General features: G+C 37.8%; 57 protein-coding genes and 2 pseudogenes (1 of these 59 only partly in view). 43 read left to right on the forward strand and 16 right to left on the reverse strand.

Annotation, left to right across the window (positions count from 1 at the left end):
* Positions 1–337 precede the first annotated feature (337 nt).
* A complete protein-coding gene (locus JOC86_RS20550; RefSeq protein WP_205174982.1) occupies positions 338–694 on the reverse strand; it encodes a transcriptional activator HxlR in 357 nt (118 codons plus the stop codon).
* Between the two features lie 127 nt (positions 695–821).
* On the opposite strand from JOC86_RS20550, the gene JOC86_RS20555 reads away from it, so the two are divergent.
* Positions 822–1,988, forward strand: coding sequence for an iron-containing alcohol dehydrogenase (locus JOC86_RS20555; RefSeq protein ID WP_205174983.1), 1,167 nt, complete (start codon positions 822–824; stop codon positions 1,986–1,988).
* A gap of 330 nt (positions 1,989–2,318) precedes the next feature.
* Here JOC86_RS20555 and JOC86_RS20560 read toward each other — a convergent pair whose 3' ends face one another.
* A complete protein-coding gene (locus tag JOC86_RS20560) occupies positions 2,319–3,089 on the reverse strand; it encodes a TSUP family transporter (protein ID WP_205174827.1) in 771 nt (256 codons plus the stop codon).
* A gap of 206 nt (positions 3,090–3,295) precedes the next feature.
* Here JOC86_RS20560 and JOC86_RS20565 point away from each other — a divergent pair, with 206 nt between their 5' ends.
* Together JOC86_RS20565 and menC are read left to right on the forward strand one after the other, a co-directional pair.
* Positions 3,296–4,075: a TrmB family transcriptional regulator gene (locus JOC86_RS20565; protein ID WP_205174828.1), complete on the forward strand. Its 780-nt coding sequence runs from the start codon at positions 3,296–3,298 to the stop codon at positions 4,073–4,075.
* Between the two features lie 40 nt (positions 4,076–4,115).
* Positions 4,116–5,240 carry an o-succinylbenzoate synthase gene (gene menC, locus JOC86_RS20570; RefSeq protein WP_239587748.1) on the forward strand — a complete coding sequence of 375 codons (1,125 nt, stop codon included), beginning with the start codon at positions 4,116–4,118 and terminating at the stop codon, positions 5,238–5,240.
* A 108-nt stretch (positions 5,241–5,348) separates the two neighbouring features.
* Here the strand turns inward: menC and tatC are convergent, their stop codons facing one another.
* The 4 genes from tatC to JOC86_RS20590 all read right to left on the reverse strand — a co-directional run bounded on the left by tatC (position 5,349) and on the right by JOC86_RS20590 (position 8,214).
* Positions 5,349–6,077 (reverse strand): twin-arginine translocase subunit TatC, encoded by a 729-nt coding sequence (tatC, locus tag JOC86_RS20575; RefSeq protein WP_205174829.1) that lies wholly within the window; start codon positions 6,075–6,077, stop codon positions 5,349–5,351.
* Positions 6,078–6,148: 71 nt separating this feature from the next.
* Positions 6,149–6,358, reverse strand: a complete 210-nt coding sequence (locus JOC86_RS20580) for a twin-arginine translocase TatA/TatE family subunit (protein WP_205174830.1) — start codon at positions 6,356–6,358, stop codon at positions 6,149–6,151.
* Positions 6,359–6,374: 16 nt separating this feature from the next.
* Positions 6,375–6,563 carry a hypothetical protein gene (locus tag JOC86_RS20585; RefSeq protein ID WP_205174831.1) on the reverse strand — a complete coding sequence of 63 codons (189 nt, stop codon included), beginning with the start codon at positions 6,561–6,563 and terminating at the stop codon, positions 6,375–6,377.
* A 28-nt stretch (positions 6,564–6,591) separates the two neighbouring features.
* A complete protein-coding gene (locus JOC86_RS20590) occupies positions 6,592–8,214 on the reverse strand; it encodes a PhoX family protein (RefSeq protein ID WP_205174832.1) in 1,623 nt (540 codons plus the stop codon).
* A gap of 505 nt (positions 8,215–8,719) precedes the next feature.
* Between JOC86_RS20590 and JOC86_RS20595 the strand changes: the two genes are divergently transcribed.
* The 3 genes from JOC86_RS20595 to JOC86_RS20605 all read left to right on the forward strand — a co-directional run bounded on the left by JOC86_RS20595 (position 8,720) and on the right by JOC86_RS20605 (position 12,621).
* Complete coding sequence (locus JOC86_RS20595) at positions 8,720–9,694, forward strand: nuclease-related domain-containing protein (RefSeq protein WP_205174833.1); 975 nt, start codon at positions 8,720–8,722, stop codon at positions 9,692–9,694.
* 705 nt (positions 9,695–10,399) lie between these two features.
* A complete protein-coding gene (hflX, locus tag JOC86_RS20600; protein ID WP_205174834.1) occupies positions 10,400–11,686 on the forward strand; it encodes a GTPase HflX in 1,287 nt (428 codons plus the stop codon).
* 35 nt (positions 11,687–11,721) lie between these two features.
* Positions 11,722–12,621, forward strand: coding sequence for a macrolide 2'-phosphotransferase (locus JOC86_RS20605; RefSeq protein WP_205174835.1), 900 nt, complete (start codon positions 11,722–11,724; stop codon positions 12,619–12,621).
* Between the two features lie 58 nt (positions 12,622–12,679).
* On the opposite strand, the gene JOC86_RS20610 is transcribed toward JOC86_RS20605, so the two are convergent.
* Complete coding sequence (locus JOC86_RS20610) at positions 12,680–14,281, reverse strand: ABC1 kinase family protein (RefSeq protein WP_205174836.1); 1,602 nt, start codon at positions 14,279–14,281, stop codon at positions 12,680–12,682.
* 244 nt (positions 14,282–14,525) lie between these two features.
* Between JOC86_RS20610 and JOC86_RS20615 the strand changes: the two genes are divergently transcribed.
* Together JOC86_RS20615 and JOC86_RS20620 are read left to right on the forward strand one after the other, a co-directional pair.
* Positions 14,526–14,705 carry a DUF6933 domain-containing protein gene (locus JOC86_RS20615; RefSeq protein WP_205174837.1) on the forward strand — a complete coding sequence of 60 codons (180 nt, stop codon included), beginning with the start codon at positions 14,526–14,528 and terminating at the stop codon, positions 14,703–14,705.
* Positions 14,706–14,728: 23 nt separating this feature from the next.
* A complete protein-coding gene (locus tag JOC86_RS20620) occupies positions 14,729–14,941 on the forward strand; it encodes a hypothetical protein (RefSeq protein ID WP_205174838.1) in 213 nt (70 codons plus the stop codon).
* Positions 14,942–14,995: 54 nt separating this feature from the next.
* Here JOC86_RS20620 and JOC86_RS20625 read toward each other — a convergent pair whose 3' ends face one another.
* Positions 14,996–15,403, reverse strand: a complete 408-nt coding sequence (locus JOC86_RS20625; RefSeq protein ID WP_205174839.1) for a hypothetical protein — start codon at positions 15,401–15,403, stop codon at positions 14,996–14,998.
* 261 nt (positions 15,404–15,664) lie between these two features.
* Between JOC86_RS20625 and JOC86_RS20630 the strand changes: the two genes are divergently transcribed.
* From JOC86_RS20630 to JOC86_RS20650, 5 genes are all read left to right on the forward strand, one after another.
* Complete coding sequence (locus JOC86_RS20630; protein ID WP_205174840.1) at positions 15,665–15,859, forward strand: YwbE family protein; 195 nt, start codon at positions 15,665–15,667, stop codon at positions 15,857–15,859.
* Between the two features lie 19 nt (positions 15,860–15,878).
* Positions 15,879–16,109, forward strand: coding sequence for an excisionase family DNA-binding protein (locus JOC86_RS20635; RefSeq protein ID WP_205174841.1), 231 nt, complete (start codon positions 15,879–15,881; stop codon positions 16,107–16,109).
* A gap of 23 nt (positions 16,110–16,132) precedes the next feature.
* Entirely contained in the window at positions 16,133–16,573 is a 441-nt protein-coding gene (locus tag JOC86_RS20640) for a UPF0158 family protein (RefSeq protein WP_205174842.1), read from the forward strand.
* 397 nt (positions 16,574–16,970) lie between these two features.
* Entirely contained in the window at positions 16,971–17,729 is a 759-nt protein-coding gene (locus tag JOC86_RS20645; protein WP_205174843.1) for a metal-binding protein ZinT, read from the forward strand.
* A 14-nt stretch (positions 17,730–17,743) separates the two neighbouring features.
* Positions 17,744–17,938: a hypothetical protein gene (locus JOC86_RS20650; RefSeq protein ID WP_205174844.1), complete on the forward strand. Its 195-nt coding sequence runs from the start codon at positions 17,744–17,746 to the stop codon at positions 17,936–17,938.
* Positions 17,939–18,131: 193 nt separating this feature from the next.
* Here the strand turns inward: JOC86_RS20650 and abc-f are convergent, their stop codons facing one another.
* Complete coding sequence (gene abc-f / locus JOC86_RS20655; protein WP_205174845.1) at positions 18,132–19,763, reverse strand: ribosomal protection-like ABC-F family protein; 1,632 nt, start codon at positions 19,761–19,763, stop codon at positions 18,132–18,134.
* 746 nt (positions 19,764–20,509) lie between these two features.
* Here abc-f and JOC86_RS20660 point away from each other — a divergent pair.
* The 3 genes from JOC86_RS20660 to JOC86_RS20670 all read left to right on the forward strand — a co-directional run bounded on the left by JOC86_RS20660 (position 20,510) and on the right by JOC86_RS20670 (position 26,044).
* A complete protein-coding gene (locus JOC86_RS20660) occupies positions 20,510–22,453 on the forward strand; it encodes a BglG family transcription antiterminator (RefSeq protein WP_205174846.1) in 1,944 nt (647 codons plus the stop codon).
* 180 nt (positions 22,454–22,633) lie between these two features.
* A complete protein-coding gene (locus JOC86_RS20665; protein ID WP_205174847.1) occupies positions 22,634–24,553 on the forward strand; it encodes a PTS fructose transporter subunit IIABC in 1,920 nt (639 codons plus the stop codon).
* Positions 24,554–24,841: 288 nt separating this feature from the next.
* Positions 24,842–26,044, forward strand: coding sequence for a M14 family zinc carboxypeptidase (locus JOC86_RS20670; protein WP_239587749.1), 1,203 nt, complete (start codon positions 24,842–24,844; stop codon positions 26,042–26,044).
* 501 nt (positions 26,045–26,545) lie between these two features.
* On the opposite strand, the gene JOC86_RS20675 is transcribed toward JOC86_RS20670, so the two are convergent.
* Together JOC86_RS20675 and JOC86_RS20680 are read right to left on the reverse strand one after the other, a co-directional pair.
* A complete protein-coding gene (locus JOC86_RS20675) occupies positions 26,546–26,938 on the reverse strand; it encodes a hypothetical protein (protein ID WP_205174848.1) in 393 nt (130 codons plus the stop codon).
* A gap of 154 nt (positions 26,939–27,092) precedes the next feature.
* Complete coding sequence (locus JOC86_RS20680; RefSeq protein WP_205174998.1) at positions 27,093–27,386, reverse strand: hypothetical protein; 294 nt, start codon at positions 27,384–27,386, stop codon at positions 27,093–27,095.
* Between the two features lie 477 nt (positions 27,387–27,863).
* Between JOC86_RS20680 and JOC86_RS20685 the strand changes: the two genes are divergently transcribed.
* From JOC86_RS20685 to JOC86_RS20760, 16 genes are all read left to right on the forward strand, one after another.
* Positions 27,864–28,688 (forward strand): M55 family metallopeptidase, encoded by an 825-nt coding sequence (locus JOC86_RS20685; RefSeq protein WP_205174849.1) that lies wholly within the window; start codon positions 27,864–27,866, stop codon positions 28,686–28,688.
* Between the two features lie 13 nt (positions 28,689–28,701).
* Positions 28,702–29,634, forward strand: coding sequence for an ABC transporter permease (locus tag JOC86_RS20690; RefSeq protein WP_205174850.1), 933 nt, complete (start codon positions 28,702–28,704; stop codon positions 29,632–29,634).
* Between the two features lie 72 nt (positions 29,635–29,706).
* Positions 29,707–30,588: an ABC transporter permease gene (locus JOC86_RS20695; RefSeq protein WP_205174986.1), complete on the forward strand. Its 882-nt coding sequence runs from the start codon at positions 29,707–29,709 to the stop codon at positions 30,586–30,588.
* 5 nt (positions 30,589–30,593) lie between these two features.
* Positions 30,594–31,607: an ABC transporter ATP-binding protein gene (locus JOC86_RS20700; protein ID WP_205174851.1), complete on the forward strand. Its 1,014-nt coding sequence runs from the start codon at positions 30,594–30,596 to the stop codon at positions 31,605–31,607.
* Positions 31,608–31,857: 250 nt separating this feature from the next.
* Entirely contained in the window at positions 31,858–33,489 is a 1,632-nt protein-coding gene (locus tag JOC86_RS20705) for a peptide ABC transporter substrate-binding protein (RefSeq protein WP_205174852.1), read from the forward strand.
* Positions 33,490–33,660: 171 nt separating this feature from the next.
* Positions 33,661–34,581, forward strand: a complete 921-nt coding sequence (locus tag JOC86_RS20710) for a S66 peptidase family protein (RefSeq protein ID WP_205174853.1) — start codon at positions 33,661–33,663, stop codon at positions 34,579–34,581.
* A 54-nt stretch (positions 34,582–34,635) separates the two neighbouring features.
* A complete protein-coding gene (locus tag JOC86_RS20715; protein ID WP_205174854.1) occupies positions 34,636–35,565 on the forward strand; it encodes an NlpC/P60 family protein in 930 nt (309 codons plus the stop codon).
* 2 nt (positions 35,566–35,567) lie between these two features.
* Positions 35,568–36,578 carry an ABC transporter ATP-binding protein gene (locus tag JOC86_RS20720; RefSeq protein ID WP_275583421.1) on the forward strand — a complete coding sequence of 337 codons (1,011 nt, stop codon included), beginning with the start codon at positions 35,568–35,570 and terminating at the stop codon, positions 36,576–36,578.
* A 17-nt stretch (positions 36,579–36,595) separates the two neighbouring features.
* Entirely contained in the window at positions 36,596–37,381 is a 786-nt protein-coding gene (locus tag JOC86_RS20725; protein WP_205174856.1) for a serine hydrolase, read from the forward strand.
* A gap of 36 nt (positions 37,382–37,417) precedes the next feature.
* On the forward strand, positions 37,418–38,197 hold the full coding sequence (locus JOC86_RS20730) for an aminoglycoside 6-adenylyltransferase (protein WP_205174857.1): 780 nt from the start codon (positions 37,418–37,420) through the stop codon (positions 38,195–38,197).
* Between the two features lie 151 nt (positions 38,198–38,348).
* Positions 38,349–39,062, forward strand: a complete 714-nt coding sequence (locus JOC86_RS20735; RefSeq protein ID WP_205174858.1) for a class I SAM-dependent methyltransferase — start codon at positions 38,349–38,351, stop codon at positions 39,060–39,062.
* 3 nt (positions 39,063–39,065) lie between these two features.
* Complete coding sequence (locus tag JOC86_RS20740) at positions 39,066–39,929, forward strand: phosphotransferase family protein (protein ID WP_205174859.1); 864 nt, start codon at positions 39,066–39,068, stop codon at positions 39,927–39,929.
* A gap of 164 nt (positions 39,930–40,093) precedes the next feature.
* Positions 40,094–40,348 carry a hypothetical protein gene (locus tag JOC86_RS20745; protein WP_205174860.1) on the forward strand — a complete coding sequence of 85 codons (255 nt, stop codon included), beginning with the start codon at positions 40,094–40,096 and terminating at the stop codon, positions 40,346–40,348.
* A 96-nt stretch (positions 40,349–40,444) separates the two neighbouring features.
* Positions 40,445–40,723, forward strand: coding sequence for a hypothetical protein (locus JOC86_RS20750; RefSeq protein WP_205174861.1), 279 nt, complete (start codon positions 40,445–40,447; stop codon positions 40,721–40,723).
* 174 nt (positions 40,724–40,897) lie between these two features.
* Positions 40,898–43,078 carry an FUSC family protein gene (locus JOC86_RS20755; RefSeq protein WP_239587750.1) on the forward strand — a complete coding sequence of 727 codons (2,181 nt, stop codon included), beginning with the start codon at positions 40,898–40,900 and terminating at the stop codon, positions 43,076–43,078.
* A 424-nt stretch (positions 43,079–43,502) separates the two neighbouring features.
* A complete protein-coding gene (locus tag JOC86_RS20760; protein WP_205174862.1) occupies positions 43,503–43,997 on the forward strand; it encodes a DUF2798 domain-containing protein in 495 nt (164 codons plus the stop codon).
* A 314-nt stretch (positions 43,998–44,311) separates the two neighbouring features.
* Here JOC86_RS20760 and JOC86_RS20765 read toward each other — a convergent pair whose 3' ends face one another.
* The 4 genes from JOC86_RS20765 to JOC86_RS20780 form a co-directional block, all read right to left on the reverse strand.
* Positions 44,312–44,797: a thioredoxin family protein gene (locus tag JOC86_RS20765; RefSeq protein WP_205174863.1), complete on the reverse strand. Its 486-nt coding sequence runs from the start codon at positions 44,795–44,797 to the stop codon at positions 44,312–44,314.
* Positions 44,794–45,225 (reverse strand): disulfide oxidoreductase, encoded by a 432-nt coding sequence (locus JOC86_RS20770; protein WP_205174864.1) that lies wholly within the window; start codon positions 45,223–45,225, stop codon positions 44,794–44,796. Before JOC86_RS20770 ends, JOC86_RS20765 begins: the two co-directional genes overlap by 4 nt.
* Before the next feature lie 143 nt (positions 45,226–45,368).
* Positions 45,369–45,704, reverse strand: coding sequence for a hypothetical protein (locus JOC86_RS20775; protein ID WP_205174865.1), 336 nt, complete (start codon positions 45,702–45,704; stop codon positions 45,369–45,371).
* A 208-nt stretch (positions 45,705–45,912) separates the two neighbouring features.
* A complete protein-coding gene (locus JOC86_RS20780; RefSeq protein WP_205174866.1) occupies positions 45,913–46,236 on the reverse strand; it encodes a hypothetical protein in 324 nt (107 codons plus the stop codon).
* A gap of 333 nt (positions 46,237–46,569) precedes the next feature.
* On the opposite strand from JOC86_RS20780, the gene JOC86_RS20785 reads away from it, so the two are divergent.
* The 9 genes and pseudogenes from JOC86_RS20785 (at position 46,570) to JOC86_RS20825 (ending at position 55,597) form a co-directional block, all read left to right on the forward strand.
* On the forward strand, positions 46,570–46,962 hold the full coding sequence (locus tag JOC86_RS20785; RefSeq protein ID WP_205174867.1) for a GntR family transcriptional regulator: 393 nt from the start codon (positions 46,570–46,572) through the stop codon (positions 46,960–46,962).
* Entirely contained in the window at positions 46,959–47,807 is an 849-nt protein-coding gene (locus JOC86_RS20790) for an ABC transporter ATP-binding protein (RefSeq protein ID WP_205174868.1), read from the forward strand. The genes JOC86_RS20785 and JOC86_RS20790 overlap by 4 nt, the downstream gene beginning before the upstream one ends.
* 1 nt (position 47,808) lies before the next feature.
* A complete protein-coding gene (locus tag JOC86_RS20795) occupies positions 47,809–48,432 on the forward strand; it encodes an ABC-2 transporter permease (protein WP_205174869.1) in 624 nt (207 codons plus the stop codon).
* Between the two features lie 942 nt (positions 48,433–49,374).
* Positions 49,375–50,877 carry a malate:quinone oxidoreductase gene (locus tag JOC86_RS20800; RefSeq protein WP_205174870.1) on the forward strand — a complete coding sequence of 501 codons (1,503 nt, stop codon included), beginning with the start codon at positions 49,375–49,377 and terminating at the stop codon, positions 50,875–50,877.
* A gap of 294 nt (positions 50,878–51,171) precedes the next feature.
* A pseudogene (locus JOC86_RS20805) lies at positions 51,172–51,498 on the forward strand (DUF5412 domain-containing protein); the annotation flags it as partial.
* Positions 51,499–51,803: 305 nt separating this feature from the next.
* Positions 51,804–52,727 carry an AAA family ATPase gene (locus JOC86_RS20810; protein WP_205174871.1) on the forward strand — a complete coding sequence of 308 codons (924 nt, stop codon included), beginning with the start codon at positions 51,804–51,806 and terminating at the stop codon, positions 52,725–52,727.
* A 29-nt stretch (positions 52,728–52,756) separates the two neighbouring features.
* Positions 52,757–53,827, forward strand: a complete 1,071-nt coding sequence (locus tag JOC86_RS25225) for a DUF58 domain-containing protein (protein ID WP_205174872.1) — start codon at positions 52,757–52,759, stop codon at positions 53,825–53,827.
* A 15-nt stretch (positions 53,828–53,842) separates the two neighbouring features.
* Positions 53,843–54,523 (forward strand): hypothetical protein, encoded by a 681-nt coding sequence (locus JOC86_RS20820; protein ID WP_205174873.1) that lies wholly within the window; start codon positions 53,843–53,845, stop codon positions 54,521–54,523.
* 249 nt (positions 54,524–54,772) lie between these two features.
* Positions 54,773–55,597, forward strand: a complete 825-nt coding sequence (locus JOC86_RS20825; protein ID WP_205174989.1) for an MBL fold metallo-hydrolase — start codon at positions 54,773–54,775, stop codon at positions 55,595–55,597.
* A 132-nt stretch (positions 55,598–55,729) separates the two neighbouring features.
* Here JOC86_RS20825 and gsiB read toward each other — a convergent pair.
* Positions 55,730–56,002, reverse strand: a pseudogene (gene gsiB / locus JOC86_RS20830) (glucose starvation-inducible protein GsiB); the annotation flags it as partial.
* 573 nt (positions 56,003–56,575) lie between these two features.
* Here gsiB and JOC86_RS20835 point away from each other — a divergent pair.
* Together JOC86_RS20835 and JOC86_RS20840 are read left to right on the forward strand one after the other, a co-directional pair.
* Complete coding sequence (locus tag JOC86_RS20835) at positions 56,576–57,043, forward strand: hypothetical protein (RefSeq protein ID WP_205174875.1); 468 nt, start codon at positions 56,576–56,578, stop codon at positions 57,041–57,043.
* Between the two features lie 485 nt (positions 57,044–57,528).
* Positions 57,529–57,671, forward strand: the 5' portion of a protein-coding gene (locus tag JOC86_RS20840; RefSeq protein WP_205174876.1) for a Na+/H+ antiporter family protein. The gene runs 1,174 nt beyond the window's last position; the window shows 143 of its 1,317 coding nt (coding positions 1–143); it begins with the start codon at positions 57,529–57,531; its stop codon lies off the right edge, out of view.

Below are 57,671 nucleotides of genomic sequence, written 5' to 3' on the forward strand. Positions count from 1 at the left end.
CCACTAACAGTTCTCATATAACTTTCTAATATTTTATGGTTTTAATGTTTACTTTTCCTCTTAGCTCGAATCTTATCAGAAAATCCACTAAATTAAACTAAGGGCACAGCCAACATTTTTTTGTAAAGCCCGTGTTCATTACAATGAATAGAAGATAAAGGTGGGTTTCTCAAACGCTAAGAAGATTCAAGTGGTTCAACCGACACAATTTGGATACTATACTTTTCGTTCCATATTCTAATTTATATATTAAAACGGCTTTCGGTATCTTAAAACCTATGTCTTCTCGATTTAGTAGACGTGATTTCTAAAGATCTAAGTTCGTCCAATACAACTTTTATTTTTCGACAGAAGCTTTTTCATGAGCGACAGTATTTATATAGTTCTTTCCCCATTCGTACATCGATTCAAGAATAGGTATCAAGGTTTCCCCATGTTCTGTAAGCGAATATTCTACTTTCGGAGGGACGATTGGATACACTTCGCGATGAATAATTTGATCGGCTTCTAATTCCCTTAACTGATTTGTTAGCATTTTTTGTGTAATATTTGGTAAAAGTGCTTTCAATTCGCTAAATCTTTTTGTGCCTTCTTTGCCTAAATACCACAAAATAATCATTTTCCACTTACCACCAATGACAGAAAGCGTTAGCTCTTTTTCACAATTAAACGTCTGGTTAAAGTCACGTACGATTGGTATCACTCCATCCTTTAGTTACTTTTTTGATACTATCCCACTTATAAGTAAGTTCTTCCCAATATAAACTATACTAATTTATACTTCTTATTGTAAATCAATTAATACTGGAGGGGACAAAATGATGAATCGTTTTACTATTCCACGCGACATTTATTTTGGGGAAAATTCACTTGATAAGTTAAAAGAATTAGAGGGTAAGAAAGCAGCGTTAGTCATTGGAGGAGGCTCGATAAAGAAAACGGGTAATCTAGAACGTATTCAAGGCTTGCTTTTAGAAGGTGGAATTGAAAACCGTGTCATCGAAGGAATCAATACAGAGCCAACCGTTCAAATGGTAAAAGAAGGTGTAGACATATTAAATAATTTTGAGCCTGACTGGGTAATCGGAATCGGTGGAGGTTCTGTAATGGATGCTGCAAAAGCGATGTGGTTATTCTATGAACATCCTGCTCTAACTTTTGAAGAAGCAGCAAAACCTTTTACATTACCAAAACTTCGTACAAAAGCAAAATATGCTGGGATTCCAACAACAAGTGGAAGTGCAGCTGAAATTTCCAATTTGTCCGTTATTACAGATGAGAGAACGAATATTAAATATCCATTAGCCGATTTTGAATTAACTCCAGACATTGCAATTATTGATCCTGTGATGGTAGAGTCGATGCCAAAGCATATTACAGCATATACTGGTATGGATGCTTTTACACATTGTGTTGAAGCATATGTTGCAAAGTCGCGTACAGTATTTACGGATGCACTAGCAATTGAAGGGGCGGCAATTATTAAAAATAATCTTGAAGATTCGTATAATGGTGACCAAGAAGCTCGAAATGAAATCCATAATGCTCAAGCGATGGCTGGTATGGCGTTTGCTAATGCAGTACTTGGTAACGTACATAGCTTAGCACATAAAAGCGGTCCAACATTCGATATCCCACATGGTTGTGCAAATGCTATTTATTTACCGTATGTCATTCAATTTAATCGAACAGTCGTAGCGGATCGTTTTGCAACAATTGCAAAACGATTAGGACTTGCAGGGAATACAAATGATGAATTAGTCGATGCGTTGGTTTCATATATTCGCAATCTAAATACAGAAATGAATGTGCCAAATAGCCTTCAAGAGTTCGGTGTAACAGAAGAAATCTTTAATAAGCATGTCGATGATATGGCGAAAAACGCCGTAACAGATCCATGTACAGGAACAAACCCTCGTGAAACTTCGGTTGAAGAAATGAAACAGTTATATGTTTCAGCATTTTACGGGAAAGATGTGAATTTTTAATTTAAATATTCTATCTTTATTGATTTTAACGACAGATAGTATGGAATTTTAAAAAACTTTATCATGATATTAAATAAATGAAGACTAATATTATAATATTGTGTAGTAAAAAATACTGATATATTGAACTTTGGTCATTATATTGTTCAAGTCCCATAAACGCCTTTATAAAGAAAACGATCAGAAGTTTAATCCTCTGATCGTTTTTCGTCTATTCAGTATTAATTGTTATGGTATTAAACAGTATAATTGCTAAATTGGATTTTGTACTTCAAAACAGAACCCGTTCTCCCATTCTAAATGGTGTGACGTAAGGTCTTTTTTACGCCATTATATATTTCTAACATAATCCCACATATTCTTCCCGATCAAAAAAACCGTAACCAAAATGAATAACACTCGTACATACGCTGCTCCCTTTTTAATAGCAAAATGAGAACCCACTAAGGCTCCTGCTATCATAGAAATCCCCATCGGTATACCATATGCAAAATGAACCAGATCAAGAAAAATGAAGAGGATCAGGGCTGCAATGTTGCTCCCAAAGTTTAGAAATTTGGCATTTCCCGCTGATTGTAAAAAATCGAAGCCGATCATTAAAAAGGCAAACAAAATAAATGAACCTGTTCCCGCGCCTAAAAACCCATCATAAAAACCAATTCCAAATATGACAAGGGCAAAGAGCAAGGCTTTTTGCCAGGTGAGCTTTCGATACGTTGATTCACTTCCCCAGTTTTTCTTTAGAATCGTATAGATAGCGACAACGATTAAGAGAACCAATACCAATGGTTTTAATAGGTCGGGAGAGAGAAAATTAACCAGTAAAGCCCCTAATAAGGACCCTATAAAGACTAGGGGAAACAGTTTCGATACTAGACGGAAATCAACTTTTCCCGATCTGATAAAGGCAATCGTACTTGTCAACGACCCCATTGAACTGGCCAACTTATTGGTAGCAATCGCTACAGAAGGAGGAAGTCCAGAAAATAATAAAGCGGGTATCGAGATTAATCCTCCTCCCCCAACAACCGAATCAATAAAAGCAGCTAGAAATCCGAAACCTATCAATAACAGAAGTGTATAAGCATGAATATCTTCCATCCGAGTAACCTCCTTATTGTAGAAGAACGAGTCTACAAATTCGTTGTAAAGGATTAATATTTAATTAGTCACTATTAAGATAGTAACTAAATTATTTTCCCCTGTAAATAGGAAATTCGTTGTTCCAACATTTCTAACAGAATCGATTTCACAAAGAGATTTGTTATGATAGGGTTATAAACTTACTATTTGTGCTGGAGGGTACTATGCAAGATCTCATTCAAAAAATTCAATCGCTAGGTTTTAGTCAGTATGAAGCAAAGGCTTATGTTTCTTTAGTCCGCCAAGGAACAACGAGTGCGTACCAAGTAAGTAAAGAATCGGGAATTCCAAGGGCACGTATATACGAAATATTGAATGGGCTTGAGGAAGAGGGGATTGTGATCAAAGAGGCAATTAATGATTCGGTTCAATACTCTCCGCTGCCTGTCGATGTATTTTTAGAATCCGTCCAATCGAAATGGGACCAAACCTATCAATCCATAAGCCATACATTAAAAGACATAGAACAAACAGACCCTATACCTGACAACCGTGTTATGACCCTTAAAGGGGAAAGGCATATCCTATCCTTTTGTCGGACCCTATTGAAAAAGGCTGAAAAAAGAATTGTCGTTTCTTTGTGGGACAAGATGTATGAGAGACTGGAACAAGACCTAGAAGTTAAAACAATGAATTGCAGTCTAAAAGGTATTGTCTTTCAGGTGGAAAATCCATTATCGGGTCTAGATCTCCATCGTAAGACAAGCTATGTTGATACTATCGGAGAAAATAAATGGTTTATCCTGTCCATTGATGGTCGGGAAATGATCTATGGTCCATCTATTGAAGAAAGAGAAACAGCCTTTTACACAGACGATCCTGTTCATATTTATCTTCTGGAGAATTATATTTGGCATGATATCCTTGTGAATCGCCTAGTGAAAAGGGGTCAAGAGGATACGGAAAAATGGATTTCAAAGGAAAGAAATCAATTTTTCCAGTAGCCAAAGGTAGCCTATTAAATCTAGTTAAGGGGGAATCTAGATGAGTCATCTTCAACCAATTCAACTAAAGGAAGTTACTCTACATAAATTAATGATGCGTTTAAAATCGCCTTTTTCAACAAGCTTTGGAACCTTTCAGGATAAAGAGTTTTTTGTGATTGAGGCAGTAGGGGAGAGTGGATTGATTGGCTGGGGGGAGAGTGTCGCTTTTTCAAGTCCGTGGTATACGGAAGAAACGTTCAAAACGAACGAGCATATGCTGGAGGATTTTTTAATTCCGCTTTTATTGGAAAACCCAGTGAATCATCCGGATGAAGTATCAGAGCGTTTTCTGCCAATTCGCCGCAACAATATGGCGAAAGCAGCACTCGAAGGAGCCGTTTGGGATCTTTATTCGAAGCAACTGGGAATTCCGTTGGCGAAAGCATTAGGTGGAACGAAAAAAGAAATCGACGTCGGGATTAGCATTGGTGTCCAAGATACAATGAACGATTTGATTCAATTGATAGAAGGGTATCTAGAGGAAGGCTATAAACGGATAAAGGTGAAGATTAAGCCTGGCTGGGATGTTGAGGTTATCAAAGAACTACGCAGAAATTTTCCAAGTCTTCCATTTATGGCCGATGCCAATTCGGCGTATACGTTAAAAGACATTGAACTGCTAAAACAATTAGATGAGTACAATTTATTGATGATTGAACAGCCGCTTGCCTATGACGATATTGTTGATCATGCGATACTCCAGAAAGAACTGAAGACACCCATCTGCCTTGATGAAAGCATCCTTTCATTTGAAGATGCCAGAAAAGCCATCGAACTGGGAAGCTGCCAAATCATTAATATTAAAATTGGCCGGGTCGGTGGATTATCCGAGGCGAAAAAAATCCATGACTACTGCAAACAAAAAGGGATTGCTGTTTGGTGTGGGGGCATGCTTGAAGCGGGAATAGGGCGAGCCCATAATATTGCTCTCACAACGCTGGATCAATTCATCCTCCCTGGCGATACCGCGGGGTCCTCCCGATACTGGGAGAGAGACATCATTGATCCAGAGGTCACCGTTCATAATGGACAAATCGTCGTTCCGGACACTTCTGGAATAGGTTATGAAGTAAATCGGGAGGTACTTAGAAGCTATACCATCGAAACTAAGACGTTTTCGTAATGAAAGTTGGTTTTTAAAGGGCCTTTTGTATAACGAATTTGGTCAATCATCTTCATCTCCCTTTTGTTTTAAAAACAGGTTGCCAGCAACGGCAACCTGTTAAAAAGCTTATTCAAAAGATAATTCGTTTCTTTTCAGCTTTCTTCGGAAAACAACTTTTGATAATAGCACACTACATTCATATAAAAACAACAGTGGGATGATGACTAGAATATCTGACAGAATATCTGGCGGCGTGATGAGAACAGCCGTTACGATTAAAATGAAATAAGCATACTTTCTAATTTTTTGTAAACGGTAAGGGTTTAAGACTCCTAGACTTGTTAGGAACATAATAATGACTGGAAGTTCAAATAAAAACCCGAATGGTAGAGTCATATGGATCAAAAAGCGAAAATATTTTTCGGTCGTGAAGAAGGTCATCACCATATCTTCCGTTAAGGACAGAAGGAAGTTTAAGACAATTGGGAAGATAATGAAGTACCCAAAGCCGATTCCTAAAATAAAGAGAATAAATAGAGCTGGAATATAAGCTAATGTCACCTTCTGCTCTTTTTCGTTCAATGCCGGCCGAACAAAAAGCCATACCTGGTGGGCAGCAACAGGAATCGAACCGGCAATCGCGATGACACCTGCAAGTATGAAATAGACCCAGATGATATCACTTGGACCAAGAACAGCGAGCTTGATCGATAAATCTTGTACTAACCAATTGTAGATATTTTCAACATAGATAAAGGCGATGATAAATAATAGGATAAAAAATCCTAATGTAATGATAAGGCGTTTACGTAATTCTTCTAAGTGACCGACTAGATTCATATTCTGGGTATCCATTGATTAACACTCCCTCTTACAAAAAAGAGATGCAAGCGTTAAACATGACTTACATCTCCCCGTTCTTTTTACTAAACTGCTTTCTTATCTTTATTCTTGAATTTATCTTTCTCTTCGTTGCTGCTATCGTCATCTGAAACGAGGTCACGTGTAGATTTTTTGAATTCTTTCAGCGTTGAACCGAATGCACGTCCAATTTCCGGCAATTTGGAAGGACCGAAAACAATCAAAGCGATCACAAGTACAAGGATTAATCCTGGAATTCCAATATTTTGTAACATCATAATACCCTCCTATTCAAATTACAGTTTCTAATGGTATTTTTTTCTGAGGAAAAAAGTTAAACAATTTGTAATCCGCTTTTTCACTGCAAATATGGCATCTGTAACTTCCGAAATCCTTATCTTCTTCTGAAATTAAGTGAATATGTGGAAGGTGAATGATCTCTAAACCTTCCTTTACATGTTTAGAACAAACGATGATCATCCAAAAACTCCTTCCATGCTCATGCCTTTTATTTAAAACGGCCACCTTGAATCGCTACTAAGCAAGAGCGACCGAACTTTTGTCCAGGGTAAGGATTCCATGTAGACGGATGTTGAACGTCTAGGAATAACGTTTTTTCATCCGGTGTCAGCCATGGACCTGTCACTTCAGAGCCTTGTGGGCCTGAGGCAAATTGGTGCGGGATTCCATATTCCTTCCCATCGGTTGGAATCATGAACACACCGCAGTTTTTGTAAGCTGCATACATATTATCTTCTGTAGCAGCAAAGTCTTCTACGACCCAAAGGTTTCCTTTGCTATCAAAGTGAAGATTATCGGGACATGTGATCCCGCTTTGCTGTCCACCCGCCACAAATACTTCGAAAGTAAATGAATCGCTGCCATGATCGTCATTTTCAGGAACAAATCGGATAATTTGTCCATGGAAATTTCCGTGGTCTGAATTATTCGTTAAGGATAAGAAAACACTTCCGTCTTCTGGGTGAATTTCAACATCTTCTGGGCGATCTAAACGGGTACCCCCGACAATTTTTGCTGCTTTACGTGCATTTGTTAATACATCTGCTTGGTCATCAAATTCTTTTTGAAGTGCTGGATTTGCAGCATAATCCAGGGCAATCCATTCTTGCTTTCCAAGGTTGGCTACATATAACGTTCCTTTTTCTAAAAGATCAAAGTTCGCATTGCGGTTCTTTTTATTGAATTTTTTTTCACTGACGAATTTGTAGAAGCACTCATCACGGCTATCGTCACCCATATAAACGACTACTTTACCATCTTTTGTTAGGCCCATTGCTGCGTTCTCATGTGCGAAACGACCTAACGCTGTATGCTTGCGAACTGGTTTGGAAGCATCGAACGGATCAACTTCAACCACCCAACCGTAGTGCTCATCAGTGAAATTAGGCCAACCATAATCGTCACCGTATTCTGTGTTCTCCTCACAGGATAAGGCGGTATCCCATAAAGTACGACCGCCACTACAGTTTCCAAGAGAACCTTCAACAGTAGTCGCTCCTTTAACAGACTTACTTCCACGGGCAGGACCTGTTAATTGGATCGGAGTTTTCCCATCAACACGACGGTTATAGGTATCATCTTGAACCATTTTCCACTCGCCGTTTTCTTTTTTTACACGAATAACGGAACCACCCACGGCTACCTTTTCCATCTCTAGCAACTCAGGGTATTTTGACTGGGAAAGCTTTTCTTTAACAGTGTCATAAGATTCATTGATTCCTAGAATCTCCATGTAGTTACCAGGCTCAGGGAATTCGTGGTTCACCCAGATTAACCCTTCTTCTGAATCGGTGCCTCCCTCTAAACTATCGATAGGGAAGTAAACAGTAAGGTCAGCAGCATCCCCGAAGATTTCCCCTTTAGAGTTGATTTGATCTCCATAAGAAGCAACGATGTTGTATCTATAGCCCTTTGACAAAACTAAGTCATTTTCCCATGTGCGATCAATTGGTTTGAATGGCGTCGTAAGTGGTTTCCCGCCACCTTTCCCATGACCTTTGCCATGCTTTTTAGCATCTGCTGTATCGGATAAAACACCAAGTCCAGTCGAAGCAGCAACTAGGGCAGCAGTACCGCTTCCAACGTATGTTAAAAATAATCGGCGATCCATTTCTAAGCACTCCTCTGCAAAATATGTAGAATCTCTTAACACCTCCTATTGTAGTGATATTGGAGGCAAATTTTAATGAATTAGATGTAAACTATTGTTAAAAAACGATAAAGATTGTTAACTTTTTTGATTATTTTATTATTGGGAGAAAGGTCTCTTGAAATGATGGGGTGAGAAGTGGTTTTAGTGAGCGGAGGCTTTTAAAGATAGTTCAGGTAGTTAGATGTAGTTCTATTACATTATTTTGAATGTGAAGAATCAATTTTGTAAAAGGGTGTTTACATAAATCGCGAATTTGCAGTCGAAATTTGTCGAACGGTCAATATATTAGTGGTTTTGGACAAATAAAGTGGAGCGACGGACAAATTATCTAAGCCGACGGACAAATTAACGCCAAAAATGGACAAATTATTGCCCTCCGAATATATTATCATGGCAAAAAGAAGGAATCAGTTAAGCTAATATAGAATAAAACTATGATTCTTACATAATAAGGAGTGATCTATTGATTATTAAGGCAAGAAAACCCTCTATATTCCTCATGCAGCTAGAAACTTTACTCAAAAGAATAAAGCCCCAGCATCCAAGGCGGGCTTTAGTAGAAAAAGACTATCAAAAATTTAGAGCGGGTTATAATGGAGAAAAGTCTATTGACTACTACCTCTCTGATCAAATCGAAAGTAAAAAAACCTTCCTATTTCATGATCTCCGTTTACCCCAAAAGGATAAATATTTCCAACTTGATACGCTAATTTTGACCCCCGCTGTTCATATTTTCTTAGAAATAAAGAATATTTCCGGGACGATCTTTTTTGAAAGGAAGTTTAAGCAAATTATTCGAAAAACAAAAGAAGGCTTAGAGGAAGGGTTTCCAGATCCATTATTCCAAATTGAACGACAAACTGCCTTATTAAAAAAATTCCTCTTGAAATTAAATACTCTTCCTACTCCACTGATCCCACTAGTCGTCATTAGCAACCCCAACACCGTTATTAAATCAAATGACAGCAGCCTATCCGATACGATTTTACATGCCGCCAGACTCCCTTTTCGAATAAACGAAATTTTAGGTAGCTTTCCTAATGAAATCCTGCACTCAAAGGACATGAATAGAATTAAAAGAGCTTTATTAAAGCAAAACGCTCCCCAAACGATCAATGTTTTTGATCGATATTCCCTAAAATCGAATGATATTATAAAAGGTGTTGAATGCGGGCAATGTGGAACATTTAAGATGAAAAAGAAAAACAGAAGATGGAGATGTGATCACTGCTTGTGCGTCGATTCCTTAGCCTATATCGAAGCTTTAAAGGACTTTGCACGTCTATATGGGCCATCCATCACCAATCGTCAACTAAGGGAGTTTTGTTTGATTTCTTCTACATCGGTTGCCAATAAGATCTTATCATCCCTAAACTGTCCTTTTACAGGGGGAACGAAAGGGAGAATTTACGATCTTTCCGGATTGCTTGATAGGTAGCGTGAACTGTGAAATGAGTCGAAATTTATCGAACGGTCAATATATTAGTGGTTTTGGACAAATAAAGTGGAGCGACGGACAAATTATCTAAGCTCACGGACAAATAAACACACAAAATGGACAAATGAATCGCTAAGTTATATTGAGGCTAACTTTGGCTATTCTGATATTTTCAAAAAAATAACACTAGTCAAATAAAAGATAATATGTTATAATATTCCTAACTTTTAATGAACGGAGGGTTTCCAAAAATGGCAACAATTAGACTACGATTCCGCGCTTTGAACCACTAATTGAATAGTGTTCGAAGACTCTGCCTGTGTGCAGGGTTAACGGGATTGGTCTGCCTATTTTTAAGGAAACTCAAATTACGATACGTAAAAAGAGGGCGAGACGACTCAGCCCTCTTTTTGTCGTCTTTAAAAATAGTAACTAAATATCTAATGGTGAGGTTTATACTGATGCATATGTGTCAGGATTAACGACTAACGACCGACCATTTGGAGGACCGATAAATTCAGGGAAGGTGTAGCTTGTTCATTCAAGCTGGGCTTCTTAGTTTACATGTTTTCTTCCGTTACTCAAAACACAGGCAATGGGTCTGTGTTTTTTATTATTAGATAAGAATGTATAAAAATTTGGAGTGCTTATGGATTCAAGGAGCTTCAGCTTTTCTTATGAAAATTGAATGGAGGAAACAAACATATGATGGAACAAAAAGAGCGTGCCCTGTTGGTTGGAGTAAATTTAAAAAATCAGCATGAGATTGATTTTAACTATTCGATGGAGGAGCTTAAAGAGTTAGCGATTGCTTGTGAGATGGAAGTTGTTGGGATGGTTTCGCAAAAATTAAACCGTGTAAATACTTCTCATTATATTGGGAAAGGCAAAATCGAGGAGGTTATCCAATGCATCGAGCATCAAGAGGCTAATGTGGTCGTTTTTGATGATGAATTATCACCTTCACAAATCAAAAATCTCGAATCCGATCTGGATTGCAAGGTTATTGATCGAACGATGCTCATCCTTGATATTTTCGGAGAGCGGGCTAAAACAAAAGAGGCAAAGCTTCAAGTCGAGGTGGCACAATTAGAATATATGCTCCCTAGATTAATCGGACTTCGTGAATCGCTGGGCCGTCAAGGCGGCGGTTCTGGTTTGAAAAACAGAGGAGCAGGTGAAACGAAGCTCGAATTAGATCGGAGGAAAATTGAAGAAAGGATCACTTCTCTAAATAAAGAGCTTGAGATCCTCGTCTCACAACGAGAAATGCAGCGTAAACAACGTCGGAAAAATGAAATCCCCATCGTTTCCTTAGTAGGGTATACGAATGCCGGGAAGTCAACGATTATGAATGCTATGGTTGAAAGGTTCAATAAGTCGACGAATAAACAGGTGTTCGAAAAAGATATGCTATTTGCTACTCTCGATACTTCTGTTAGAAGCATCAAGCTGCCAGATAACAAATCATTTTTATTAACCGATACGGTGGGATTTGTAGCCAAATTGCCCCACCATCTTGTTAAAGCATTTCGATCTACACTAGAAGAGGTAGCAGAGGCGGATCTTCTAATCCATGTGGTTGATTATTCAAATCCACATTACCAAAAGATGATCGACACGACTCTTGAAACACTGAAGAAATTAGAAATCCAGGATATCCCAATGATCTATGCCTTTAATAAGGCAGACCTTGTGCAATTAGAGATTCCAAAAGTTACTGACCATAATGTGTATCTTTCAGCTAAACAAAAAATCGGGATTGACCAGATGAATGAGCTTATTAAACGAGAGATTTTCAAAGACTATATCCTCTGTGAAATGCTGATTCCTTATGAAAAGGGAGAAATTATTTCCTATTTAAATGAATATGCAAATGTTTTGGAAACCAGCTATGAACCAGATGGAACAAAGGTGAAGCTAGATTGTAAAAATAATGATTATGAAAAATATCAGCAATATGTTGTCACGGAAGAGCAAGCAAATATTTAATGGGAGTTATTTTAACTAACAAAGGAGGAGTAAAAATGACCAAGATAAGTGAAAAAGAAAGAATCATGAAATTAGCAAGTGAGCATGGACTAACTCTAGATGTTCATTCGATTGAATTCGATGAATCGGGAGCGGACTTTCAAGTAGCATTTGGGAATGATCTAAAAGGAGGCCCGTGGGTGCTTCGAATTCCACGAAGGGAAAACGTCGTTGAAGTAGCCTTATATGAAAAGAAAATAGTAAACTTTTTAAATCAGAAAGTACGTTTTCAAGTACCATGCTGGGAGATATGTACTCCAACACTGATTGCGTATCCAATGCTTGAAGGAAAGCCTGCCGCTACCATTGATCCTAATGAAAAGGCATATGTTTGGTATATTGATGAAAACGATCCTCCTAGCTGCTTTTTTGATTCCCTTGCAGAGGTAATGGTAGAGCTTCATGGAATTGACCATCAACAAGCTCATGAAGAGGGGATCAAAGTATCTGCTCCAAGGGAAATCAGGGAATCATTAGCCAAGCAAATGAATGAAGTAAAGAAGGACTTTGCTATAAATGAAAAGCTCTGGGAAAGATGGCAAAATTGGCTTTCGGACGATTCCTTTTGGCCGCAGCATTCTGCATTTGTTCATGGGGATTTACATCCTGGGCATATATTGGTCAATGAAGATCATGTAGTTACAGGATTGTTAGATTGGACGGAGGCTAAAGTATCCGATCCAGCGACTGACTTTGTTCTTTTCTGTGCAGTGTTTGGAAAAGAGAGATTAGAGAGTTTTGTGAAAAAATATGAAGCAGCAGGTGGGAAAACTTGGCCGCGGATGGTTGAACACATTGAAGAACGCCATGCGGCATACCCGCTTCTAATTGCACAATTCGCACTCATAACAGGTGAAAAAGAGTATATTGAGATGGCGAAACAAGCGTTGGCTTAAAAGTGGTCCATAACAAAAAGAAAGGGAACGTCTCCCTTTCTTTTTTTATAGGCGTTGTTTAACGCCCTATCCGTTTCCGCTGCTTCCAACTAGATACTAAATATCCAATTAGCGAAAAAGCTGCTAAGCCTAGCCCGCCTTGCCATAAAAGGTCTTTTTCTACATACATGCCGGCAAAGGCTCCTGCAACTCCCGCGAGTCCCAAATAAAACAGTTGCCTTTTTTGGTTCTCATAAAGGGTAAAATAAAAACTATTTTGCTGATGGCGTTCTTTTTGCTCTAACAGTCGTTGTGGGGACTGGACGAAATCCTTTAGTGTATGGACGGCTTGAAAAATAGGCTGAGAATTGAGCCAGTTTAGCAGTAACCTCCATTTATTTGTATTGCTGGTACTTAACCAATCCATGAATGCGGGTTTCACAATTTCCAACATATCTTTATCAGGACTGATTGTCATGATTAATCCTTCAATCGTTGCAAACGAGCGTCCAAGAAAAATGAATCGAGTCGGGACTTGAATCGGTAATGATTTAACAAGATCATTCATCTGTTTTTTGGCGGCAAGTAGATCCAGCTCTTTGAGTTTCTCGAAATCAAATGACATCGCTTCTTTTAATAAATCTTCTATTATTTTGTGGTCTGCAGCCGGAAGTAAGAATCCTAAAGATGCCAAAGCCTCTACCGCGTTAGTATAGTTTTTCAGCAGGATGGCCTCTAATAAGGATTGAAAATGGGCGGCATCTTTTTTCGAGATTTCTCCAACCATCCCAAAGTCAAGTAAGATGATTGTACCATCGGGCTTCACGAGTACATTCCCTGAATGGGGGTCAGCATGGAAAATTCCAGCTTCGAGCCATTGGGGAAGAAAGATTCGCACTAAACGTTCAGAAATTTCATTTCGGTCAATCTGTAACTGATTTATTTTTTCAACATCATTTATCCTGATTCCATCAATCCACTCCATGACTAAAACCTTATCGGTACAAAGTGTGGTGAACATTTCTGGAACCTTTACCTGATCGATGGAACTAAATCGTTCTTTAAAAGTAATGGCGGTCTGCATTTCTTTTTTAAAATCAAGTTCGCGCTCAATGACTTGCCTTAATTCTTGATAGAGCTTTTTGAAATCAATAAACCCCTTCGGTACTGGTGCAAAGTGACGAGCGAACCATATGATGATGGCTAGGGTTTTGAAGTCGGTTTTTACGAGTGTTTGAATGATGGAGCGTTGCACCTTTATCGCTACGAGTGTGCCATCTTTTAATTGTCCTTTGTAGACTTCTCCAATGGAAGCAGAAGCTACTGCTTTAGGGTCAATGGAATAAAGCTTTTCTTCAATAGGACTCTCCCACTCATTCTCGAGGGTTCTTTTCGTTTCTTCCCATGAGGAAGCAGGGACCTGATCGACTAGATCCTGTATTTGTGAAATAAACCCTTTTGGAAGGAGGTCTGCACGAATACTTAATAGCTGACCTATTTTTATTAAGACACCTTCAAGCTCAAATAGGGTTTCTCGAAATTCTCGTCCAATTCGTTCCCATAATAATTCTTTTTCCGATTCCGATTTGCGGAGAATTCGGTACCAATAAACACGCACCACAACCGAAAGAGCAAACGATAAAACCTTCCACATCCTCCAAAGCTTTCGTTCCTTCTTCATATGTATTCCCCCAGCAACTTATTTCCCTCTAGTGTACCAAGTAATACGTACAATGGAATAAAAAGGTTTCAACTATTAAACTTTAACACATTAAAGCGCTGCGGGACGGTTCTCGATTGCGGTAATGTGTTAAAGTTTCATGCTAATAGATAAAACATGTTTACTCAATTATTTAATGTGGCAAAATAGGTATTAATAGGATTCATGGAAGAAGGATACCTGATCATGGAGAGAAGAAAGTAGTATGTTCTATATTGGACCCACACAGAAGCTTAAAAAAGAAATGGGTATAGAGTTAGAAGAGGCCCCAAAAGAACTAGAGAAAAGTTTGAATACTTGGCATATGAATATGTTTAAAGTAGGCCGTTACAAGTGTGTTGTCGTGATGAATGATTTAACTCTCTATAATTTAGAATCCTCATGATTCGAAAGGGCCGTCTAATAAACATGAAAAATACCATTCTTCAAAAACTTCTTGGACAAGGTGAAGAAATGACTTTCATAAAAACTCATAATCGAAGAGTTGTTGGTCACATGGTTGACCTAATTAAGGCAATAAATAACCGCTTTAAAAACGAGTCAGAGCTAAAAGAAGCTAATGAGTTTAGATGGGTATTTTCTGTGGATAATATGCGAAAAGAGCTTGGTAGATTAGAATAAATGCGAATCTTAGAATAGTCATTACAACCTATATAGGGGAGTTAATGGCTCCCCCTAATAAACCACAAAATATTCCTTTGAGGCACAACCATGACAGGTCTTGCTGTCAAAGCGGTGTTCAGGAGGAAACTTCTTATGGCAAAATTGACAAAATCGATACTGCCGTTTTCGGCTATTGATTGTTTTTATCATGTAATCAAGAAGCATTTCACTTCTATCGATCGCCAATTCTAGTTCCTGCCGATCTAATGAGTATTTATCAATTTTAGTTGGAACAGGACTATGTGGGCCGTCCCATTGAATGGCGCCATAACCGAAAGTAACTCTTTCTTTAGTAATCCGAATATAGATTTCTAGCTGATCATGTGTCCATTCTACAATCAGATTATAAACCCTGTCTCCATCTTGGGGATGAAAACTTTCTAATAAATCCTTTATCCATTCCCGTACCTGTCGCCGCATAGAATCGCCTCCCGTTCAAGTAGAATATAGTAATAGCTTATTATAAAAGCAGAGTGATTTTTTGAAGGGGTTCTCGTTGAAAGAGCGTAATACTTTAATGCTTTACCTCACTCGGGGACGGTTCTCGATTGCGTTAAAGCAATCGAGAACCGTCCCCGAGTGCTTTAACGTGCTAAAACCCCCTCATGACTAGCTTCCAATTCGGGGTATCCTTTATAATGGTAACAAATATAGAACATGCCAAATAGATAGGAGTATTGTATGAACGGACAACAGAGAGCGAGTATTCGAGCAGGTCTTGAAGTGGAGATTGTTCTGAAGCAGGATCAGCGTTCAGGGAAGCTGACACGTGGAGTTGTGAAAGATATTTTGACGAATTCCGCTAATCATCCACATGGGATCAAGGTAAGATTAGAGGATGGCCAAGTTGGCAGAGTGAAGAATATTATTGGTTAGACGAAAGGGAGGAGAGATTATGTATATTACGATAAAAGAAGCAGCCGAGTATTTAACCCTTCCCGAGGCCTACATTCAAGAATTGATTCAAGAAAAGAAAATTCGCGCAATCTTTGACGGTGACCAATATTTAGTCAACAAAGATCATTTTAAGAACTATCAAGACGAACTAGAGAAATATAAAATTCAATTAGAAGAATGGAGAAACGAACCACTGCCGGAAGATCCGGATGTAAAGGATGAAGATTAATCAATAACTAGGGGCGACTCTCATTGGAATTAATAGATGAATTAGCGGACGCATATTTACAAAGATCCTATGAATTACAAAATGTACTGAATATCAATACAGGAGAAATTTTTCTGGATGGTGATGAAGGGATAACAGGTGAACCAGGCCTCAATTGGGATGACGAAGAGGCAGATGATTTATACATCATTCCGCAAATCTCTTCAAGCGAAGGCTTCGATGTTATGCATCAATTCACATTAGAACAGGACAGGGATGTATCAAACAAATTACTAAATGTTCTTAATCAAAATAAGTCTTTTCGAAGGTTCAAAGATAAGGTTATTCAATTAAACCTTGAGGAACAGTGGTATAAATACGAAAAGAAAGCCGCTGAAAAAGCCGTTTTGGGATGGTTAGGAGAGATTGGTCAATCTTATCAAGACCTTAATAAAAAATACTTGAGTCATAATGACCCTTTTTAGAAGACAGGGCTGTCCCATAAGGTGTCCGGAATGTAGCTTAAAATAAATGTTCGTTGAAATGGCATTTTTGAGGAAAAAAGAATCCATTTTGATCGATTTCGATCAAAATGGATTCTTCTCTATTTAGATAAAAGTCAGTTTTGATAAAAAGTTCGATCATTTATAAATAAAGTTTGATTAAAAAATCCTGTATGAGATGCAGGATTTTTCTGTTCCGCTTGTGCAATTTTTGATCATTCACGATAAATAAACACTATACTCTTTGCACGTTTTTCTATGTGTCTCGTGATCACAAAAAATAGCCGCAACACTTTATTCAACGTTTCCTTTGACGAACACACAATGTAAATGTATAATTAAATCGTAATCATTACTATTTAAAAAGGAGTGTTTATTAATGAAGATTTCATTTGCAAAAGGGTTAAGCATATTAGTTTTCAGTTCACTACTAGTAGCGTGTCAGACTTCAGATTCATCCGAAAGCGAGTCTGCTGATGAAACAACACCATCCTCATCCGTTGTAGAAGACTCTTCTGGAACCCCAGAGCAAACATCTGAAAGTCACACACATGAAGGTGAACACGATCACGACCATAGTCATGCACATGATGAAGAAACAGAGCAAATTTATAACGGATATTTTAAAGACAGCCAAGTGAAGGATCGTTCACTTTCCGATTGGGAAGGAGACTGGCAATCTGTATATCCATATCTACAAGATGGTACGCTTGACGAGGTATTTGCTGATAAAGCAGAACATGAAGGTGACATGACAGCTAAAGAATATAAGGAGTACTATAATAAAGGGTATCAAACAGATGTTGAGCGTATCGTGATTCAAGGGGATACTGTAACGATGTATAAAAATGGTGAAGAATCTTCTGGTGAGTATATCTACGATGGGTACGAAATTCTAACATATGATGCGGGAAATAGAGGAGTAAGATACATATTTAAACTAGAAGAAGAAGCTGAAGGGCTTCCTCAATATATTCAATTTAGTGACCATAGTATCTATCCAAATGAAGCTGGTCACTATCATCTGTATTGGGGTGACGACCGCGAAGCTTTGTTGGAGGAAGTCCTCAACTGGCCTACCTACTACCCTACAAAAATGGATGGACACGATATTGCCCATGAGATGATGGCGCATTAAATTAGGAGTAGCGATTGACAAGTATGTATGATTCAAAGGTTACCATTCCAGAAGAATTTAAAATTAGTAGTTTTGTTATACCAGCTAATTTATGTTTGACTTCCTACCAACTTAAGTTAGGCAAAGAGAATCGCCATTTTTCAGGCCATCTTGATTTACAGTCTTCTGGAATAGGACGGGAATTACCCAGCAAGACAGGCAGAAAATGATCAAACTTTTGTATAAAACCGAAACTTAAAACTGTTAAATAAGAATCCATTTTGATTAAACTTTTTCAAAATGGATTCTCTTATTTACCGTAAAATACGGGTTTGCGAGGTGTTTTTGATTAAACTTTGATTCAAAGCAACATCTGATTTAACGGAATTAAGATTTTAGTATGTTTTTGCAAGATTCCATCCATCACTTAAGCTTATTTATTTGTTTCGTAAGTTCTTTAAATCTCAAATCGAGTTCTGAGTACGCTTCATCATTTGGTGTGATAAAGCTAAGCTTTCCTAAAACTTCTTGTCTTTCTGTTTCAAGCTTTAAACGTAATTCATCCTGATTATCTCTTTTTCGAGGTGCTTCTTGCAATTGCTTTTGGATGCGATTGTTCGAAAATACCAGTTTAGTATTCGTCGTTTTTTCAAGAAAGTATCGATCATGAGAAACGACAAGTAATGTACCATTGTACTTGGCTAATGTATTTTCTAATTGCTCACGTGAAGGTAGATCAAGATGATTGGTCGGTTCGTCTAAAATGAGCACATCTTTTTCTTCTAGAATATATGCCATCAATTTACACTTCACACGCTCTCCCATACTCATGTTTCGAATGGGTTCTGTCCACCCCGATGCCGTAAATCCTAAATGCTTCATTAAATTTTGAACTTTTCCTCTCGCTTCGAATGTTTCTTTATAGAATAGCTGCTCAGGAGTTTGTTCCAATGGTAAATCAAACACTTCTTGTGTTAAGTAGCCGATTTGGGCAGATGGTGAAATCCATACTTCTCCATCAGCCGTTTCCTGTCCGACGATCACTTTCAATAAAGTTGTTTTTCCACTGCCATTCGGCCCTATTAATGAAACCTTCTCACCGTGCTGAATCGTAAAGTTGGCGTTTTTAAATAAAATAGATCCATTAAACGCCTTTGATAGATTCTTAACTTCTAGAAACCGTTTTCCTACCTTATTTTTTGCTTTCATCGAAAAGTGAACTTCATACTCTGACTCAACAGGCTCCACTTTTGCCTTTTCGAGCTCTTTTTCAAGACGCTTTTGTTTTGATTTTACTTGAGCATCCATACGCTTAGCTTTTACACGATAGTGCTCTTTGAAGCCTTCCTTTTTCGTCGATTGTGCATGCGCTTTTTTCGACCAAGAAGTGAGCTCATTCATTTGCGCTTCAATGCGTTCCGTCATTTTTCGCTGTTTTTCATATTCACGTTGCTGAGTAAGCCTTTTCTGTTTGCGAAACTCCATATAACTGGAATAATTCCCTTTGTGTTCAATAAGTTGTTTCCCTTCAATCGACCAAATTTTTGTGGCAACAGCATCTAAAAAATACCGATCATGGGAAACCAGAATAATGGTGCCTTTATATTTCTCGATTTGTTCTTTAAGGAACTCCGTACTTTGTTCATCGAGATGGTTGGTCGGTTCGTCTAATAATAAAAGATGGGCATCTATTGAAAGACCCTTTGCAAGTCGTGCTTTCAACTTCTCCCCTCCGCTTAATTGTGAAAAATTTCGGATTGGTACATTCCATTTTTTTAGTAAAGCTTCTTCTGAAGGTGTCACTTCTTCGAAAGAATACATTTCCGCTTCTTGTTCAATAAAAGCCATGTTCAAGTTTGGTTGCAGCCATTCAATTCGTCCTTTAGTCGGCACTAAGTCATTATGGATCAATTGCAGTAAGGTAGATTTACCAGCACCATTTTTGCCAATAATTCCGATCATATCTCCTTGCTGTACGCTGGCATTTACATCTTTAAAAATCGTAAGATCCATTATTTCGAAGCTGATATTTCGTAATTTAAGCAGCTCTTTCATACAATCTTCCCCTTTCTTAAAAGGGAGAATAAAAAAATCCTCCCAATTCATTTGGAAGGATTAGTCGCATTTTTATATTGCTCAAAATAAGCTATTTCATTAAATAGCTCTACAGTTTATAGAAAATGGGCAGACTAATCCTATTTCGTATGATTTGAAATATGCGATTTCAAATTTTAAAAATAAGATTATTTGTCCATCGTCCACCCATCATCCTTTCCGTCGTTTAATAAAAACATTGTAGCATAACTCATCTGGAAAAGAAAAGGAAGGATTTCTTCCTAAATCAATCCATTCAGGTGTACCTTACTTCAAATCGGTAAAGGTCATTTATGTCAGACATTATTAAATAGAATCAATCTTTATTTTAGGCAATTATTAGGAACCGCAACTTCCAGATATAGAAGATACCCTCTATATGGATGTTGTGTTCCGTATGGATTTAAAATAAGACTGTTTTCCAAACGAGTGTTATTTTTTAGGAACATCGAAAAGGTTGATCTTCTCTGCAGGTCCGAGACTCCTGCGGGAGTAGCGGGACAGGTGAGACCTAAGCAAGGCGACGGGGAGGCTCACCGCCCGCCCCGCGGAAAGAGAGCAACCTTTCGCTGCACCAACCAACCCCTTTTCAAATAACAATAACTTTTACGAAATAACTTGGTTTTAACATCCCCCGATTTTTTGTTTTCTCCAACTTTTCTAGTAAAATAAGACCAACAAAGTGAACGTTTAAAGCAGGTGCAGGGATGAACAACCGACAAAAAGAAATCTTAAGAATTTTATTAACAGAAACAGAAGAGCCATTGTTAGTACAGGACATTGCTAACAAACTAGATTGCTCGGAGAAAACGATTCGCAATGATTTAAAAATCATTGAACAATACATTGGTTCTCATACAACAGGTTCTCTCATTCGGAAGCCGGGTCTGGGAGTTTATTTAGAAATCAATCAAAATGAAAAAACGACTTTATTTCATGAGCTTCATCTCTCTCAGGGTCATGATCCTAATACTTCTGATGAAAAAAGGATTTTAGAGATTGCTTATGAACTATTGATGAACCCACAGCCACTTTCTTCCCAGAAGCTGGCGGAGGTGCATTATGTAACGAAAACGGTGATAAGAAAGGATCTGGATCGAATTGAAAGCTGGCTTAGTGAGGTCGGACTTGAGCTTGTCTCAAAGCAAAAGGTAGGTCTCCATATTGAAGGCTCCGAACATCTTCGTCGAAAAGCGTTAAGTCGGTTATCCCTTCTTGTTCATAATTCGAGTTTCAGCCATCAGTTTATAAGTGAAAAATTCTCTTCCTATGAAGTCGAGATTGTAAAAAGTGAACTAAAATCACTACAGAAAAAGCATTCTCTTTATTTTACAGATGAAACGATGGAGAGCTTACTCATTCATACTCTATTCACGATTAGAAGGACGAAGCTGAAACGGCCCATCACGATTTCCTCACAGGAAAAAGAAGAAATCATCAACCGGCCGGAATTTCGATGGGCAGAGGAGCTCCTAAAGAAACTAGGGGTTATTTTCGTTGTCCATTTTTCTGAGGAAGAAGTCGTTTACTTGGCTCTTCACTTGCTTGGAGGGAAACTGCGTTTACAACAAGGATTCCATGACCCCGGGGATGGTCCTGTTCTGACAGATATCATTCACAAATTAACCAACCGAATGTCGAGCTTGATGAACATTGATTTTAAAAAGGATCGTACATTAATTGAGGGGTTACATGTTCATTTGTATTCAGCATTGAACAGATTAAAATTCAACCTAAACGTTTCAAATCCAATGCTCCATGATATTAAAAGAATGTATCCGTATATGTTCAATATGGTCATTGAGAGTATAAATGAAATCAACGATTCCTTTTCACTTTCCATTCCGGAAGAAGAAGCAGCCTATCTCACCTTGCATTTTCAGGCTTCTCTTGAAAGACTCACCGAAATGCGAAACAAAGTGAGAAATGTCATTATCGTTTGCCATATGGGAGTAGGAATGTCGCAGTTGCTTCGAACAAAACTAGAGAAAAAATACGATTCCCTTCATATTCTCGGTTGTATTTCAAAGTCAGATTTGGAAGACTACCTTTCCCAGCATAGTGTCGATCTCGTCATTTCGACTATTGAGCTCAGACCATTGAAAGTACCGACTATCGTTATTTCGCCATTACTAGATCGAGGAGAAGAGCAAAAACTAGAGAAATTCCTAAGCGAAATCGATGGTTCCAATCAAAGGAATGGTTTTTCTACATTAATGAAATATATGGATGCTTCGCTTATCTTTATCCATCAAAAAAGTGATCATCGTTACAAACTAATTGAAGAAATGGCTTTTGCCCTATATAAAAAAGGGTATGTGGAAAAGAACTATGTCTTTAGTGCTGTTCAGCGTGAAAGAATGTCCTCAACTAGTATCGGCTCAGGAATCTCTATTCCACATGGTAGCCCAAATTTCATCAAAAAATCTGTAGTGGCTGTTTCTACTTTAAAAGAAGCAGTAGAGTGGGGAAACGAGAAGGTGAACTTAATCTTTATGATTGCCGTGAAAAATGAAGGACAAGAATCTAAGATGCTTTTCCAGGAGCTATCAAAGATCAGTGAATCCCCTGCTTTTATTCGAGAGCTAATGGAAGCTGTCGATAAGGAAAGCTTCCTTTTACATCTGCAAAAGGGGAATCGGAATAGTTAGTGAAATGAAGTTAAAACTAAACAGACCAATACCGAGGTGTCCTAAACATAAACTTCCGCTTTAACAGCGCAGCACCTCTAATTTTTCCCTAACTTCCGGAACCTCCGGTAAAAAACCAAACTTTTTCCCATTTGAAAAAGCGTTATGATAGCGTTAACAACAAACGCAGGAGGTTTGAAGATGAAACTGTTAGCGATTACATCATGTCCTAATGGAATTGCCCATACCTATATGGCTGCAGAAAATTTACAGAAAGCAGCTGAAAATTTAGGAGTTAATCTTAAGGTAGAGACACAGGGCTCTATCGGGGTAGAAAATGAATTCTCGGAAAAAGATATACAAGAAGCAGACGGTATCATTATTGCTGCAGACAAGGCAGTTGAAAAAGAGCGCTTTATTGGAAAGAAAGTTCTTATAGTAGGTGTTCAGGATGGAATCCGAAAGCCTAAAGAGCTGATTAAAAAAGTGATGAGTGGGGATGTACCTGTATACCAGTCTCAAAAATCAGTCGAAGATCACAAAAAAGAGAAGAAGGATAAGCAAAATCCCATCTATCGTCACTTAATGAATGGTGTCTCCTATATGATTCCGTTCATTGTTGTGGGGGGACTTTTAATTGCCATTGCGTTAACAATTGGTGGAGAAAAAACTCCGGGTGGCATTAAAATTCCAGACGATTCTTTCTGGAAAACGATTGAGATGCTTGGTGGAGCGTCGTTTACATTTATGGTTCCGATATTATCTGGATTCATTGCCTATAGTATCGCAGATCGACCAGGTTTAGCCCCTGGGATGATTGGCGGTTATATTGCAGCGGATGGTAGTTTTTATGGAAGTGAAGCGGGAGCAGGATTTCTAGGTGGAATCATCGCAGGTTTCTTAGCGGGTTATGTTGCGTTAGCCATTAAAAAGGTAAAAGTACCAAAAGTCGTTCAACCGATTATGCCAATCATAATTATACCAGTCATTTCTTCCCTCATTGTTGGCCTAGCATTTGTTCTGATTATTGGCGCACCTGTCGCTCAAGTTTTTGAAAGTTTAACGGGTTGGTTAGCTGGTATGCAAGGCTCTAGCTCTATTTTATTAGCCGTAATCTTAGGTGCGATGATTTCCTTCGATATGGGTGGACCAGTCAATAAAGTGGCATTCCTATTTGGTTCTGCCATGATCGGTGAAGGAAATTACGAGATTATGGGTCCAATTGCAGCCGCAATTTGTATCCCTCCAATTGGAATGGGACTGGCAACATTCCTGAATAAACGTAAATATCAACCAGCTGAAAAAGAAACAGGAAAAGCGTCCTTTACGATGGGGCTATTCGGGATCACGGAAGGAGCCATCCCGTTCGCAGCACAGGATCCACTGCGTGTAATCCCGAGTATCATGGCCGGTTCGATTACAGGGTCTGTCATTGCCATGATCGGAAATGTTGGAGACCGAGTAGCACATGGAGGGCCGATTGTTGCAGCATTAGGTGCCGTGGATAATGTATTGATGTTCTTTGTCGCCATTATTGCCGGGTCAATTGTAACCGCCTTACTTGTAAACCTTTTGAAAAAAGACGTTGAGAACTTAGAAGTAACGGAAGAACCAGAAGAAACGAAAGAAGTTGTCGAAGAAGAACCAAATGAAAATCTAGCTATTAACAAACTAACGGACATCACAAGCTTAGAATTAATCGAAACAGATTTACAGGGCTCTACAAGAGATGATGTTATTGATGAAATGATCGGTATGCTCGACCATGAAGGAGCTTTGAATTCAAAAGCTGAATTTAAACAAGCGATCATTCATAGAGAAAACGAAAGCTCAACGGGAATCGGAATGAATATTGCCATTCCACATGGGAAATCAGATGCCGTGAAGAAGCCGAGAGTGGTCTTTGGAATCAAAAAGGATGGAGTGGATTGGAAGAGCCTTGATGGTACAGATGCCAAGCTGATCTTCATGATTGCTGTTCCGAAAGAAAGCGTCGGTGATGCACACTTGAAAATCCTTCAAATGCTTTCACGTAAACTAATGGATGATGATTTCAGAGAGAAGCTCTTAGCTGTGAACACGAAGGAAGAAGCGTATTCATTGTTAGAAACCATTGAATAAGTGTGATTAGATGCCAGTCCCGATCTCACCTGAGAGAGGGATTGGTGTTTTTTAATGGAAATACATTTGAGGAGGAAGTTTTCTTAAAATTTAATGGCAAGCACTTGCCCTGTAAAATAAGAAATTCGTAGGAGTAAAATTCAAAATTTTCAAAAATTATAAGAAGAATGAACTGGAGATCAATAAAATTTTCTATACAAAATAGACTGTTTTTTATGCTGGTGAAGGGTTTTTCTCCTCTCATTCCGAAAATATTTAGCATACCGAAACAATTAGGAGGAGAAGCATTTGAAGAAGAAAAAAATGGTATCAAGTGTAGCAGCCGTACTTCTATGTACAAGTCTAGTATCGCCAAGTTTCGCAGCAAACTCCCCAAATGGGAATCTGAACAATGAGAATTCAGAATTGCCGGTTTCAGGATTCACAAATCATGCTGAAATGACAAAGAAGCTTAAGCAAATTGAAAAAGCAAGTCAAGGAAGGGTTTCCGTTGATGTTGCCGGTTATTCTCATAATGGTCTTGAAATTTTTCAAGCTCGAGTGGGAGAGGGCGATAGAGTCGTAATGATTGAAAGTGAAATCCATGGGAATGAAAAAACTGGAACAGAAGCTTTATTGAACATTCTTCAATATCTAGGATCAAGCAATTCACCTGAAGCACAAAAAATCAGAGAAGAAATCACTCTTGTTGTTTTGCCAAAAATGAATCCTGATGCAAGTGAATTAAATCGAAGAGCAAACGATTTAACATGGGGGGAAGTGGTGGAAGCCTATCCTTCCTTATCTGGTGTAGCCCCTGCTTGGAATTATTATACGAGAACACTTCAGGATGTAGATTACAGTAAACGACCTGGTTTTGATGTGAACAGGGATTTTAATCCAGATCTAAACTACACCCCGCAGCCAGAGGATTTCCCTGGGACGTCGAGTGATCCAGGATGGTATATTACCCCTGAATCGCAAACAGTAAGGGATGTTTATAAAAGCTTGAAAGAAGAGTTTGGGAAAGTAGAAGTATTCATTGACCTCCATCATCAAGGTCAATACTATGTAGAAGGAACAGACGACCTTGTGACAATGTCTTTATCTGGTCAATTTGTTCCAAAACCAAATAGTCCTGAAGGGAGTAAGTATGCTGAGTACGCCGACAACTATAACTATGATTTCTCGAGACAATTAAACGTTGCTGCCTATAATGCTTTACAATCTATCGGGAATTCACCTTTTAATAATATCACCTTGTATCAACAAGATTTAGACCTTCCAGGAACAGCACTTGGATCATTTGCACTGAATGGAAGCGGTACTGTTTTATTTGAAGTAAGAGGTCAAACCTGGACGATGGGTCAAAAGAAAAAGGGACAGCTCGTCAAAGCCGTTGAAACGGGACTAAATGCGATTATTAGCGGGGTCGCAAATGAAAGTGTCTATGAGTTAAATCCTGAAGAATATGAGGATATTCCTGCTACATCGTATAGTCCAGGATTGTAGGGTTTTAAGAGAAGCTTTTCTGTGAGAGCAGGGAAGCTTTTTTCTTGCTGTGGGGAGTGGGCTGTTGTGGGGCGGATATTGTCATATATTGTCGAGAAATCGATAAACATCGTAAAGTTGAAAATAAGAAGATAGAAACTAAAACATCACTTTGAAAAATTACTCTCGAACGTAATTCCAATTACATTTAATATACAAAAAGTATACTGCTTCAGAGAATTCATTTGAATAGATACCATCCATGGATAAAAATAAGCTAATTCTTTATTAAATTTCTTGAAAAAATCTAATCGAACGAATGCCTTACTGGTAGTCACCAACTAGAAACGCAATGAGATTCTATAGTATTAAAACCAGATAAGGCGCGAATTTTGCAGTAACATGTCGAACGGTCAATATATTGCTGAAAATGGACAAATAAATTGGGCTAACGGACAAATTATCGCGGATTCCCGACAAATTATTACCCGGGAAACTGCTATTTTTCATTGCGGTGGGAGATCAATCTCCACCCCAAAAATCTCCCCAACTACTGTCACTCCAGCCGCTACTATTCACACTTCCTCCACTACTATTTTCAAAAATCCATTTTGGGGACTTAGTTCCATACTTTCTATCATTTTCTTTAATCGATTTTTTTCCTGCTTCATTAAAATAGGCGAGAAAGGAACATAAAATCAATAAGAGTACCGTTCCACCATACAGGATATCGGTAGAGAAGCCTTCATCTGAAACGACGAATACACTGAACAAGGCAAAAAAGATTTCAAAAAGGAAAAATAATACGAACCGGACTCGAAACCCTAAATTTCTTATAAAGGAAAATAGTTTAATATGCCCGTAAATGAAGTAAAATGCCAGTGCCGTAAATACAAAGTAAAAAATAACCTCCATGATTATCGACCTTCTTTCTGTTTGAGTCTCAGAAACGGGTCCGGAATTACCTCCATTCTGGAATAGGTAGATAAGATGAAAGAGCGGCAGCGTTTATATTAGGTAGGTCTGTCCCGATTCCAAATCCCCTGGATTACGCAATGGTATTTAAGAATCAGAGCTTTTTATAATGATCCTTAATTTTATGATAAGGGATTAAAACGATAGGTTGATCTGCAGGGACAAATAATTCCAATCCTTCTTGGTTTTGATCAGGAAAAAAGTAGGTTTTTCCCCACTTCCTCATTACCCAGCCTTTCGTACCTACAGGAATATAGCCAAAGTTTCCTTTGCGAATATCATCAAAAGAAGGATAGGGTACTCCAAATAACGATTCCTTTATCCCTAACACTTCACATTTGCTTATTATTTCAATTCGATATAGTTTTTCTTCCTTAAATGGTGCCATCCATTTTCCCTCCTTTGGTGTGTTATACGTTGTAAATCATTGGTAGGTTTCAACTATTTTTGTTGTTTCATAAGTTTCTAATTTCCTTTTCGAAATGAAAAAAGGAGCTGTCCATACAGGGACCGGAACCACTATGATTATCCATATATAGAAGATGATTTGAAGGTTTCTTCTATAAATGGAATTTGTGGTCCATGACACCTTGGTCTTTGGACAGCCCTTTTTCTAATTAGGGGACTCAATTGACGATTACCCAACGAATAATGCGGTTTATACACTATATGCAAATGGATTAAAGGGTGAATGATTTTTAAAAATAATTTACATTAATTTTAACCATCGTCTAGGACTATTGGATGAAATGAAATACATCCTCTATAAGCAAAATGTTAGTTTTATACAGAAAAATTGAAAAAACGAGATTTATAAATTATAATATTAAGAAAATTAAGAAAAATATAACAAAGGAGGGAATGTATGAAACTCTACATATCTGTTGACATGGAAGGAATCACCGGATTGGTTGATCAAACACATGTAGACTCTTCCAGACATAATTATGATCGCAGCCGTGTCATCATGACAGAGGAAGCGAATCATGTCATCACATCCGCTTTTGATCAAGGCTGTAAAGAAGTGATTGTTAATGACAGTCATTCAAAAATGAATAATCTGTTAATTGAAAAGCTCCATCCTGAAACACAGCTGATCACAGGTGATGTGAAGCCCTATTCGATGGTACAAGGATTGGATGAAAGTTTTAATGGTGCGGTATTTGTTGGCTACCATGCCCGTGCTTCGATGAAGGGAGTGATGTCACATTCGATGATTTTTGGTGTTCGAAACATGTACATAAATGATGTAGCCGTTGGAGAATTAGGGTTCAATGCCTATGTTGCAGGTTACTACGGTGTACCCGTTTTAATGGTTGCTGGGGATGACCAGGCTGCCCTTGAGGCAGAAGAGCTCATCCCTAATGTGACCACTGCAATAGTAAAAGAAACGATTTCCAGGTCGGCGGCAAAATCGTTAACGCCTGTCAAAGCAGGAAAACTACTCCACGAAAAAACAGCACTAGCCTTACAAAATCAAGGCCGTGTCAAGCCTCTTACTCCACCAGAAAGACCACTGTTAGGGATAGAATTTGCAAACTACGGACAAGCAGAGTGGGCAAATTTAATGCCTGGTACTGAAATCTTGCCAAGAACAACGACTGTCCAATACCAAGCCAAAAACATACTAGAAGCCTATCAAGCCATGCTTGTGATGACTGAATTAGCAATGGGAACGAAATTCTGTTAGGAAGTGTGAGCATATGAAAACTTACTTGATGAAACGACTGCTTGCGATGATGGTCACATTGTGGGTCATTATTACCTTAACCTTTTTCTTGATGCATTCGATTCCAGGCTCTCCATTTAATGAAGAACGGGCAACCAGTGAAGCTGTTCAAAAAAACTTGGAAGCCCATTATCATCTCGATGAACCTCTCCTAGTTCAATACGGAATGTATTTAAAGTCTGTCATCACATTAGATTTCGGTCCTTCCATTAAGAAGTCCTCGCAGACCGTTAATGAAATGTTAGGCAGGGGCTTTCCGGTATCCTTTGAATTGGGGATGGTCACGCTTGTGATCGCGACACTCTCCGGAATTATTCTTGGGATTATTGCGGCACTTCGACACAATGGGATGATTGACTATTTAGCTATGACCATTGCCGTATTAGGAATATCGATTCCAAACTTTGTCATGGCCACCCTTTTGATCCAACAAGTAGCCGTTAATTGGGGGATTCTCCCTGTTGCTACTTGGACAAGCGTTCGACATATGATTTTACCCACCTTAGCATTGGCGACCGGGCCAATGGCGCTCATTGCCCGTTTAACCCGTTCGAGCATGCTGGAAGTGTTGACGCAGGACTATATAAGGACAGCAAAAGCTAAAGGTCTATCACCAGTGAAAATAGTTGTAAAGCATGCCCTAAGAAACGCGCTTTTGCCTGTTGTCACAGTAATGGGCACTTTGGCAGCAAGCATTCTAACAGGCACCTTTGTTATTGAAAAGATTTTCGCCATTCCGGGCATGGGGAAGTATTTTGTTGAAAGCATTAACACGAGGGATTATCCCGTTATTATGGGGACAACGGTTTTCTATAGTGCGATTTTAATCCTTATGCTCTTCTTGGTAGACCTTGCGTATGGTGTTCTCGACCCACGTATCAAGCTTCATAAAAAGGAGGGGAGATAAGTGGAATTAAGAAAGCCTCATGACCCCCATATTTCATCTGATATCCCAGATGAATGGTTTAAACCGAAGGAAATGGATGAATCGGAAGCCGAAGCAGTTGTCAGGCCGAGTCTATCCTATTGGAAAGATGCCTGGCGCCGTTTAGTGAAAAATAAATTAGCGATGGTCGGATTATTTTTCTTATCGCTCCTTACATTTATGGCGATTTTTGGGCCGATTATCACTCCTCACTCTGTTGGCCATCAGGATTTAATGAACCAAAACCTACCGCCATCAAGCGAGCATTGGTTTGGAACAGATGAGCTCGGGCGGGATGTGTTTGCCAGAACGTGGTATGGAGCGAGAATCTCTTTATTTGTCGGTGTTGTAGCCGCCCTTATCGACTTCATTGTAGGAGTCGTTTACGGAGGGATTGCTGGATATAAAGGTGGAAGAACCGATCATTTTATGATGCGGGTTGTCGAGGTTTTATACGGATTGCCTTACCTGCTTGTTGTTATCTTGATTAGTGTTGTAATGGGTCCTGGATTATTCACGATTATCTTTGCCTTAACCGTGACGGGATGGGTGGGGATGGCCAGGATTGTCAGGGGACAGGTTCTTCAAATTAAAAACTATGAATTTGTCCTCGCTTCCAAAACATTTGGAACGAAAACATCAAGAATTATCAAGAAAAACCTCCTTCCGAATACAATGGGGCCGATTATTGTACAAATGACGTTAACCGTCCCAGCCGCTATTTTTGCGGAAGCCTTTTTAAGCTTCTTAGGTCTTGGAATCCAACCTCCATATGCAAGTTGGGGATCAATGGCGAATGACGGATTATCTACTATTCTATCAGGGCACTGGTGGCGCTTATTCTTTCCAGCCTTTTTCATCTCTTTAACAATGTTTTCGTTTAATGTTTTAGGCGATGGACTCCAGGATGCTCTAGATCCAAAGCAAAGGAGGTAAACCTAATGGAAAAAGTACTTGAGGTAAGCGATCTCCATGTATCATTTTCGACCTATGGCGGGGAAGTGAAGGCTGTTCGGGGAGTGACTTTTGACTTGCATAAGGGAGAAACCCTTGCCATTGTGGGGGAGTCTGGATGCGGGAAAAGCGTTACATCACAAAGCATCATGCGCCTGATACCAGACCCTCCAGGAAAAATAATAAGGGGATCGGTTTTATTTAAAGGGATGGATTTAACAAAGGTGAATGAGCCACAAATGAGAAAAATTCGCGGGGCTGATATATCCATGATCTTTCAGGATCCTATGACTGCCCTAAATCCAACCCTCACGATTGGTGACCAAATTATTGAAGGAATTCGACAGCATGAACAAATGACGAAAGAACAAGCAAAAAAAGTAGCACTTGAAATGATGGAGTTGGTTGGCATTCCAAGCCCAACCATCCGTTTTAAGCAATATCCCCATCAATTTAGCGGCGGAATGAGGCAAAGAATGGTGATTGCGATGGCCCTAGTTTGTCGGCCGGAGGTACTGATTGCTGATGAGCCGACAACGGCATTGGATGTCACCATTCAGGCACAAATATTGGACTTGTTTAGAGATATTCAAAAGGAAACGGGTGTCTCTATCATTTTAATTACCCATGATCTAGGTGTCGTGGCACAGGTAGCCGATCGAATTGCCGTTATGTATGCTGGAAAAATCATTGAAGAAGGAACACGAAGAGAGATCTTTTACCATCCTCAGCATCCTTATACAAAGGGGCTGTTAAACTCTGTGCCACGCTTGGATATAGAAGGAGTGGATTTAGTCCCAATCGGGGGTTCTCCTCCAGATTTATTTTCACCGCCAGCCGGTTGTCCGTTTGCCCCAAGATGTGATGATGCAATGGAGGTATGCGATCGAGTTTACCCTTTTAAAACAACTTTAAGTAAAGATCATCATGTCGATTGCTGGCTTCAAGACGAAAGAGCTAAATTAGCATCCATTACAACAACATTTAACGCGAGGCTATAAGCAATTGAATTTACTGTTAATGGGCTTTTACTTGATATAATAAACGGCCGAATGAAGCTAGAGTGGAAATGTCGCAAATTGTCGAATGGCCGATATATAAGCTTATTAGACCGATAAAATAGAGGGACCGACCGATATATTTAAGAAGTTGCCCGATAAAACGAAGTAAGTGACCGATAGCCCGTGCACAGAGCAAGTAGACTCATTTAAATAGAATTAAATAAAAACCATTAACAAGGGAGGACTCATGATGAAACCGTTTTTTAGATTGTTTTTGACAGCTTTGCTTGTGTTTGTTCTTTCAGCTTGTACAGCCAATGAGAATACTGGTACTGACAATGGTAGTGAGGATGGGGGGGAGGAGAAAAACAGTGAAAAGATTTTATACTTGAATAACGGTTTAGAGCCGACATCCTTTGATCCGCCAATTGGTTTTGATTCTGTTTCCTGGAGTGCATTGAATAATTTAATGGAGGGGCTAACACGGCTCAATCAAAATCATGAGCCTGAAGCAGCAACAGCTGAAAAGTGGGAGGTCTCAGAAGATGGTAAAACCTATACCTTCCATATTCGTGACAATGCTAAATGGTCAAATGGAGATGATGTAACAGCGCATGATTTCGTATTTGCTTGGAAACGACTATTAGATCCGGAAACGGGTTCACCAGCTGCCTTTTTAGGCTACTTAATTGAAGGAGGAGAAGCCTTTAATAAGGGGGAAGGTTCAGCTGATGATGTTGCAGTAAAAGCTGTTGATGACAAAACGTTTGAGGTAACGTTAACAAGCCCGCAAGCGTACTTCTTAAGTGTCATTACGAACCCTGCCTTTTTCCCTGTTAATGAAAAGGTAGCAAAAGAAAATCCTGAGTGGTTTGCGGAAGCAGAGACATTTGTGGGGAATGGTCCTTTCAATTTAGCGGAATGGAATCATGATGAAAGCTTTTTAATGGAGAAAAATGAACACTATTGGGATGCTGATACTGTGAAATTAGATAAAGTCGATTGGGCTATAGTGAACGATCCGAATACAGAATACCAAATGTACAAAACGGGAAAACTGGATGTCTCTGATGTTCCTGCCGATTTAAGTGAAAAGCTCTTTAAAGAAGGAGATCCACAGGTTGAAGATCAAGCTGGTATCTATTTCTATCGCTTTAATGTAACAAAAGAGCCTTTTCAAAATAAAAATATTCGTAAAGCCTTTGCCCTGGCTGTTGACCAACAAAAAATCGTTGACTTTGTCACAAAAAATAAGGAAAAGCCTGCTTATGGATTTGTTGCTCCAGGATTCAAAGACCCCGAAGGAAACGACTTCCGCGAGACAAACGGCAAGCTTGTAGAAACAAACGCAGAAGAAGCGAAAGCCTTATTGGAAAAGGGAATGAAAGAAGAGGGGTATGACAAGCTTCCAGAGGTTACATTGACCTACAGTACAAGTGATACTCACAAAATCATAGCGGAAACTCTTCAGCAAATGTTCAAGGATACGTTAGATGTAGACGTGAAATTGGCCAATATGGAGTGGAATGTATTTGCTGAAGAACAAACAGCCCTTAAGTTCCAATTGTCCCGCAGCTCTTTCTTAGCGGACTATGCAGATCCTATTAACTTCCTAGAAAACTTTCAAACAGGACATTCTATGAATCGTACAGGCTGGAGTAATAAGGAGTTTGATCAATTAATTAAAGAGGCGAAAAGTGAATCAGATGAAGCAAAACGTTTCCAATTAATGTACGAAGCAGAGAAAATTTTATTTGAAGACGCACCGATCTTTCCTGTCCATTTCTACAACCAAGTATACTTGCAAAATGAAGCAGTATCAGGAATTGTCCGCCATCCGGTTGGCTACTTAGAGCTTAAATGGGCTGATAAAAAACAGTAAAAGATTTCGAAATAAAAAAAAGGAAAAGGCTATCCTAATCACAAAGGTGTCAGGAACCACAACTTTACTATACAGAAGAAACCGTTTAAATATCTTCTATATATGGTGAAAGAATGGTGGTACTAGACTCCTTTTAGATAGCCTTTTTCTACTAAAGAAGGTGTTTCATTTTTGATAGTAAAACCAAAGCGTCTGCAAAAAGGAGATACTGTTGGGGTCATTGCCCCAGCAAGCCCACCGAATCAAGAAAATCTAAGACGTTCGTTATTCTTTCTAGAAGAACTAGGCTTGAAGGTCAAGCTAGGCCGCCATATTGAAAAGGAATTTGGTTATTTAGCCGGTAAAGACCTTGATAGATTAGAAGATGTGCATGAGATGTTCGAGGATAAAAAGGTGAAAGCGATCATTTGTGCAGGCGGTGGCTATGGTACGGCTAGAATAGCGTCGTTGATAGATTACGACCTTATTAGAAAGAACCCTAAAATCTTTTGGGGGTATAGTGATATTACCTTTTTACATACGGCCATTTATCAGCGAACAGGGCTTGTCACCTTTCATGGGCCGATGCTTGCTTCAGATATTGGGAAAGAGGATGCTGACCCCTTATCCAAACAGCTTTTCAATCAATTATTTGATCCGATTTCGATTGATTATAATGAACAAATATCCCCTCTAGAGATCATGATTCATGGAAATGTAAGTGGGACGCTTATAGGTGGGAATTTATCACTATTAACGAGTACGCTCGGAACGCCATTCGAAATCGACACAAAAGGAAAATTACTGCTGATTGAGGAAATCAATGAGGAGCCGCGATCGATGGATCGAATGCTTAACCAATTATATATGGCAGGAAAACTCCGAGACGTCGCTGGGATCCTAGTTGGATATATGAATCATTGCATTCCAAATAGAAAACAAACCTTAACGTTAGATGAGGTATTGAATGATTATATTAAACTCGTAAACAAGCCAGCATTAAAAGGATTTAAGATTGGACATTGCTCACCCCATATATCTGTTCCACTAGGGGTAACCGCGACGATGAATACTTATGAAAAACAAGTGATGGTTGAACCAGGTATTCAATAGAAAATAGAACCACGGCTGATAGATAGGAACTAATTAATTAAGGAGGAATGACTTGTGGCATTAGAAAAGAGATGGGTTGTAAGTGTACCGGTGGCAACGGTTTGGACGTCGTTTGAGTCACCAAGAGAAATCGACCGAGATGCAATATCGAATCCTGCAGATGTAAAGAGTTGGTTGAATTTATTAACATATGAAACGGGTTTAGAACTATGTGACAACAATTTAGTCCAATCACAGGTTTTATTTGGTCAGGAAGTGTTGGTTATAGGTGAAAAGAATGATTGGCTGCAGGTGATTGTCCTTGATCAGCCTTCTTCTAAGGATGAACGAGGATATCCAGGATGGATACCAAAATCACAGCTTTCACATCAACCGGATTGGTCTGTGAGACAAGGGCAGGTTGCCGTTGTAATAAATAAAAAATCAACATTACGAAATCAAAAGAATGAATCATTAATGGAGCTGAGCTATCAGACTATTCTGCCTGTGACCAATGATCAAGATCATTCTATAGAAGTGAAAACTCCTATTGGACCTTGCTTCATAAAGAAAGAGGACGTGTTATTATTTTCATCACTAGAAAATATTCCAAAAGGGAACGGGGAAAGAATCGTTTCAGCGGGGAAGCAGTTTTTGGGACTTCCTTATCTATGGGGAGGAATGAGCAGCTATGGATTTGACTGTTCAGGCTTTAGTTATACGATGTGTAAAGCGAATGGGGTGATCATTCCACGCGATGCCAGTGACCAAGCGAAGTCGGGGGAGCCTGTGGAATTATCCATGGTTGAACCTGGCGATTTATTATTTTTTGCCTATGAAGAAGGAAAAGGTCGCATCCATCATGTAGGGATTTGTTGCGGGCAAGGGAAGATGATTCATTCCCCGAATGTTGGAAAAGCGATTGAAATCATCCCGTTAGAAGGAACCGTTTACGAAAAAGAGCTTTGTGCAGCTAGGCGTTATTGGCATGAGACGGGGGAATGAATATGGAAAGCCAAGTTTTATTAGAAGTGAATAACCTAAAGAAGTATTTTTTTCTGAATAAAAAGGAGACACTCAAGGCAGTTGATGATGTTTCCTTTCATATTTATAAAGGCGAAACCTTTGGAATTGTAGGGGAATCAGGCTGTGGAAAATCAACGGCAGGCCGAACGATTATTGGTTTATATGATCATACGGAAGGAGAAGTCATTTACGAAGGAAAAAAAGTGCACTCATTAAATAAAAAGGAGAAATTTCATTTTCAAGGGAAAATGCAAATGATCTTTCAAGACCCCTATGCTTCACTTAACCCTCGCTCCACGGTAAGAGAAATCATTTCTGAACCGATGGAGGTACATGGCGTATATCCTGATAAAAAGGAACGCTTGGAACGTATCTATCAATTGCTAGAGGATGTCGGCTTAAATCGAGATCATGCCAATCGTTACCCCCATGAGTTTAGTGGAGGTCAAAGACAGCGGATTGGAATTGCCCGCGCACTTGCGTTGGATCCAGAATTTATTATTGCTGATGAACCAATCTCCGCTCTTGACGTGTCTGTTCAGGCACAGGTCGTCAATCTGTTGAAAACGCTCCAAAAGAAAAAAGGATTAACCTATTTGTTTATTGCCCATGATCTTTCGATGGTTAAACAAATTAGCAATCGGATTGCTGTCATGTATTTAGGACACTTAGCAGAGCTAACAACAAGCAATGAGCTATATAAAAATCCACTTCATCCTTATACGAAGGCTTTATTATCAGCAATTCCGATTCCTGACCCTGATATTGAAGACAAAAGAGAACGAATTATTTTACAAGGAGAATTGCCAAGTCCGATCAATCCACCAAGTGGCTGTGTGTTTCGAACACGATGTCCTTATGCAATGGAGGTATGTGCAAAGCAAAAGCCTTCCTGGTTAAAAGTAGAAGAAAACCATTTTGTTGCCTGCCATCTATATGATAAAAAGGTGACGGGGGACTTTGACGGCAATCAAGTTGCAGTTACAAAGTAAAGAGGGGTTTTAAAGTAATGGACTTCCAGATGTTAGAAACATGTATAAATGAGACTATTAAGGAATGTAAAGGCCGTGTAAGTGTCATGCTCGAGATGGACGAACACGTATTTGAGTTTAATAGTGATGAAGTGTATTCTTCTGCAAGTCTAATCAAAATCCCAATTCTAATAGAAGCTTTCCGCCAAGTTGAAAAAGGAATTTTAAGACTAGATCAACAGATTCGAATCGCAGATTATCCAACAGCAGATGGAGCAGGAGTGATCCATGTCCTGTCAACTGGAATGGTTTTGACTGTAAAAGACCTAATGACCTTAATGATTATTGTTTCCGATAATACAGCAACCAATATTCTCATTGACATCATCGGCAAGGACTTGATTAATGATTGTATTCATTCTCTAGGGTTATCATGTACAAAGCTAGATCGTCATATGATGGACCTTCATGCGATCCAGAATGGGAAGAATAACCTTACTTGTGCAGAAGATATGGTTACCCTTTTAAAAATAATAAACGAAGATTCATTTTTATCAGAAGAAAGTCGTCAGGAAGTCTTAACGATCATGTCCAACCAACAATTCAATCATAAGCTTCCTTCCCTTATGGATCTTGACAAAGTATTTGTCGCCAACAAAACAGGCGAGCTTCCAGGTTTTGAGCATGATTGTGCGATCATATGTTTTCGGGAAAAAACAGCATATGTGGCCGTTTTAATAGGTGAGACCCCTGATAAAGAAAATGCAAGATACGTACTTAGCAGGATCGGTCAACTTATATATAAATACATCATTAAAGAATAGGGGAGCGCTTCGATTCTCTTTAAAGGGGTGAGAAAGTTGATTACAAAGCAATTGATTTTAACCAAGTTACAAAAAAGCTTAATAGAGAATCCCAATATTAATGCTATGTGGCTAGAAGGGTCAGATGGTACAGGAAGTGCTGATAACTATTCAGATTTGGATATTGTTATGGATGTTGTAGATGGATTTGAAGCAGACAGCTTCCATTTAATTGAAAAGACCTTACAAGAAATCGGTCCCTTAGACTTGAATTCGGAGGAAAGTTATCAGCCTCTATTAAAATATAAAGTGTACCATCTGCAAGGAACACCTGAATTCCTATTCTTAGATGTTACGATTCAAAGTGAGAGCAGGAGGTTCAAGTTCACAATAGAAAATGACAGTGAAGTTCCCTATGTTCTTTTTGATAAGAAAGGGATTATTCAGTACCAATCATTGGATAAAAACAGCCTTCACCAGCAACTAATCAAACGTTTGATTAGTCTTGAAAATACGATGAAACAGAAGGCGAGAGCTGAAAAATACATAGCAAGAGGAAAGTTTATGGAAGCATTCGGATATTACCAAAAATTCGTTTTAGAACCCTTAGTAGAACTACTAAGAATTAACTACAAACCGATCAATCACGATTACTACATCGTCAGTATATCAAAGCATTTACCGAAAGACGTTTGTGTTGAATTAGAAGGACTTTTCAAAAATAGCTCCTTAGATGAATTAAAGGAAAACATCTGTAAAGCGTATGAATGGTTTTATAGAGAATTACCAAAAGTGAGAGAGAAATTAAATAGAAGTGTAAGGATGAAGGGTTGCTAGGATTTTCTGTTGAAATAGAAAGTAGAATCCCAGAGTCTAACCTTATAATTATCACTATTTTTCGAATAGTTGGTAATGGTAAAATTATAATAATTCGGAAAAATGATTAAGTGTTATTTTAAAACTAGACTCAATCAAGGGAGGAACTTAAATGAGTAAGGAAACAATTCAAACAGCAGATGATGTGTTAAAAATGTTAGACACTTTACTTAAGGAACAATCTCGCTTTGAATGGAATCAGTTTTATACGGATCGCAATAAGAAAATCCCCTTTTTTAAAAATGCTCCCGATGAAAACCTAGTAGAATACTTTGCAAATAAGACTATTAGCCAGGGACATGTTCTAGAACTAGGCTGTGGTCCTGGTAGAAATGCGATTTTCTTAGCAGAGAAAGGCTGCACGGTTGATGCGGTGGATTCGTCAAGTGAAGCCATCCAATGGGGAAAAGAACGGACAATGGAACGAAATCTATCGATTAACTTTATTGAAGAGAACATCTTTGAACTTCCTCAGGAATCAACGAAATATGACTTCATCTATGATTCCGGCTGCTTCCATCATATTGCACCACATCGAAGAATGAATTACTTAAATCTCTTGAATCAAATGCTTAAACCAGATGGTTATTTTGCTCTGACTTGTTTTGTTGAAGGCGGCAATTTAGGTGGATCTAGTATGACGGACTATGATGTATATCGAGAACGAAGTCTAAGAGGCGGTCTTGGTTTTACAAAGGAAAAACTAATGAAAATTTTTGCCGATTTTCAGATGATTGAAATAAGGAAAATGCGCAATGTTGAGGAACAAGAACCTGTTTTTGGAGTGTCAGATCTATGGGCAGGGCTGTTTAAAAAGAAGGGGTAGAGAATGAACTTACAACAAACGAGTCATCTATTAAATGTAATTGAAACAGAATGTAAACCCATTTGTGAATTATTGATGGTCGTCCCTTTCGCATCTGGAGTAGAAAATTGCGTGTTTAAAGCAACCACAATGGAATGGGGAGAAGTGGTGATAAGAGTTCCATGGGAAAAGGATCCAACCTTCAAAATAGGATTGGAAAAAGAGTTTCTCCTCACGAACCATTGTAGAAAGCATAATATACCTGTCCCAAGGATCCATTATTTTCATAATGATGAAGCATTTTCTTTTATGATTCAAGAATATATAAATGGCAATCATAAAGAGGTTTCTTTTAAAGAAATGGGGAAGTTAACGTATCAATTACATACAATGACCGAACTGCCTGATATGGAAGCAGACTTTCATCATTCTCTTTCACAGCGAATCGTGGAGAGAACACTTAAGGTTGAGAAAATCTTGAATCAACAATTTCCATTGCCTAGCAGCCTTGACCTTCAAACCATTTTAAACTCCTATCCCGCTAAAACTCGACTACTTCATATGGATATTCGTCCAGAAAACCTCATCTTCCAGCACTCAAAGATAAAAGCGGTCTTTGATTGGACAAATGCGATGATAGGTGACCCTGTATTGGAGCTAATGAGAATTAAGGATTATGGATTCCTGAATGAAGATTTTATTAGCGGCTATCCCGACTTTAAGTCTGAAATGAAGCGGGTACCCGACATCGTTAAATGGCTCTATCAATTTGATACAGCTGTTATGCTAACTCAATTATTTATCGATGAATTACAAGATTTTCAGCAGGGGGAGAGAGCTCGGAGAAGGATGTTTAAGTTGTATGAAAAGCTTAAAATAGAGTTCTAACTTACTTAAGGGCATATGCGAAAGATGTAAAAAACCCATTCTGGACAAAGTGTGATCGTTATTCAATTGAGGCGTAAGAGCTTTGAGATTTATCAGGCTAGTCCCCTTTTTTGTATACTTCAACATAAGATGGTAAGTACAAAGTCAGAATGAGGTGAATAAATATGATTGTTTCTCATCGTCATAAATTTATCTTTTTGAAAGCGAAAAAAACAGCTGGAACAAGCATTGAGATATCTTTATCGCGCTATTGTGGAGATAAAGATATTATTACTCCCATTTCTCCAAAAGATGAACTAATAAGAAAGAGTATAAATAAATTTCCGCAAAATCATCAATGTCAAACACATCAATATTATAATCATATGTCCGCAGCTGAGGTTAAAGGGTTAATAGGGGAACAAATATGGAATTCATAGTTTAAATTTTGCTTTGATAGAAATCCTTGGGATAAAGTCATTTCCTATTACTATTTTATCAATCGGTCTCCTGTGAAAGAAAGCTTTAAAGATTTTATGAAAAATGGGGGATACAAAAAAGCTTACAACTTTCCTATTTATTCAATTGAAAAGCAACCAGCTATTGGTTTTATTGGCCATTATGAATCCATGAATCCTGATTTGAAAACCGTTTGTGAAAATCTCTCAATTCCTTTTGATGGTTGGTTACCAAATGCGAAGGGGGACTATAGAATAAATCGCCATCATTATCGGGATTATTATCATAACAATCACGCTGAAATGGTTAGAAATTACTATGAAAAAGAGATTGACCTATTAAAGTATGTATTTTAATCGAGGTGATAGCCCTTAGCTTAAAACGTTATTGTTGCTATATGGCTAGCACCTTTTGTTTTAAAACTAAGCACAAAACTTGCACAATTCCCCACATCTAAGTAGCCTATATACAATAAGATTGGGTACGATAAGAAAGAGCACGAACTCAATAAATTGTAAACTGAAGGTATGATGAAAATGCAGCGATTACATATACAACATCATTGGCTTGGGAGACTCCTTGCGTCTGATCCTGGACGGAAACGATTTCAGCAAGCTGGGAAAGCTACCATTAGTTTAATATCTGGAGTATTCATCACGCTTTGGATATTGCGTACAATGGGGTACGATCTCATCACTCCAGCCATCGTATCCGGGATGGCTGGGATGATGGGAATCATGGTCGTCATGGATGAAACGGAAAAGAAGAAGAAAGGAACCACCTTGCTTCTTGGAGTTTCTGCTTGTATGGGCGTTACTTTAGGTTCCATCTTTGCTGATTCCTTCTTTATTATTGATGTCTTCATGATTCTTGTCATTTTCAATGCCTTTTATCTAACTAGATTTGAGGTTCGCTATTTTTCTCTATGCATGATTGGCTTTATGACCATCTATATTTCTTCTGTTATAAAAGTCACACCTGAACAGCTTCCGCTATTTTATATGGGAGCGTTAATCGGAGCCATGTTTGCGTATTTATACAACTTCCATATCTTCAAGGATTCAGCACAGGTTTTGAAAAGAGGAATGCGTTCCTTTCACATCCAATCGAATCTTACGTTTTCCATTCTAATTCGAGTCATTGAGGATCCTGAAACGAATCCGAAAAGGTTGAAAAATCTTGAAAAAAATGTTCATAAACTTATTGAATATGCAAGATCCGTTTCAAGTGATTTGAATGCACATGATGTAAGAATAATATGGCCAGGTCTTCAAACCTCGCAACTGAGACTTTATGTCTTTGACATCATCATGCTTGTTGAGACGTTAACCGACTCCATTCAAAAGCTGAAAAAATCAGATGCCCTTGAATATGAAGAGTTACGGAAATTCTTAGTTTGGGTTGTTGAAGCACTGAGGGATGCAGAAGTCCTCGCTCATAACTATGAACCTAGGCATTTGGAAGAGGCGGAAAAAGCTTTGCAAGCATTAAGATTTCTTTTGAACGATTTACTTGATGAGGATCGAAAGCCGGAAAACTGGTTATATCTTATACGTCGAATCGAATCCATTACCAATCACGTTATAGAAGGGGCAACGACCATTCAGCAAGCCCTCCGATGCCCTGGAAAGGGTATCGAAAATCGAGAGAACGAACCGGAGACCCTGGATGAAGATAAACCTAACAATCCGGAAGAAGAAGGATTAAAGCCATCTACGAAGAAGGCTTATCAAGCATTAGTAGCAGGAACATTGTCTATTATTATTGGACAAATCCTTTCTCCGACACAGCCTTATTGGGTTCTTCTTACGGCATTTATTGTGTTACTTGGTACGGAATCGGTAGGAAGAACTTATACAAAAGGGTTCCAGCGCTCATTTGGAACGATAATTGGGGCAATCATTGGTTTTGGGTTGGCGAAGTTAGTATCTGGTCATACTACCTTGGAAATAACCCTTTTATTTATCGTTATTTTTCTAGCTTTTTATGTGTTCACGGTTTCCTACACGATGATGAGTATGTTTATTACCATGCTTGTAGCTTTTATGTACGATATTTTACTAGGGGGGATCTCCCTCGAACTAATGGGATCTCGGGTGATCGATACGATTGCAGGTGCAGCCATTGCCTTTATTGTCTCCGCCTTTATTTTTCCAAAGAAAACAAAGGACAAAGTTGCAGATACCTTTGATGACTTTTTAATGGAATTGAATCCATATTTGATCACCTATATTCGTGGATTTAGGGAAGATGTTAATGTGAAAGGGCTTGCAGATCGAGCATTTGAGATTGATCAGAAAATGCAATCAATCAAAGATCAAGCAAAAACATTGCTTCAACGAGAAGGAGCTTTTAGCCGTAATGGCATATCCCGTTGGGTTACGATTTTCACTGCAATCAATTATTATGCGAAACATTTAGTTGCCTCATCTTATCGTAAGAACTTTGAATATCCAGATGAACTCGTGGAAACCTTCAAAACAATGGAAACCAAGCTAGATCACAATATTGAAGTGTTACGTAAGCTTATTAAAGGAACAGAGAGGAAAGGGGTCATCTATCATTTGGAGTATGAAAGAGAGAAGATTGAAAGATTGGCTCCAAAACGTAAACAAGCTCATCGTGATCTGATTCATCATCTTTACTATGTGTGGCGAATTAATCAATCCTTAGTGGCGTTAGGGGTTGGATTAGGAGCTAGGGAAGAATAAACAAGCTGTTAGAAGACTGAGAGTCCCAGTTAGAGTGCTTTATTAATACAGGCTCTTTTCGTAATGATTATGGTTATTTAACCCACAGCCTGAATACACTTCGGTTTCCGCGGGTGCACTGTGAGCCTCCGGGGTCTCACTTTGGCCACTATTCCAGCCCAGCAGAAGTCTACGTGTATTCAGGCTGCTCAATGCTTCTAAAGTGTATTTCCGACGTATCTCAGGTTGCAACAAATTTTTAGAAAACAGCCTTAATAAAAGACAAATAGGAATGACGTGTGGATTGGCACACGTCATTTTCTTTTTTAGGGTTTTAACATAACAATTAAAATAAAGGTAAGAATAATCGTTCACAAAATGTTCACTTATGAGGAGGTTTCCGCTATCGCTATAATTACAAGGTATTAAGAAGGGATGATGGAAATTGCCGAAAACTAAGAAAGAAAATGTTTATTTTGGGCTGATGATGTGCTTTGGGATGGTAGTAGTTATGACATTTTATAATTTATTTATAAATGGCTTGATTGGAATTGTACCTATTAAAGGGATACTCATTCAACTTATACTAGGCTTTATCATTGCTTTCCTATTGGAGTTATTTATTGTCAGTCCAGTGGCACAGAAAATGGCTTTTTCTTTGCCATATGACAAATCTAACAAAATCTTCGTGATCCTATCCATTTCATTTTTTATGGTAGTTGGAATGGTTTTCTTTATGTCCCTTTATGGGTTGGGGACCGCCTATTACTTTAACAGCCTAGGTGAAGAATCATTACTAAACAGTTACTATTCCATTGCTTTAAGAAATTTTATTTTTGCTTTTCCACTACAACTGATCATTATGGGGCCTTTTGTTCGGTATATATTTAGTAAATTCGTTAAAGGTCAAAGTTTGGTGGAAACTGGTAGTGTAAGATAGAACTTTTTCATCTAAAAGTGAAATCGCTCAAGAATTAAGTGAACATCTTTCACAAACAGGCGAAGCAGTCAAACCTAATGGAGAAAGAGAAGCAAACCTACACCCTCCAAAGGGAAGATTCTTTGAAGGGGTAAGGGTTTTTTTAGGGAAGATTGGTTTTTCCCATGAATGAGAAGATAATTTAAATCATGAACGAATACCAATTTTTTTGGAAAGAATAAAAGCAGGATGTCCCAAATGAATGAGGGAGAAGCCGACATGTATTCCGGTTCTGTACCCATATGGGACAGTCCATTATTTAGACAAAGATTTGCTTATTCATCATTATTAATTGATTTAAGCCATTTCTCGAGATTCCTTTTACTTTCCGCACCTACTAATCTATCTACTTCTTTTCCATCCTGATAGTGAATAATAGTAGGAGTTCCTTCAATATTATATGTTTTTGCTCCCTGCTTAAATTCTAATAAGTTAAATAAATAGAGGTTTACTCCATGTTCCTTTGCCAAAGGAACAAGAATCGGAGTTGTTTTTTCACAGTGGCCGCAAAGTGGACTATAAAAATAGACTGTTATATCCTCCTTGTTTTTTAATGATTTCTCAAAGGACGCTGGAGTAATAATATTTTTATATAGAGGATCTTCAAGCTGTAAAAGTGTTTTTCCATGGAGTTCTTCCTTATTATATAATTTTTGTCCTGTTGCTAAGTTTTTATCGGGCCATAAAAAATAGGTGCCCAAACCAATTACAAGTAATACACCTAAAACTAATAATGATACCTTTTTTAATTGTGTTTTCATTTGATTTTCTCCTTCAATAATCGATATATAAACAGACTAAAAACAATCATCATCAGAAAGCTAATCAAAGATAGAAAGGGAATCGTAATGAATCCTAGTCCATTAATATATTGAGCTTGACAAGCTAAGTCCACGCAAAGATTATTTTGTTGAAAAAAAGTGGTTTTTTGGACTAGATAATGATATAAGGCAAAGCCAATACCAAAAAAAGAAAGCAGTAGAATATAAAGGTATTGAGTATAGTCCCTTTTTAGAAAAGCCACTAATGAAATGATCGTGATTGGATACATGAATATTCTCTGAATCCAGCATAATTTACAAGGCACATATCTTAATATTTCTGATAGAAAAAGACTACCTAAAGTAGCTAACAATGAAACTGAGACAATCAAAAAAAGAAAAGTGTCCATTTTCTTGTTGGTTTTCATTTTTCAACTCCTAAGCTATCTATTGTTAAAAAGAAAGCTTTAGCCCCAATATTGGACTAAAGCTAACTTCCAAGTATGCAAGTTTTTATAGGAATTCGCAGAGTGTTAAAAAATAGGTTCCTGACCGAACCTATTTATTTACATTATCCAATGACGTCACAGACTTTTTCTGTTACACCATTGTAGTCACCATAGTTATCACAGAACCATTCTGCACCGTAATCATAAAGCTTTTTCGCTAACCAACTAAGACCAGCGGCAGCAAGAACACCTGCAGCCCAAACGATGATAGGAGCAACTTGAGCCTCTACTTCTTGATCTCCATATTTATCGGTATTTCTATCTTTGTCTACTTTAATATCCATATCCTCAGAAAAACTAGCTGCGCTGGCACTAGTAGTAATTACCGTACTACTCATCGTTCCAAAGATAAATGCAAATGCCATTAAGACGGCGAACATTTTTTTAACTAGATTCATCCCTAATCCCTCCATTTAATTCACAAATAATTTCCTAGTTTCTTAGTTGAAGTAAGTTTGAATACGAATAAAATTGGGTTATAATAGAATCATACTGAAAGTTCTAGCTTAAGTAATGAACTTTAGTGAACATGCATATATTTGTTGTATGCATCGTGTTTTGTAGAGTATAAAAATAGGTTTCCTGCCCGAAATCTATTTTTATACTTTAGCCAATAACATCACAAACCTTATCTGTGACACTATTGTAATCACCATAGTTATCGCAGAACCATTCTGCGCCCATGTCAAGTAGCTTGTCAGCTAACCATTTAAGACCTGCTGCTGCAAGAACCCCTGCAGCCCAAACAATAATTGGGGCAACCTGTGCTGATACCTCTTGATCTCCATATTTATCCTCATTTGATGTCTTCTCTACTTTTACTACCATACTAGCCGCTTCTACTTTTGCTGTCGTAAATGCACTACTCATCGTCCCGAAGATAAATGCAAAGGCCATTAAGACTGCCAAAGATTTTTTTGCTAATTTCATCCATTTTCACCTCCTTTTTCCTTGCAAGGCAATTATATCATCGGCTAGAATTTATTACCATATTAACCTTTATAAATGGATTAAAAAGGTATTATCCTACCAATAATCTTTTTTTATATGTGGAAATATGTATTATTTTGTCGAATTCAGTGGTAATTAAGTAGGTGTATATGTGTACATACACACATATACTTTTTTTGAAATAGATAAATATTCCTTTTTTAGTCTGATTGTTATGTATTTACAGAAAGTTTACAATGCAAATAAATAGGATAAAGTATACATTGTGTATATGTATATACACAATGTATACTAAGTAAATGAGGAAACCATATGAATATATTAATATCTAATAACTCAAAACTACCTTTATATGTACAAATTGAAAATCAAATTAAACAGAAGATTTTAGAAGGCTCATTAAAATCAGGAGATCGTCTGCCTTCGATGCGAGTGTTGGCAAAAAATTTAAAAATTAGCCTTATTACCACCAAAAAAGCCTATGAAAATTTAGAGAAAGAAGGGTATTTAAAAACCATTGTCGGGAAGGGAACTTTTGTTATTCAAAAAGAATTACATGAGTTTAATCATCTTAAACAATCTAAAATCGTTGAATTAAAAGCAGAAATTCATAGGATTGTTTCAGAGGCCAAAAATTTAGGGATTACTGATGAAGAGCTTATCGCCTGGATTAAAGAGTACTTCACTGAGGAGGATAGCCATTGAACGCCATTGAATTAAATAAAATAAGTAAAAAAAGGGAGAACTTTTTCCTAGAGGATATTGATTTGAAAATTCCTGAAGGATTCATAACTGGTTTTATTGGACCGAATGGTGCTGGGAAAAGTACCATCATTAAAATCATTATGGATGTGATAAAAGCAGACAATGGAGAAGTTTTATTATTTGGCGAGCCACATGATAAGCATATGCTAAGAGAAAATATAGGGATTGTGTATGACAACCTTTATATGTATGAAGACCTGACATTAAAGCAAATAAAAAAGAGTGTTGCTCCATTTTATCGAAATTGGGACGAGAAAGCCTATGAATCCTATATTGAAAAATTTAAGCTCCCAGATAATAAGAAACTTAAGCATTTTTCAAAAGGAATGACGATGAAAGCTTCCTTGATATTGGCTTTATCCCATGCTCCTAGATTGATCATCATGGATGAACCGACATCTGGATTGGACCCGTTAGTTAGGAGAGACCTTCTTGGAATCATAAGAGATCTGATGATTGACGAACAAAAGACGGTGTTTTTCTCAAGCCATATAACGACAGATTTAGATAATTTAGCAGACTATATTGTTTTTATTTATAATGGGAAAATTGTTTTTCAGAAGGATATTGAAGAAATCAAGCAGACCTTCCATATCGTAAAGGGGCATAAAAACGACCTTTCAGATAATGTAAAAAGTAAATTAGTATCATGGGAACATACAGATGAATTGTTTACAGGCTTGTTGGAAGGTAGTTCAGCCGCAGTGGATAAGAATGAAAACATTCTAATCGAAGAACCCACTCTTGAGGATATTATGTATTATAAAACTAAGGAGAGATCCTAAATTGGTACACATACTCAAAAAAGATCTGTTAGTAAATAAAAGCTACCTTTGGTTAATTTTAGCGTTTTTAGCTGCGTTCTATATTATGAACTTTCCTACACAAATCATTTTCTTCATGATTGCTTTCGGGGTATTGGTCAATACCTTCTATTATGATGAAAAATCAAAAGCAGATATTTATTATGTTAGTTTACCGATAAAAAGGAGTAATTTAGTATTATTTCGATACTTATTTTTCTTCTTGTTCTCTTTGTGTCTTGCTCTAGTTATGCTAGTGGTTGATTATGGATTGAGAGAAATATTTAGTGATTACATAAAAACAGAGCGACTAAACTGGGTATATATAGTTGGGGTAGTAGTCATGTTTCTTCTGTTTACATCGACACTGCTACCGTTCTTATATAAATTTGGGCTTATGAAAGGAATGGCCTATTGCGGACTATTCCTTCTCATCATCATTGGCTCGATCATGATGAGTGAAAGCTTAGTCGGTTTTCTTTCAGATCTTGCCCTTAAGATTCTTTCCATCAATCCAATTTTAATGCCGTTGAGTATTGGTCTATTATTTATTTTAGTCTCGGGTTTTATCTCTGTATTTATTTATGAGAAGAAGGATTTGGGGTAAGGGCTGGAGTAGGGATTATAATTAATGGGTTTGCTTTAAGTGCACAAAAACTTATATAACATATAGATTAGCAGTCCAATTAACATAAAATTGGGCTGCTTTTTTTGGTGGGGTGGGAAGAAAAAGGACGTTCATCAGAGTGATGAAAGCCGAATTTGAATCGAATCATAAGAAAAAGGACGTTCATCAGAGTGATGAAAGCCCAAAAAAGGTGGAGTAATAGGAAGAAGGGTGTTCATCAGAGTGATGAAAGCCCAAAATAGGTTGAGTAACAGGAAAAAGGTCGTTCATCGGAGTGATGAAAGCCCAAAATAGGTTGAGTAATAGGAAAAAGGGTGTTCATCGGAGTGATGAGAGCCATGATCTATAAATTCAAAAATGCAAAAAGATCTTTCATAACTGTTAAATAAAACTGTCTAAAAACATGGTAATCATCGTTTTTAGGCATCCTCATTTCTCTGTTAAGAAAATACTGGCATTCACATTTCAATATTACTATTTACCTTCAAATTTACCCCTTACTTTGTAGCAAAGTGTTCTCCAACATTGTCCTTATCTTTTTTATCAGGGTTGTCCAGTAAAGTGAAACACAGAATATGGTAAAATGGTAATATCAATCAAAGAGGAATATGGGGATATGCTTATGTTGAAACAAGAATCTATGAAGAAATTATTAATCATAGGTTAAAGAAAGAGCTAGCAAGATCCGATGCTGGATTTGAAAATGGAAGTGACACACTTTTCACTTTTTACCAGCATAAAATAGTTTATAATTATCAGTTAATGGTAGATATTTTAATCTATAAATAATTATAATAGACTATGGTATGATTATATTATGGAGACAGAAAAAGTGTGTTCCTAGGTGGCACCTTGCTTTTTGTGTATCTAAATGGGAGCGCATATTCTTTTTTACAAATATAGGGGATGAGGAAGGATATCATGAGCAGCTTACAGAAAAAAACAGACGTTATCTTAATTGGTGCCGGAGTCATGAGCGCTACTTTGGGATCATTACTGAAAGAGTTGGCACCGGAATGGGAAATAAAAGTCTTTGAGAAACTCGCAAGCGCAGGAGAGGAAAGTTCTAACGAATGGAATAATGCGGGAACGGGGCATGCTGCACTGTGCGAGCTGAACTACACAAACGAAAAACCGGACGGATCTATAGATATTAGCAAGGCAATTAAAATTAATGAACAGTTTCAGCTTTCAAGACAGTTTTGGTCTTATCTTGTAAACAATAATCTGATTCGTAATCCGCAAGACTTTATCATGCCGTTACCTCATATGAGTTTAGTACAAGGAGAAAAAAATGTAGCGTTTTTGAAAAAACGTTTTAAAGCGCTTTCAAACAATCCTCTGTTTCAAGGAATGGAATTTTCCGATGATCCGGAAAAACTGAAGGAATGGATTCCGCTTATTATGGAAGGCCGGACAACGAACGAACCGATAGCGGCAACAAAAATCGACTCTGGAACGGATGTCAACTTTGGCGCTTTAACTCGCATGTTGTTTGACCACTTAAATAGTAAAAACGTCGATATAAACTACAAACACAGTGTTGAGGATATTAAACGTACTAGCGATGGCTCGTGGGAAGTCAAGGTGCATAATATCGAGAGCGGTAATATCGAATACCATATCGCAAAATTTGTCTTTATCGGCGGTGGGGGCGGAAGTCTGCATTTATTACAAAAAACCGGTATTCCTGAATCAAAACATATTGGAGGATTCCCGGTAAGTGGACTATTTATGGTATGTAACAATCCAGAAGTTGTAGAGCAGCATCATGCAAAGGTATACGGTAAAGCTAAGGTTGGAGCTCCTCCTATGTCTGTTCCGCATCTTGATACAAGATATATCAACAACAAAAAATCATTGCTCTTTGGACCGTTTGCCGGATTCTCACCAAAATTCTTAAAAACGGGTTCGAATTTTGATTTGATAGGTTCCGTAAAACCGAATAATGTCTTCACAATGTTAGCAGCAGGCGTAAAAGAGATGGCATTGACAAAATACCTGATCCAGCAAGTCATGTTATCGAATGAAAAGCGCATGGAAGAAATACGCGAGTTTATTCCGAACGCCAAAAGCGAGGATTGGGACATAGTAGTAGCAGGTCAACGTGTGCAAGTGATCAAAGATACTGAGACCGGCGGTAAGGGAACACTTCAATTCGGTACGGAAGTTGTTAGTGCCGCTGATGGCTCGATCGCTGCATTGCTCGGCGCTTCTCCGGGTGCTTCTACTGCCGTTCACGTTATGCTTGAGGTATTAGAAAAATGCTTCCCACAATATATGAACGAGTGGGAACTGAAAATAAAAGAAATGATTCCTTCTTATGGCGTGTCACTAGTAGAAAATCCAGAGCTTTTCCAAGAAATCCATACTTCTACAGGGCAGGCACTTAGTCTAAGCGAGAAAGAATTGGTTTATAGTTAATTCTTTGGAAGAATCAAGGTTAGATCGTTAGTTAGCTAGCTCTCTAAAACTTTTGGGTTTAATTAAAATCTTCTTCCACAATCGGACGCATTTCCACAAGGAAAGCGTCCTTTTTAATGGATTAAAAGGTTGAGATAAATTATAAGATCATTCTAATTATATAATCGAGTAGTTTTATTAAATAAAGTGGTTTATAAAAAAGGAGCTTGAAGTATGGTTTCAGAATACCAAAATGCAGCTGTAGAATACGAGGGAAAAAGAAAATACAAATTAATAATAAAGACATATATATAAATTGGTTTGTTTATCTTTGCTATAGGTGTATATGGTGTATATTGGGCATTTTATGATATGAATAGGTTGCCGACAGGAGAATATCTTACAGAAGAAACATCACCTGATGGAAAGTACACTTTAAAAGTATACGTAACAAATGGAGGAGCGACTACTTCTTATTCTATCCGAGGAGAGTTAGTATTTAACGAACAAAATAATAAGGCTAAGAATATTTATTGGAACTATCGTGAAGAGACAGCGGATATTATTTGGAAGGATCATAATACAGTAGTAATAAACGGACATACATTAGAGGTTCCAGGTGATAAATTTGATTTTAGACATATCAATGATGAATCAGTTAAACGGGCTTATCCTTATCGGGGTAGGCTCTTTTTCGTGAAATGGTCGCTTTTCAAGAGTGAGAGATGTGTCTCTCTATGCACATAGGATCAGGAATTGAAGTGAGATAGGGGACTCCATAATATAAGAATTTCCCTTGTTTTCATTTCACCAACGTTTATACAACCATCAATATGGTCCATTAATCGTGTTTTACTGGAAATATTATTATAATTTTCTGTTTTTTATCACTATATAAACATTTAATGTGTTACCATAATATTACATATGGAGATAGGGGTGGAGAAATGCTACAAAGCATTAAAGAAAATATATCAAAAGTAATGATAGATAAAGAGAAAGAAATAGAGTTGATGATCATTGCGATATTAAGTGATGGTCATATTCTTCTTGAAGATGTACCTGGCACTGGAAAAACGACAATGGCAAAGTGTTTTTCGAAAAGTATTGATGGTACGTTTAACCGACTACAATTCACTCCAGATACGCTTCCCTCTGATATTGTCGGACAGGAATACTTTGATGTGAAAACAAGTGATTTTAAAGTGAGGAAGGGTCCTGTATTTAATAATGTCCTACTAATAGATGAGATTAATCGTGCTGTTCCCCGTACTCAATCGGCCCTCTTGGAATTAATGGAGGAAAAGAATGTTACGCTAGGAGGAGTGACCTATCCTTTACCGAAGCCATTCTGCGTTATTGCCACACAAAATCCATATGACTCGATTGGGACTTTTCCGTTACCGGATGCACAGCTCGATCGCTTTCTTTTAACGATTAAACAAGGGTATCCATCTCGAGAGAAAGAAAAAACGATGTTGAGAAGATTCCGTTCTTCTAATCCTATGGAAACCATCGAAACCGTCATTTCGACCTTAGATGTTATCCAGCTAAAAGAAAAAGTAAAAGAGGTCAGGGTATCAGAGGATATTGAAGATTACTTAATGGATATTGTCCAGAAGACGAGGCACCACAACCATGTTGAGATTGGGGTAAGTCCGAGGGGGTCGCTTGCTTATATGAGAGCCATTCAATCGAGGGCATTTCTCTATGGACGAGATTTTTGCACGCCAGACGATGTAAAAACAATGGCATTGCCATTACTTGCTCATAGAATCTCTTTAAATGTAGAGGGAGAAGTGAAAACATCCAAAGAAACAATCATCGAAGAAATACTTGATAGTACTTCTGTCCCTGTCGAAACAGTATGAGGATTCATAAAGAAACACCCTTCATCCTTGTGCCAATTGTCTTAATTTTTGTTTTCATTCTATTAATTATTTGCAGCTTGGCAGGCTACTCTCTTCTTGTATTTTTATTGGCGATGATTTTATCCTTAGCAACTATATCTCATTTTTATTTGAAGTATCAGCATAATAAAATATCGTGGAGTTTCAAAAAATACCTGGATTCATCAAGTATTGACGAAGACGTCAAGTGCTATATCGAAATGAAGAACGAATCGGCACTTCCTATCTATCATCTTAAAATGAACATAGAAAGCAGGAGTGATAATGAAATAGTTTTTGTAGAAGGGGGTAAGGAAAGCAGTATCCTTTCTATAAAAATTGATCTACCGGCAAAATCACAAAAAACCATTGCCTTTAGCTTGAAAGGGAAAGGTAGAGGACATCATCAATGGTCGAATTTCGAGTTTTTGGTGAGAGATCCCGTACTTTTACAGTCTTATCGCTTAGAGTACGCTATGAATGAGCTACCGAAATTCAAAGTGGTGCCTAGAATTCTTAAGATGAATGATTTAAAGTTAAAATCGATTCTACAGGGCTATAAACGGACAAATCATTCTTTATATTTGGACGAAACAAGCATTATTGGAACAAAAGATTACGAGAATGAAAGCTTTCGACAAATCCATTGGTTGGCCACCGCAAAAGAGAATAAGCTTCTTTCGAAGAAATATCAGAAATTGCATGGTGAAATTTATTCTGTTTTTTTAAACGTGGTTGGAGCTGGACACTTTCATCTCAGAAAAGACATGGAAGAGCTTATTGAATACAGCGTATCAGTCTGTCTACATCTTATTAGTGAAGGATGCAAGATTGAGCTTTGGGTGAATTATTTAACAGAGCAACATGAAATTTTACACTTAGAAAATGATCTGAACCGCGGCCAGTTAAAAAAAATGATCGGCACCATGGCACTCATTAACCCCGATGGAATGTTCTTTTCGACAGAACGATTTTTTCAATATGCCCTCAGACACAAAGATAGCAAGTCACTAGGCTTAATCATCGGCACTGCCCCTGAATCAAATCGACGCCAACAACAGCTTCTGCACATCAAACAGTAAGAAGGAGGTTTCACATTGCTGAAAAAAATAGGATTAGGACTACTTTTCTTACTTTTGTGTGTTAGTTTGAGCTATGGAGTGATGAGTACTACAGATATTGTATCTGACAAGATTAGGAATTTTTATAATGAAGAAAACCAAGGAGGCGGAAGTGAGTTGGGCTCAAGTCATCTTGGTTCAGGTAGAACTATTTCTGAAAGACGACTTGAAGAACCAGTCACAGTTGATGAATATCTACCATGGTTTGCGGAGCCCTTTACTGGTATAGGTGTAGTGGGGGACAGTTTGTTAGATAATGTGAAAAAATATGCAATAGAAATACTTCTTCCGTTAGTAGCAGTTATCTTTCTTATTTGTATTCATCGTTATAGAAAGAAAAAAAGAGAAAAAGAAATGAAGATTACTTCAGCTACCATTAAAGATAAGTTGTTATTAATGAAGGATCATTCTAATGAAAACAGTGGCACCAACATGTCTGCCTCACTCGAGGAAATAAATGAGATTAGGAGAATAGTTAGAGATTGGGAGCGTCAGCTAAATTTTCTAGCTAGGAAGAAAGCAAATGAAACTATTCAAGAATGGTTTGAGAGAATAAATGGCCCTGTTGAGATAATCCCTATCTACGAAAAAGTCCGATATGGTGAGAAGATTAGTACTAAACAGGAGCTGTTGTATCTGAGGAAAGTATTAAAGTGAGAGACTAATAAGGGTTTAGATTTAATGAAACCTTTTCTTAATTATTCGTAATATTAAACATAAAAATCTGAGGGGGATATAAGCTACAACGAATTTTTTCTTTGGTGGTATCACTTTTTTTATACAAAAGTAACGGAAGAATTAATTACAAACGGCATGATAAAAGTCAGTGGACAAGAAAATCAAACGTATATTGTTTGTTTAGACTGTTAATAAGTTTGATCCAGTTGAAATAGTAAAGGAGGTATTATAATGAATCATCTTTGTATAACCTGCGGAGTTCAATACAAACAATCAAAAGAGACCCCTTCAAACTGCATCATTTGTAATGAGGAACGACAGTACGTTAATCCAAACGGGCAAACCTGGACTACTTTGGAGGAAATGAGACAAGGACAGAACTATAAAAATGAGATTAATAGAGAAGAGGTTGGCTTGTATAGTATTAAAACGGTTCCTAAGTTTGCAATTGGTCAGACGGCTTATTTCGTGCAGGGGAATGGATTTAATCTGTTGTGGGATTGTATCACTTACTTGGATCAGAGTACCATCACCCGAATCACAGAACTAGGCGGAATCGATGCCATCGCTTTATCACATCCCCATTATTACTCCACACAGATAGAATGGGCAGATGCCTTTGATGTACCGATTTACATTCATAAAGATGATCAGCAATGGATTACTAGACCGAGTGAAAAAATCATCCTTTGGTCTGGAGAATCATTGGAGCTGAAGGGGGGGCTAACCCTACATCGACTTGGAGGTCATTTTAAAGGAGGAGCTGTTCTTCATTGGGAAGAAGGCAATAAGAACAAGGGGGTTTTGTTAACAGGAGATATTATTCAAGTGGTAGCTGATCAACATTGGGTGAGCTTCATGTATAGCTATCCGAATTTAATCCCACTACCAGCGTACAAAGTACAACAAATCGCTGAGCAGGTCAGCCAGTTACGATTTAATCGAATATATAATGCCTTTCATGGAATTGTAAAAGAAAACGCAAATCAATCTGTACAAGCCTCGGCAAACCGATACGTAAAGGCTTTGAGCGGGGAGTTATTTGAAACATAAGTTCTAATGAATTTTGATCGAATTCATCTGAATTTTCCTAACCACATAAAAAGAAGCATGTACAATTTTTGTGCATGCTTCTTTTAACTATATCTCTAGTTATCTGTTAATGCCCTACTCTAAAAGGTGTTAATCATTCTTTCTTTGGTTACTGCGCGCTTCTCCGCCTTTTTCCCCGATGTCTTGATAGAACTCTTTATCATGGCTCTTGGAAGTGGCTTCACCGCCTTTTTCGCCAATTTCTTGATAGAACTCTTTATCATGGTTCTTAGAAGTAGCTTCACCGCCTTTTTGCCCGATTTCTTGATAGAATTCTTTATCATGGTTCTTAGAAGTAGCTTCTCCGCCTTTTCTACCTGCTTCCTCTACACTCATTTTTTCATTTTTATTATTATCTTTAGTCATTGTTAATCTCCTCCTTTAATTTTATATAGATTGAGAGCTTGTCTAACTAGTTTCTTAATTTGTTTTTACCCAAATCGCTGCTTCATTATTTGATCGTAAAGGTGGAAATGTTTCATTTTTTCTAACTTGATTTCTTATTCATCACTACTTGGATCAAAAGCTGAGGTACTATCGTATAACCATCAAATTCATAAACCGAATTTTCTGGTGTCTTTCCCCCAGTTTTAAAACGGTCAGTCATTTGATACCTCCTCTTTGCTTGACGTAATGTTTAGGTTATCTTGTGTAACCTTGGTAATGTTGTTCCACCTTTTTTCGTATTTAAAACTCCTAATGATAGGTTTAATATTTTTGTAATGACTGTAAAAAACTTTGGAGGAAGTGGTAGCATAAAATACAGCAATATTGTTTTTTTTCTCTAGGGCTGTTTTCTAAACGATTGTTGTTTTTTAAGATCATAAATTTTTACGAAAACAGCCTTTCTCTAAAAGCGTAAATATCTCAAATCGATAAGAATGAATAAACATTTACATTCCTGTCATACAATAGAGTTAGAAGGAAAGAGGGGGAAAAATGACAGAAAAAGATAGGGTAAGGAATATAGTAAGCAAGTTATTAAAATTATCTGGCAGTGGAGTTAAGGTTAAAATCGAAGAAAGATGTCCATTAAATAGAAATATAGGTGGAAAATATAACTTACAACAGCATACAATAACATTGTATCAAGCAGAAATTAGAAAGCAGTGTGATTTACTATACCCAGGTAAAAATGTTTTCGACGATTATACAGCTGTTGTTTTTTCCCATGAGTTGGGACATGCAACAGATCGGTCACTTCAAAAACTAGTAGACTTATATGACCGAGTAGAAAAGCCATTTCAAAAAAGGAAAATAGAATTTCTTATTGAGGTTCAAGCATGGAAAAATGCCAAAAAGCTGGTACCCGATATTCCAGCTGCATTTTTTAATCATATAAAACATCATTCTTTAGAGAAATACTATATGGAGATTAATAAACATTATGAAGGAAATGCTTCATAAGAAAGAAGGGATAGGGTAGGTTTATTTTGCTCCAAAATTACAGGATTTTCAGAAATGAACATATAATAGTTATGGAAACTTTCTAACTTCAGAAAAATTATAATAGACAATTTTGAAAACTTACTTTACCATTAAAGGTAACCAGTATTCGAAGTAACTTTTTAGTTTATGGAAAATACTTACTGGTTGAGACGATATCAAATTTAAAATTGTTGCCCATAGCTATTAGTCGACAGGGGGCTGTACTAGTGAAATCATCTGGTTTCTCTAGTATGGTCTCCTTTTTTATTTTTACTTTAGTAGAGTAAAGAATGGGTATTGAACATTTTGATTGGCATATCAATGAAAATTAATCTGAAGAGCTAGTGTGATCAAGGGAATAGCTCCATTTGTATTTACGTAAGAAATAGACTGTTTCCTTATAATATAAATTTACTGAATGAAGGACTCTTAGACTTTAAAAAGCAAACAGAAAGGATGATTCAATGTTCAATGCAGTAGTAGTGTCAGTCATTGTTATGGCTGTATTGAGTCTTCTCCGTGTTAATGTGATGTTGGCAATTTTACTTGCAGCGGTTGTTGCGGGTTTGATGGAAGGTTTATCACTGAGCGAAACGATGAATATGCT

This window comes from Rossellomorea pakistanensis (assembly GCF_016908495.1).
Lineage (GTDB): Bacteria > Bacillota > Bacilli > Bacillales > Bacillaceae_B > Rossellomorea > Rossellomorea pakistanensis.

Bases quoted from the DNA above. Each gene is read 5' to 3' on its own strand.
- JOC86_RS20565 (WP_205174828.1), top strand. From the start codon at position 3,296: ATGCAAGATCTCATTCAAAAAATTCAATCGCTAGGTTTTAGTCAGTAT.
- JOC86_RS20620 (WP_205174838.1), top strand. From the start codon at position 14,729: ATGAAAAATACCATTCTTCAAAAACTTCTTGGACAAGGTGAAGAAATG.
- JOC86_RS20720 (WP_275583421.1), top strand. From the start codon at position 35,568: ATGGAAAGCCAAGTTTTATTAGAAGTGAATAACCTAAAGAAGTATTTT.
- JOC86_RS20740 (WP_205174859.1), top strand. From the start codon at position 39,066: ATGAACTTACAACAAACGAGTCATCTATTAAATGTAATTGAAACAGAA.
- JOC86_RS20660 (WP_205174846.1), top strand. From the start codon at position 20,510: ATGAACAACCGACAAAAAGAAATCTTAAGAATTTTATTAACAGAAACA.
- JOC86_RS20625 (WP_205174839.1), bottom strand. From the start codon at position 15,403: ATGCGGCGACAGGTACGGGAATGGATAAAGGATTTATTAGAAAGTTTT.
- JOC86_RS20775 (WP_205174865.1), bottom strand. From the start codon at position 45,704: ATGAATCTAGTTAAAAAAATGTTCGCCGTCTTAATGGCATTTGCATTT.
- hflX (WP_205174834.1), top strand. From the start codon at position 10,400: ATGATGGAACAAAAAGAGCGTGCCCTGTTGGTTGGAGTAAATTTAAAA.
- JOC86_RS20630 (WP_205174840.1), top strand. From the start codon at position 15,665: ATGAACGGACAACAGAGAGCGAGTATTCGAGCAGGTCTTGAAGTGGAG.
- JOC86_RS20770 (WP_205174864.1), bottom strand. From the start codon at position 45,225: ATGAAAACCAACAAGAAAATGGACACTTTTCTTTTTTTGATTGTCTCA.
- JOC86_RS20705 (WP_205174852.1), top strand. From the start codon at position 31,858: ATGAAACCGTTTTTTAGATTGTTTTTGACAGCTTTGCTTGTGTTTGTT.
- JOC86_RS20590 (WP_205174832.1), bottom strand. From the start codon at position 8,214: ATGGATCGCCGATTATTTTTAACATACGTTGGAAGCGGTACTGCTGCC.
- menC (WP_239587748.1), top strand. From the start codon at position 4,116: ATGAGTCATCTTCAACCAATTCAACTAAAGGAAGTTACTCTACATAAA.
- JOC86_RS20695 (WP_205174986.1), top strand. From the start codon at position 29,707: ATGGATGAATCGGAAGCCGAAGCAGTTGTCAGGCCGAGTCTATCCTAT.
- JOC86_RS20785 (WP_205174867.1), top strand. From the start codon at position 46,570: ATGAATATATTAATATCTAATAACTCAAAACTACCTTTATATGTACAA.
- JOC86_RS20780 (WP_205174866.1), bottom strand. From the start codon at position 46,236: ATGAAATTAGCAAAAAAATCTTTGGCAGTCTTAATGGCCTTTGCATTT.
- JOC86_RS20745 (WP_205174860.1), top strand. From the start codon at position 40,094: ATGATTGTTTCTCATCGTCATAAATTTATCTTTTTGAAAGCGAAAAAA.
- JOC86_RS20810 (WP_205174871.1), top strand. From the start codon at position 51,804: ATGCTACAAAGCATTAAAGAAAATATATCAAAAGTAATGATAGATAAA.
- JOC86_RS20665 (WP_205174847.1), top strand. From the start codon at position 22,634: ATGAAACTGTTAGCGATTACATCATGTCCTAATGGAATTGCCCATACC.
- JOC86_RS20700 (WP_205174851.1), top strand. From the start codon at position 30,594: ATGGAAAAAGTACTTGAGGTAAGCGATCTCCATGTATCATTTTCGACC.
- JOC86_RS20610 (WP_205174836.1), bottom strand. From the start codon at position 14,281: ATGAAGAAGGAACGAAAGCTTTGGAGGATGTGGAAGGTTTTATCGTTT.
- JOC86_RS20725 (WP_205174856.1), top strand. From the start codon at position 36,596: ATGGACTTCCAGATGTTAGAAACATGTATAAATGAGACTATTAAGGAA.
- JOC86_RS20580 (WP_205174830.1), bottom strand. From the start codon at position 6,358: ATGTTACAAAATATTGGAATTCCAGGATTAATCCTTGTACTTGTGATC.
- JOC86_RS20675 (WP_205174848.1), bottom strand. From the start codon at position 26,938: ATGGAGGTTATTTTTTACTTTGTATTTACGGCACTGGCATTTTACTTC.
- JOC86_RS20615 (WP_205174837.1), top strand. From the start codon at position 14,526: ATGTTCTATATTGGACCCACACAGAAGCTTAAAAAAGAAATGGGTATA.
- JOC86_RS20685 (WP_205174849.1), top strand. From the start codon at position 27,864: ATGAAACTCTACATATCTGTTGACATGGAAGGAATCACCGGATTGGTT.
- JOC86_RS20680 (WP_205174998.1), bottom strand. From the start codon at position 27,386: ATGGCACCATTTAAGGAAGAAAAACTATATCGAATTGAAATAATAAGC.
- JOC86_RS20555 (WP_205174983.1), top strand. From the start codon at position 822: ATGAATCGTTTTACTATTCCACGCGACATTTATTTTGGGGAAAATTCA.
- JOC86_RS20605 (WP_205174835.1), top strand. From the start codon at position 11,722: ATGACCAAGATAAGTGAAAAAGAAAGAATCATGAAATTAGCAAGTGAG.
- JOC86_RS20835 (WP_205174875.1), top strand. From the start codon at position 56,576: ATGACAGAAAAAGATAGGGTAAGGAATATAGTAAGCAAGTTATTAAAA.
- JOC86_RS20635 (WP_205174841.1), top strand. From the start codon at position 15,879: ATGTATATTACGATAAAAGAAGCAGCCGAGTATTTAACCCTTCCCGAG.
- JOC86_RS20755 (WP_239587750.1), top strand. From the start codon at position 40,898: ATGAAAATGCAGCGATTACATATACAACATCATTGGCTTGGGAGACTC.
- JOC86_RS20645 (WP_205174843.1), top strand. From the start codon at position 16,971: ATGAAGATTTCATTTGCAAAAGGGTTAAGCATATTAGTTTTCAGTTCA.
- JOC86_RS20735 (WP_205174858.1), top strand. From the start codon at position 38,349: ATGAGTAAGGAAACAATTCAAACAGCAGATGATGTGTTAAAAATGTTA.
- JOC86_RS20765 (WP_205174863.1), bottom strand. From the start codon at position 44,797: ATGAAAACACAATTAAAAAAGGTATCATTATTAGTTTTAGGTGTATTA.
- abc-f (WP_205174845.1), bottom strand. From the start codon at position 19,763: ATGAAAGAGCTGCTTAAATTACGAAATATCAGCTTCGAAATAATGGAT.
- JOC86_RS20800 (WP_205174870.1), top strand. From the start codon at position 49,375: ATGAGCAGCTTACAGAAAAAAACAGACGTTATCTTAATTGGTGCCGGA.
- JOC86_RS20750 (WP_205174861.1), top strand. From the start codon at position 40,445: ATGAAAAATGGGGGATACAAAAAAGCTTACAACTTTCCTATTTATTCA.
- JOC86_RS20690 (WP_205174850.1), top strand. From the start codon at position 28,702: ATGAAAACTTACTTGATGAAACGACTGCTTGCGATGATGGTCACATTG.
- JOC86_RS20560 (WP_205174827.1), bottom strand. From the start codon at position 3,089: ATGGAAGATATTCATGCTTATACACTTCTGTTATTGATAGGTTTCGGA.
- tatC (WP_205174829.1), bottom strand. From the start codon at position 6,077: ATGGATACCCAGAATATGAATCTAGTCGGTCACTTAGAAGAATTACGT.
- JOC86_RS20585 (WP_205174831.1), bottom strand. From the start codon at position 6,563: ATGATCATCGTTTGTTCTAAACATGTAAAGGAAGGTTTAGAGATCATT.